The sequence below is a fragment of the Marinobacter sp. B-21 genome, assembly GCF_056857895.1.
Genome location: NZ_JBSXNZ010000050.1, coordinates 1 through 56,541, shown reverse-complemented (window position 1 = coordinate 56,541; position 56,541 = coordinate 1). Strand labels below are relative to the sequence as shown.

At 56.9% G+C, this 56,541-nt stretch carries 56 protein-coding genes, 1 pseudogene and 1 riboswitch (1 of these 58 only partly in view); of the genes and pseudogenes, 37 read left to right on the top strand and 20 right to left on the bottom strand.

Annotated features, from left to right (window positions below; genetic code table 11):
* The 7 genes and pseudogenes from AC13C0_RS03885 to AC13C0_RS03855 all read left to right on the top strand — a co-directional run.
* Window positions 1-1,429 carry the 3' portion of a 4Fe-4S binding protein gene (locus AC13C0_RS03885; protein WP_117618220.1) on the top strand. The gene continues 5 nt to the left of window position 1, outside the view, so only the last 1,429 of its 1,434 coding nucleotides appear in the window; its start codon lies beyond the left edge, outside the window; its stop codon occupies window positions 1,427-1,429.
* Between the two features lie 72 nt (window positions 1,430-1,501).
* On the top strand, window positions 1,502-2,035 hold the full coding sequence (locus AC13C0_RS03880) for an iron transporter (RefSeq protein ID WP_117618219.1): 534 nt from the start codon (window positions 1,502-1,504) through the stop codon (window positions 2,033-2,035).
* Between the two features lie 160 nt (window positions 2,036-2,195).
* Window positions 2,196-2,398, top strand: a riboswitch (cobalamin riboswitch).
* A 148-nt stretch (window positions 2,399-2,546) separates the two neighbouring features.
* Window positions 2,547-4,259 (top strand): annotated as a pseudogene (locus tag AC13C0_RS03875) (ribonucleoside triphosphate reductase); the annotation flags it as partial.
* Window positions 4,260-4,348: 89 nt separating this feature from the next.
* The gene (gene nrdD, locus AC13C0_RS03870) at window positions 4,349-4,495 is read left to right on the top strand and encodes an anaerobic ribonucleoside-triphosphate reductase (protein ID WP_117618217.1); all 147 of its coding nucleotides are present in this window, start codon (window positions 4,349-4,351) and stop codon (window positions 4,493-4,495) included.
* Window position 4,496: 1 nt separating this feature from the next.
* Window positions 4,497-5,201, top strand: coding sequence for an anaerobic ribonucleoside-triphosphate reductase activating protein (locus AC13C0_RS03865; RefSeq protein ID WP_205422294.1), 705 nt, complete (start codon window positions 4,497-4,499; stop codon window positions 5,199-5,201).
* Between the two features lie 35 nt (window positions 5,202-5,236).
* Entirely contained in the window at window positions 5,237-5,599 is a 363-nt protein-coding gene (locus AC13C0_RS03860; RefSeq protein ID WP_117618216.1) for a DUF488 domain-containing protein, read from the top strand.
* Window positions 5,600-5,715: 116 nt separating this feature from the next.
* The gene (locus tag AC13C0_RS03855; protein ID WP_341582585.1) at window positions 5,716-6,825 is read left to right on the top strand and encodes a methyl-accepting chemotaxis protein; all 1,110 of its coding nucleotides are present in this window, start codon (window positions 5,716-5,718) and stop codon (window positions 6,823-6,825) included.
* On the opposite strand, the gene AC13C0_RS03850 is transcribed toward AC13C0_RS03855, so the two are convergent.
* Both AC13C0_RS03850 and AC13C0_RS03845 read right to left on the bottom strand, forming a co-directional pair.
* Window positions 6,809-7,972 carry a cytochrome P450 gene (locus AC13C0_RS03850; protein WP_117618214.1) on the bottom strand — a complete coding sequence of 388 codons (1,164 nt, stop codon included), beginning with the start codon at window positions 7,970-7,972 and terminating at the stop codon, window positions 6,809-6,811. The two genes, AC13C0_RS03855 and AC13C0_RS03850, sit on opposite strands and share 17 nt — an antisense overlap.
* Window positions 7,973-8,091: 119 nt before the next feature.
* A complete protein-coding gene (locus AC13C0_RS03845) occupies window positions 8,092-8,805 on the bottom strand; it encodes a succinate dehydrogenase iron-sulfur subunit (RefSeq protein ID WP_117618213.1) in 714 nt (237 codons plus the stop codon).
* A 143-nt stretch (window positions 8,806-8,948) separates the two neighbouring features.
* Here AC13C0_RS03845 and AC13C0_RS03840 point away from each other — a divergent pair, with 143 nt between their 5' ends.
* Both AC13C0_RS03840 and AC13C0_RS03835 read left to right on the top strand, forming a co-directional pair.
* Window positions 8,949-9,128, top strand: coding sequence for a hypothetical protein (locus AC13C0_RS03840; RefSeq protein WP_117618212.1), 180 nt, complete (start codon window positions 8,949-8,951; stop codon window positions 9,126-9,128).
* 16 nt (window positions 9,129-9,144) lie between these two features.
* On the top strand, window positions 9,145-9,366 hold the full coding sequence (locus AC13C0_RS03835) for a hypothetical protein (RefSeq protein ID WP_117618211.1): 222 nt from the start codon (window positions 9,145-9,147) through the stop codon (window positions 9,364-9,366).
* Window positions 9,367-9,410: 44 nt separating this feature from the next.
* Here AC13C0_RS03835 and AC13C0_RS03830 read toward each other — a convergent pair whose 3' ends face one another.
* Complete coding sequence (locus AC13C0_RS03830) at window positions 9,411-9,581, bottom strand: hypothetical protein (RefSeq protein ID WP_341582583.1); 171 nt, start codon at window positions 9,579-9,581, stop codon at window positions 9,411-9,413.
* A gap of 66 nt (window positions 9,582-9,647) precedes the next feature.
* Window positions 9,648-10,319, bottom strand: coding sequence for a hemerythrin domain-containing protein (locus tag AC13C0_RS03825; RefSeq protein ID WP_117618210.1), 672 nt, complete (start codon window positions 10,317-10,319; stop codon window positions 9,648-9,650).
* A gap of 113 nt (window positions 10,320-10,432) precedes the next feature.
* Here AC13C0_RS03825 and norR point away from each other — a divergent pair, with 113 nt between their 5' ends.
* Window positions 10,433-12,010, top strand: a complete 1,578-nt coding sequence (gene norR, locus AC13C0_RS03820; RefSeq protein WP_341582582.1) for a nitric oxide reductase transcriptional regulator NorR — start codon at window positions 10,433-10,435, stop codon at window positions 12,008-12,010.
* A 16-nt stretch (window positions 12,011-12,026) separates the two neighbouring features.
* On the opposite strand, the gene hemN is transcribed toward norR, so the two are convergent.
* The gene (hemN, locus tag AC13C0_RS03815) at window positions 12,027-13,406 is read right to left on the bottom strand and encodes an oxygen-independent coproporphyrinogen III oxidase (RefSeq protein ID WP_341582580.1); all 1,380 of its coding nucleotides are present in this window, start codon (window positions 13,404-13,406) and stop codon (window positions 12,027-12,029) included.
* A gap of 373 nt (window positions 13,407-13,779) precedes the next feature.
* Between hemN and AC13C0_RS03810 the strand changes: the two genes are divergently transcribed.
* The 6 genes from AC13C0_RS03810 to AC13C0_RS03785 all read left to right on the top strand — a co-directional run bounded on the left by AC13C0_RS03810 (window position 13,780) and on the right by AC13C0_RS03785 (window position 19,300).
* Window positions 13,780-14,226, top strand: a complete 447-nt coding sequence (locus AC13C0_RS03810; protein WP_341582578.1) for a c-type cytochrome — start codon at window positions 13,780-13,782, stop codon at window positions 14,224-14,226.
* A gap of 15 nt (window positions 14,227-14,241) precedes the next feature.
* Window positions 14,242-15,654 (top strand): cbb3-type cytochrome c oxidase subunit I, encoded by a 1,413-nt coding sequence (locus tag AC13C0_RS03805; protein WP_341582789.1) that lies wholly within the window; start codon window positions 14,242-14,244, stop codon window positions 15,652-15,654.
* 96 nt (window positions 15,655-15,750) lie between these two features.
* Window positions 15,751-17,580, top strand: coding sequence for a nitric oxide reductase activation protein NorD (locus AC13C0_RS03800; RefSeq protein ID WP_482953976.1), 1,830 nt, complete (start codon window positions 15,751-15,753; stop codon window positions 17,578-17,580).
* A 13-nt stretch (window positions 17,581-17,593) separates the two neighbouring features.
* The gene (locus AC13C0_RS03795) at window positions 17,594-18,370 is read left to right on the top strand and encodes a CbbQ/NirQ/NorQ/GpvN family protein (RefSeq protein ID WP_117618204.1); all 777 of its coding nucleotides are present in this window, start codon (window positions 17,594-17,596) and stop codon (window positions 18,368-18,370) included.
* On the top strand, window positions 18,367-18,987 hold the full coding sequence (locus AC13C0_RS03790) for a cytochrome c oxidase subunit 3 family protein (RefSeq protein ID WP_482953975.1): 621 nt from the start codon (window positions 18,367-18,369) through the stop codon (window positions 18,985-18,987). The genes AC13C0_RS03795 and AC13C0_RS03790 overlap by 4 nt, the downstream gene beginning before the upstream one ends.
* 4 nt (window positions 18,988-18,991) lie before the next feature.
* Window positions 18,992-19,300, top strand: coding sequence for a cytochrome C oxidase subunit IV family protein (locus tag AC13C0_RS03785; RefSeq protein ID WP_117618202.1), 309 nt, complete (start codon window positions 18,992-18,994; stop codon window positions 19,298-19,300).
* Here the strand turns inward: AC13C0_RS03785 and AC13C0_RS03780 are convergent.
* Complete coding sequence (locus AC13C0_RS03780) at window positions 19,284-19,544, bottom strand: cytochrome C oxidase subunit IV family protein (RefSeq protein WP_117618201.1); 261 nt, start codon at window positions 19,542-19,544, stop codon at window positions 19,284-19,286. The genes AC13C0_RS03785 and AC13C0_RS03780 overlap by 17 nt on opposite strands.
* A 24-nt stretch (window positions 19,545-19,568) precedes the next feature.
* Window positions 19,569-20,333 carry a cytochrome c oxidase subunit 3 family protein gene (locus AC13C0_RS03775; RefSeq protein WP_227539488.1) on the bottom strand — a complete coding sequence of 255 codons (765 nt, stop codon included), beginning with the start codon at window positions 20,331-20,333 and terminating at the stop codon, window positions 19,569-19,571.
* Between the two features lie 363 nt (window positions 20,334-20,696).
* Between AC13C0_RS03775 and AC13C0_RS03770 the strand changes: the two genes are divergently transcribed.
* The 3 genes from AC13C0_RS03770 to selD all read left to right on the top strand — a co-directional run bounded on the left by AC13C0_RS03770 (window position 20,697) and on the right by selD (window position 24,028).
* Window positions 20,697-20,831 (top strand): hypothetical protein, encoded by a 135-nt coding sequence (locus tag AC13C0_RS03770; RefSeq protein WP_341582572.1) that lies wholly within the window; start codon window positions 20,697-20,699, stop codon window positions 20,829-20,831.
* 133 nt (window positions 20,832-20,964) lie between these two features.
* Window positions 20,965-22,965, top strand: coding sequence for a putative bifunctional diguanylate cyclase/phosphodiesterase (locus AC13C0_RS03765; RefSeq protein WP_341582788.1), 2,001 nt, complete (start codon window positions 20,965-20,967; stop codon window positions 22,963-22,965).
* Window positions 22,966-22,990: 25 nt separating this feature from the next.
* Window positions 22,991-24,028 carry a selenide, water dikinase SelD gene (gene selD / locus AC13C0_RS03760; protein WP_341582570.1) on the top strand — a complete coding sequence of 346 codons (1,038 nt, stop codon included), beginning with the start codon at window positions 22,991-22,993 and terminating at the stop codon, window positions 24,026-24,028.
* On the opposite strand, the gene AC13C0_RS03755 is transcribed toward selD, so the two are convergent.
* The 9 genes from AC13C0_RS03755 to AC13C0_RS03715 all read right to left on the bottom strand — a co-directional run bounded on the left by AC13C0_RS03755 (window position 24,018) and on the right by AC13C0_RS03715 (window position 31,050).
* Window positions 24,018-24,380: a hypothetical protein gene (locus tag AC13C0_RS03755; protein WP_482953974.1), complete on the bottom strand. Its 363-nt coding sequence runs from the start codon at window positions 24,378-24,380 to the stop codon at window positions 24,018-24,020. The genes selD and AC13C0_RS03755 overlap by 11 nt on opposite strands.
* Complete coding sequence (gene serC / locus AC13C0_RS03750) at window positions 24,373-25,464, bottom strand: 3-phosphoserine/phosphohydroxythreonine transaminase (RefSeq protein ID WP_341582567.1); 1,092 nt, start codon at window positions 25,462-25,464, stop codon at window positions 24,373-24,375. The genes AC13C0_RS03755 and serC overlap by 8 nt, the downstream gene beginning before the upstream one ends.
* Complete coding sequence (locus tag AC13C0_RS03745; protein WP_341582566.1) at window positions 25,464-25,970, bottom strand: urate hydroxylase PuuD; 507 nt, start codon at window positions 25,968-25,970, stop codon at window positions 25,464-25,466. Before AC13C0_RS03745 ends, serC begins: the two co-directional genes overlap by 1 nt.
* A 105-nt stretch (window positions 25,971-26,075) precedes the next feature.
* A complete protein-coding gene (gene pqqE, locus AC13C0_RS03740) occupies window positions 26,076-27,209 on the bottom strand; it encodes a pyrroloquinoline quinone biosynthesis protein PqqE (RefSeq protein WP_341582564.1) in 1,134 nt (377 codons plus the stop codon).
* The gene (gene pqqD, locus AC13C0_RS03735; protein WP_117620329.1) at window positions 27,178-27,414 is read right to left on the bottom strand and encodes a pyrroloquinoline quinone biosynthesis peptide chaperone PqqD; all 237 of its coding nucleotides are present in this window, start codon (window positions 27,412-27,414) and stop codon (window positions 27,178-27,180) included. The genes pqqE and pqqD overlap by 32 nt, the downstream gene beginning before the upstream one ends.
* Window positions 27,415-27,551: 137 nt before the next feature.
* Window positions 27,552-27,626 (bottom strand): pyrroloquinoline quinone precursor peptide PqqA, encoded by a 75-nt coding sequence (pqqA, locus tag AC13C0_RS03730; protein ID WP_099617646.1) that lies wholly within the window; start codon window positions 27,624-27,626, stop codon window positions 27,552-27,554.
* Between the two features lie 241 nt (window positions 27,627-27,867).
* Window positions 27,868-28,365, bottom strand: a complete 498-nt coding sequence (gene ubiT, locus AC13C0_RS03725; RefSeq protein WP_117620328.1) for a ubiquinone anaerobic biosynthesis accessory factor UbiT — start codon at window positions 28,363-28,365, stop codon at window positions 27,868-27,870.
* A gap of 151 nt (window positions 28,366-28,516) precedes the next feature.
* A complete protein-coding gene (narL, locus tag AC13C0_RS03720; protein ID WP_117618194.1) occupies window positions 28,517-29,173 on the bottom strand; it encodes a two-component system response regulator NarL in 657 nt (218 codons plus the stop codon).
* Between the two features lie 17 nt (window positions 29,174-29,190).
* A complete protein-coding gene (locus AC13C0_RS03715) occupies window positions 29,191-31,050 on the bottom strand; it encodes a histidine kinase (RefSeq protein ID WP_341582563.1) in 1,860 nt (619 codons plus the stop codon).
* A 181-nt stretch (window positions 31,051-31,231) separates the two neighbouring features.
* On the opposite strand from AC13C0_RS03715, the gene AC13C0_RS03710 reads away from it, so the two are divergent.
* From AC13C0_RS03710 to AC13C0_RS03645, 14 genes are all read left to right on the top strand, one after another.
* A complete protein-coding gene (locus AC13C0_RS03710) occupies window positions 31,232-32,500 on the top strand; it encodes an MFS transporter (RefSeq protein ID WP_117618192.1) in 1,269 nt (422 codons plus the stop codon).
* Window positions 32,501-32,641: 141 nt separating this feature from the next.
* Complete coding sequence (locus AC13C0_RS03705; protein WP_117618191.1) at window positions 32,642-36,385, top strand: nitrate reductase subunit alpha; 3,744 nt, start codon at window positions 32,642-32,644, stop codon at window positions 36,383-36,385.
* Window positions 36,382-37,956: a nitrate reductase subunit beta gene (gene narH, locus AC13C0_RS03700; RefSeq protein WP_117618190.1), complete on the top strand. Its 1,575-nt coding sequence runs from the start codon at window positions 36,382-36,384 to the stop codon at window positions 37,954-37,956. Before AC13C0_RS03705 ends, narH begins: the two co-directional genes overlap by 4 nt.
* Before the next feature lie 10 nt (window positions 37,957-37,966).
* Window positions 37,967-38,707, top strand: a complete 741-nt coding sequence (gene narJ / locus AC13C0_RS03695; protein WP_117618189.1) for a nitrate reductase molybdenum cofactor assembly chaperone — start codon at window positions 37,967-37,969, stop codon at window positions 38,705-38,707.
* A gap of 23 nt (window positions 38,708-38,730) precedes the next feature.
* On the top strand, window positions 38,731-39,408 hold the full coding sequence (narI, locus tag AC13C0_RS03690) for a respiratory nitrate reductase subunit gamma (protein ID WP_117620327.1): 678 nt from the start codon (window positions 38,731-38,733) through the stop codon (window positions 39,406-39,408).
* A gap of 123 nt (window positions 39,409-39,531) precedes the next feature.
* Window positions 39,532-40,338 carry a peptidylprolyl isomerase gene (locus AC13C0_RS03685; RefSeq protein ID WP_482953973.1) on the top strand — a complete coding sequence of 269 codons (807 nt, stop codon included), beginning with the start codon at window positions 39,532-39,534 and terminating at the stop codon, window positions 40,336-40,338.
* A 170-nt stretch (window positions 40,339-40,508) separates the two neighbouring features.
* Window positions 40,509-41,258 (top strand): Crp/Fnr family transcriptional regulator, encoded by a 750-nt coding sequence (locus AC13C0_RS03680; RefSeq protein WP_482953972.1) that lies wholly within the window; start codon window positions 40,509-40,511, stop codon window positions 41,256-41,258.
* 43 nt (window positions 41,259-41,301) lie between these two features.
* On the top strand, window positions 41,302-41,688 hold the full coding sequence (locus tag AC13C0_RS03675) for a putative zinc-binding protein (protein WP_303287854.1): 387 nt from the start codon (window positions 41,302-41,304) through the stop codon (window positions 41,686-41,688).
* 34 nt (window positions 41,689-41,722) lie between these two features.
* Window positions 41,723-42,124, top strand: coding sequence for a ribonucleotide reductase subunit alpha (locus AC13C0_RS03670; RefSeq protein WP_339750526.1), 402 nt, complete (start codon window positions 41,723-41,725; stop codon window positions 42,122-42,124).
* Between the two features lie 140 nt (window positions 42,125-42,264).
* The gene (gene nosR / locus AC13C0_RS03665) at window positions 42,265-44,379 is read left to right on the top strand and encodes a transcriptional regulator NosR (protein WP_482953989.1); all 2,115 of its coding nucleotides are present in this window, start codon (window positions 42,265-42,267) and stop codon (window positions 44,377-44,379) included.
* Window positions 44,380-44,476: 97 nt separating this feature from the next.
* Complete coding sequence (gene nosZ, locus AC13C0_RS03660) at window positions 44,477-46,345, top strand: TAT-dependent nitrous-oxide reductase (RefSeq protein ID WP_482953988.1); 1,869 nt, start codon at window positions 44,477-44,479, stop codon at window positions 46,343-46,345.
* A gap of 224 nt (window positions 46,346-46,569) precedes the next feature.
* A complete protein-coding gene (locus AC13C0_RS03655) occupies window positions 46,570-47,838 on the top strand; it encodes a nitrous oxide reductase family maturation protein NosD (RefSeq protein ID WP_482953971.1) in 1,269 nt (422 codons plus the stop codon).
* Window positions 47,835-48,767, top strand: a complete 933-nt coding sequence (locus AC13C0_RS03650; RefSeq protein ID WP_482953970.1) for an ABC transporter ATP-binding protein — start codon at window positions 47,835-47,837, stop codon at window positions 48,765-48,767. Before AC13C0_RS03655 ends, AC13C0_RS03650 begins: the two co-directional genes overlap by 4 nt.
* Entirely contained in the window at window positions 48,764-49,594 is an 831-nt protein-coding gene (locus AC13C0_RS03645; RefSeq protein WP_482953969.1) for an ABC transporter permease, read from the top strand. Before AC13C0_RS03650 ends, AC13C0_RS03645 begins: the two co-directional genes overlap by 4 nt.
* 114 nt (window positions 49,595-49,708) lie before the next feature.
* On the opposite strand, the gene moaA is transcribed toward AC13C0_RS03645, so the two are convergent.
* Complete coding sequence (gene moaA, locus AC13C0_RS03640) at window positions 49,709-50,701, bottom strand: GTP 3',8-cyclase MoaA (RefSeq protein ID WP_482953968.1); 993 nt, start codon at window positions 50,699-50,701, stop codon at window positions 49,709-49,711.
* A 113-nt stretch (window positions 50,702-50,814) separates the two neighbouring features.
* On the bottom strand, window positions 50,815-51,300 hold the full coding sequence (locus tag AC13C0_RS03635; RefSeq protein ID WP_117618177.1) for a hemerythrin domain-containing protein: 486 nt from the start codon (window positions 51,298-51,300) through the stop codon (window positions 50,815-50,817).
* Between the two features lie 165 nt (window positions 51,301-51,465).
* On the opposite strand from AC13C0_RS03635, the gene AC13C0_RS03630 reads away from it, so the two are divergent.
* The 4 genes from AC13C0_RS03630 (at window position 51,466) to AC13C0_RS03615 (ending at window position 54,508) form a co-directional block, all read left to right on the top strand.
* Window positions 51,466-51,681 (top strand): hypothetical protein, encoded by a 216-nt coding sequence (locus AC13C0_RS03630; RefSeq protein ID WP_117618176.1) that lies wholly within the window; start codon window positions 51,466-51,468, stop codon window positions 51,679-51,681.
* 23 nt (window positions 51,682-51,704) lie between these two features.
* Window positions 51,705-52,097, top strand: a complete 393-nt coding sequence (locus AC13C0_RS03625) for a YbaN family protein (protein WP_117618175.1) — start codon at window positions 51,705-51,707, stop codon at window positions 52,095-52,097.
* Window positions 52,098-52,121: 24 nt separating this feature from the next.
* The gene (locus AC13C0_RS03620; protein WP_117618174.1) at window positions 52,122-52,559 is read left to right on the top strand and encodes an RrF2 family transcriptional regulator; all 438 of its coding nucleotides are present in this window, start codon (window positions 52,122-52,124) and stop codon (window positions 52,557-52,559) included.
* Window positions 52,560-52,672: 113 nt separating this feature from the next.
* Complete coding sequence (locus tag AC13C0_RS03615) at window positions 52,673-54,508, top strand: sensor domain-containing diguanylate cyclase (protein WP_117618173.1); 1,836 nt, start codon at window positions 52,673-52,675, stop codon at window positions 54,506-54,508.
* On the opposite strand, the gene AC13C0_RS03610 is transcribed toward AC13C0_RS03615, so the two are convergent.
* Entirely contained in the window at window positions 54,498-55,574 is a 1,077-nt protein-coding gene (locus AC13C0_RS03610) for a fatty acid desaturase family protein (protein WP_117618172.1), read from the bottom strand. The two genes, AC13C0_RS03615 and AC13C0_RS03610, sit on opposite strands and share 11 nt — an antisense overlap.
* A gap of 54 nt (window positions 55,575-55,628) precedes the next feature.
* Complete coding sequence (locus AC13C0_RS03605; protein WP_482953967.1) at window positions 55,629-56,375, bottom strand: flavin reductase family protein; 747 nt, start codon at window positions 56,373-56,375, stop codon at window positions 55,629-55,631.
* Window positions 56,376-56,541 lie beyond the last annotated feature (166 nt).

The following is a 56,541-nucleotide window of genomic DNA, read 5'->3' as shown; positions in this document are numbered from 1 at the left end:
TGCCATTCCCATAAAAGACATCAGTGAAACCTCAGCGCCAACGCGTTTTGTTGGGGGTTCTGATCGTGCTTCAAAGCATCCCGGTGTAGAACGCATTCTCTCCCGTCTGGGTCCTTGGTTGCCCTGGGTGCATGTGGTCATGTTCCTGGTATTCCTGGCTGTGCTGGTCGTCCCTGTGTATCTGCCGGAGTCAGCAGAACAGGCAACCTTTCTGGATGATGGCCGGGTGCTGGCAAACTATCTGCTGTGGGGTGTGTGGTTCCCTCTGGTGTTTTTCTCGGTGGTGATTACCGGAAGAAGCTGGTGCGGTTTTCTGTGCCCGATGGGGGCCGCGTCGGAACTGGCCAACCGCCATGGACTGAAAATGCAGACACCGGCATGGGTTCGCTGGCCGGGCACGCCCATCCTCAGCTTTATCATTATCACCCTGTTGGGCCAGACCACCGGTGTACGTGACCACCCGGAGGCGACTCTGGAAATCTTCGGCGGCACCTTCGTAATGGCCGTCATCGTCGGTTGGCTCTGGGGGCGCAACAAGCGGGTATGGTGCCGGCACCTGTGCCCCATAGGGTTATTACTGGGGGTATTTGCCCGCCTGGGTGCGGTGCAGCTTTGCCCGCGAAAGTGGAAGTCCGGACCGGACGAACTCACTGACAAAACCATTTGCCCTACCTATATCGACTTGCCCCGTAAACGGGCTACTCGCCATTGCATCGAATGCCTGCGCTGTATTCTGCCCGGCCATACAGCGGGCCTGGCGGTGTCTTTCCGCAGGCCGGGTCAGGAACTGGAATCCATTCGTCATCATGCCCCGGATGGTTGGGAAATCCTGTTTATCTTTCTGGGTGCCGGTGTGGCTCTGGGTGGCTTCTTATGGCTGGTGCTGCCATTTTACAGCGACTGGCGGCAAGTGGCAGGTACCTGGTTTATCGAACAGGGCCAGTACTGGATTGGTAAGCCTGGGCCGGCCTGGCTGATGAGTGTGCATCCGGAGCGCCGGGAAGTCTTTCGCTGGCTCGATTTCTTCATGATCGCCGGCACCATGGTCGCGGTCATGGCATTGTCTGCTCTGGTGCTGAGTGTGGCATGTCTGGCGAGTGCCGGGCTGGCCAGGTTGCAGGGCGGTACCGCAAGCCTGTTTCAGGCCTTCGTCCAGATTGGTTACAGCCAGGCCCCCGTGGCGCTGATGGCTCTGATGATCGGCCTCGCCACCGAGCTGTTCACCCCCTTTCTGCGCCTGGGTATGACCGCCGTGCAGGTCAGTAATGCGAAAGCCGCAATGATTTTTCTCGGCTGGGTCTGGAGTGTTTGGCTGGCCTGGCGAATTCTGCAGGGCCTGGGTGTTGGCCGTGGCCGCTGGCTGGCGCTGTTACCGAGTGCGGCGGGCAGCAGTGCCATGGCTGCCGCCTGGTGGATGGCGGTGCTCTGAGATCTACCGCATTCCGGCAAGTTCCCGATCAAAAAAGAAGATGTGAAACCACCCTAAAAGAGGAGTAAGGCTATGAAAACAAGCACTCGCGCATTCACTGCTGCTGCCATGTTGACCGGCAGCCTGGTGCTTGCCGGCCACGCTATTGCTGGCGAAGTGGTGGTCGGTGAGCCCGTAGAGAAGCATGGCATGGAAATCGGCGCGGTGTACCTGCAGCCGGTGATGATGACACCGGAACTGCCGGGCATGGGTGAAAAGGATATCCATCTGGAAGCGGATATCGCCGCACTGCCTGGTAACAATAACGGTGCCGGTGCCTGGGTTCCTTATCTGGGAATTACCTTCACGCTGACCAAAGATGGTTCGGATTGGTCCAGAACCGGCGCTTTCATGCCGATGGTGGCCTCTGATGGACCGCACTACGGTGCCAACATCAAGCTGGACGGCCCGGGCAAATACCATGTGGTTTATCACATTGATCCGCCCCCCTATCAGGGATTTTATCGCCATAAGGACAAAGAAACCGGTGTCGGCAAATGGTGGGTTCCGTTCGATGTGGAGTGGGATTTTGCCTACGTGGGTACCGGCAAGAAAGGTGGTTACTGATTAATTGAAGGCCTCCAGCCAGCTTGTCCGTTACCGGGCTGGCTGGTGTTGCCGCCGCCTTTCCTCTGTTTCCCAATCCCTCGCTCATTCTCTCCCTTTGTTCGATTTTTAAGAAGTAAACGAGATAAATTTTCTTGGTTGAATTTTTCTGCATTAATATATATAGTAATTGTGTCCTGGTAAGCCACAATATGTTGTGTTTGTGGCAAGGAATCCGGTGAGACTCCGGAACTGACGCGCAGCGGTATTGGGGAACAACCGTGGCATGATGACACTGGCGCAAGCCGGGAAGTCGCCACGCAAGGCCGAACCGGAAGGTTCACGCCCCTGAGTCCGAAGACCTGCCAGGGCAACATGCACTGCACCTTCGCGACTCAGGGTGAACAGTTGGTCAAGCCCCGGGTCTGGTTGCCCGTGTGTGATCTCCTGTATACGCGAAGGTTCTACAGACCTGATGCGATTCCAGGAGGAGCACATGCCCGCCACGACCACCTCAGAAGCTGCCGATCCATCCTTGCTGGATATCTCGGCCACCGTTAGTGAATACCTTCATCGCAGCGACTGGCGGGTAAACGCCAACGCCAATCAGGGCTACTCCCTCGGCGGTCTGATTCTGAATACCGCCGGCAAGGTGATTGCCAACTACTGGCTGAACGAGGTTTACACCCCGGAAATCGGCCAGGCCCACCGTGATGCCGATCTGCACATTCATGACCTCGATATGCTCAGTGGTTACTGTGCCGGCTGGTCCTTGCGAACTCTGCTGCATGAGGGGCTCAACGGTGTGCCGGGCAAAGTGGAAGCCGGGCCTCCCAGGCACTTGTCCAGCGCCATCGGCCAGATGGTGAACTTTCTCGGCACCCTGCAAAACGAATGGGCAGGGGCCCAAGCCTTCAGCTCCTTCGACACCTACCTTGCGCCGTATATCCGTAAGGACAACCTGAGCTATGAAGCGGTTCGCCAGTGTGTCCAGGAGTTTGTCTACAACCTGAACGTACCCTCCCGCTGGGGCACCCAGACTCCCTTCACCAACATCACCCTGGACTGGGTGTGCCCGGAAGACCTGCGTGGACAGATCCCGGTGATTGCCGGTGTGGAAATGCCCTTCAGTTATGGCGACCTGCAGGCCGAAATGGACATTATCAACCAGGCCTATATTGAAGTGATGACCGCTGGTGACAGCATGGGCCGGGTATTCACCTTTCCCATTCCCACTTACAACATCACCCGGGATTTTGACTGGGAGTCGGACAATGCCCTGCGACTGTTTGAAATGACCGCCCGCTACGGCCTGCCGTATTTTCAGAACTTCCTGAATTCAGACCTGGAGCCCAACATGGTCCGTTCCATGTGCTGTCGCCTGCAGCTGGACCTGCGCGAGCTGCTCAAACGCGGTAATGGCCTGTTCGGTTCCGCCGAGCAAACCGGCTCTCTGGGTGTCGTTACCGTAAACTGCGCTCGCCTTGGATATCTCTACAAGGGGCAAAAGAGCGCGCTGCTTGCCCGGTTGGATAAGCTGATGGGCCTGGCCCGGGATAGCCTGGAAACCAAGCGCAGGGTGATTGACCAGTTGATGGCAGAGGGTCTGTTCCCTTACACCAAACGCTACCTGGGGACCCTGAGAAACCACTTCTCCACCATTGGGGTGAATGGATTGAACGAGATGGTCCGCAATTACACGGATGACCGGGAAGACATCACCAGCGAGTCAGGCCGGGCGCTTGCTCTGGACGTTCTTGACCACGTTCGCGAACGCATGAAGGCCTACCAGAAAGAAACCGGCAACCTCTACAACCTGGAGGCCACGCCAGCCGAAGGCACCACCTACCGGTTTGCCAGGGAGGACCAGAAACGTTTTACCGGTATCCTGCAGGCAGGCATACCCGATGCTTCCTACTACACCAATTCCAGTCAGCTCCCAGTGGGTTATACGGATGACCCCTTCGAGGCTCTGGACCTTCAGGATGAGCTGCAAACCCGCTACACCGGTGGCACCGTACTACATCTGTATATGCGCGAGCGCGTCATCGATGCTGCCACCTGCGGTCGGTTTGTACAACGGGTGCTGGAGAATTACCGATTGCCGTATATCACAGTAACGCCCACCTTCTCGGTTTGCCCAGTGCACGGTTACCTCAATGGCGAGCACAAATTCTGTCCGAAATGCGATGAACTGCTGATGGCAGAGCAAGCGTTACCCCAGAAGCCAGAGGCTGTGGCCTGATTTCCGGGGCAGGGCTCCGGTAAAACCGGGGGTGGCTGCTGCAACAGCCACCCCCGGAACTTTCCCAAGACGAGTAAAAGGAGATTAGCATGGAAAACCAGAAGCTTGCCGATGACAGCCAACGCCAGCGTTGTGAAGTATGGACACGGGTAATGGGTTATCACCGCCCGGTGTCTGCCTTCAACAAGGGCAAGCAGTCCGAACACCGTGAACGCACTCACTTCCGGGAGCGTTGAAATGACCGCGGATAACCTGGTGATCGGGGGCATGGCTGCCTTCTCCACCGTCGATTATCCACAACACCTGGCGGCAACCCTGTTTCTTCAGGGTTGCCCCTGGCGTTGCCATTATTGCCATAACCCTCACCTCATACCACTGAAGACCGATGATGAGAAAGTTACCTGGCAGCAGGTAAAGCATCATCTTGAGGGCCGGCAAGGCTTGCTGGATGCGGTGGTGTTCAGCGGTGGCGAACCGACCATCCAGAAAGCCCTGCTGCCCGCCCTTAAGCAGACCCGCGAGATGAGTTTTCGCAACGGCCTGCATACCGGAGCCCCCCACCTTGACCTGCTAAAACCACTCCTGCCCTGGCTGGACTGGGTAGGGCTGGATATCAAAGCCATGCCTTCTGACTACGAAGCAGTAACCACGAGTCGCTACTCCGGCCCGGAAAGCTGGGCCGCTATTGAGGCGTTGCAAAAAGCCAATGTGGATTTTGAGTGCCGGATGACCTGGCATGGCGGGTTGCATGGTCCGGAGCAGATTATGGGGGTGGGTCAGTGCCTGGCTGACCGCGGTGTTGATAGATTTGCCGTACAGGTCGCTCGCAGCGATCAGATGCTGAATGAGCAGATCGGCACTGGGTGCATATCCCGAAATGATAGAGACACGGTCAGGCTGGCCCTCACCCCGATTTTTGCAAGCATGGAACTCCGGGAGTAGGCTCGGGGATATTACGTTCACATAACGAGGGAACAATGGACATCCGGCTGAAACGTGCCTACGAGGCCCCCGCACGCTCAGACGGTCCGCGAGTGCTTGTGGATCGTATTTGGCCTCGAGGGGTTGCCAAAGAAGATGCCGACATTGCCCACTGGTTGAAAGGGCTGGCACCGTCCACCGGGCTACGGAAGTGGTTCGGCCACGATTCGGATAAATGGCCAGAATTCCGGGAACGATACCTCAGGGAGTTGGCCACGGATGAGGCCGGGGAGGAGCTTGAGAAACTCAAAAACCTGCTTGAAGAGCACAACCGCATTACTCTGGTGTTTGCGGCGAAAGATACCGGGCATAACAATGCGGTAGCGCTGCGGGACTTCATTCTGAATAATCAACTTTGAAGCAGGCGCCGCGCCACTGGTCTTGCTGGTGGTTGTTACAAATCCGTACAGTTGCCTCCAAAAAGATGGATATAATATGCATTAAATATGTATTAAATTAAGAAGCTGGAGTTTTTATGACTTTTTGGCCGTCCACAAAGCGCGCAGAGTTGCTTGAAGGGGAGTTGTCGGCATTGAAGGAGGCCTACGGACAGATCAGTGAGCAGAAGAGGGTGCTTGAGAGCCGTCTGGAGGCAGAAACCGATGCTCTGGAGCAAACCCAGGCTGAGCTCAAGCTCAGTCACCGACTGATGTCTGGCCTCGGTCAGTTTGGCTCATCCCTTTCCGAGCTCAAGGGGTCTTTCAGTGAGTTATCGGATCTGCTGGGCTCTCGTAGAAGTGAAGCTTTGAAAACCCGGGATGAATCCAGTCGGGTGCGAGATGGTATGGCGCTATTGATACAGCAACTGGGCGGCGCCCGGGAGCGAGTGCTCAATTCCGCTGGCCAGATTGAGGCGCTGGAATCGGAAACCGGCAGTATTAATACACTAGTGGATGTGATTGATGGAGTCTCTGATCAGACCTCTCTGCTGGCTTTAAACGCCAGTATCGAAGCCGCCCGTGCCGGCGAGCATGGCCGGGGGTTCAGTGTAGTGGCTACCGAAGTGCGTAATCTTGCGTTCCGGGCCGGAGAAGCCACCCGGGAAATTGACGATGCCATCAGCCGGATTCGTGCCAAGACCACCTCGGTTTCAGCCGCCAGTAAGGCCAGCAGTGAAGAAATGGAAAAACTGGCGGCAGAGGCGGAATCGGCACGGGATCGCCTGCTGTCTCTGATCGACCTGGCTGACACGTCGTCAACTGCTTTAGGTAATGCTGCTCTGTTGTCAGAAATTGAACTGGCGAATCTTGAAGAGCTGGAAATCAAACTGACAGTCTACCAGGTTCTGGCCGGGCTTTCGGACAGGCGGGCCGACAGCCTGCCATCCGAAAGCGAATGCCGCCTGGGGCAGTGGTACTATCAGGGGGATGGCAATGAGCAATACGCCGGCCGGATGGATTTCCGGGCTATTGAAGAGCCTCACCGGCTGGTGCATGTTTATGCTATTGAAGCCGTGAAAGCACACCATGAAAACCGGCCCGAAGATGCACTGCAGGCGCTGGAGGCCATGGAGACCAACAATCTTGATGTTATGATGCGGCTGCGCCGGTTGGTGTCGGGTGCAGCCCTTATCGCTTTTCAATGAGCATCGGTAGGTAACTGAAGCCTCCGGTCGGGAAAACGGCCCGCTCAGGCTGCTTGCCGGGGGCAGGTTTCAGGGTGTCGACACTGGAAAGAAATTCCTCCACCAGAACCCTGAGCTCCATCCTTGCCAGAGGTGCCCCCGGGCAAACGTGAACGCCGGCGCCGTAAAGCAGATTCTGGTCGCGGTTCTTCTGTGGGCAAAATGCATCCGGGTCGCCGAAGACCTTTTCGTCACGGTTGGCGGACGCCCACAGGATGGTGATTTTCTCGCCTGCGGGAATCCTTCTTCCGCCAATCTCCACGTCCCGGGTTGTGACCCGGCGGTTAGACATCAGTGGCGCATCCGTACGAAGTATTTCATCAATAGCGTCCGACAACGCGCCGGTATCGTTGGCGAGGCTCTGTCTCAGATCCGGATGTTCAGCCAGGTAACTCAGGAGAATCGATACGCTGGAGCTGATTGTGCCCAGTTCACCGACAGTCCAGTTCCGCAGCAGGCTGGTGAGCTCTCCATCGGTCATGGGGCGACCATTGACGGCTTCTTCCATAAGCGAGGTTGTGACGTCTCTTGGGGCATTGGCTCCGGCCTGGCGCCGGGTTTCCAGCAAGTCGTGAATATAGCCGTCAAACTCATGGGCAACTTCAGCCATTGCCTGCCGGTCACGGGCCAGGGTGGCCCGGTGGTTTTTTAGTACCCATTCGCGGAGTGGTTCATGGAGAGAATCAGGCCAGCCCATAAAAGCGCACTGTATCTGCAGGGCAAAGGCTCTGCTGAACTTTTCCACGACATCGAACGGCTGGCCGTCGGGCAAACTATTGATGAGGTTGCGGGCAATGTTGCGACAGGTTGGCTCGAATTCGCTCATTGCCTGTTGCGAGAAGTAGGGCTCGATTACCTGTCGATAGGGCGTGTGTTCAGGCGGGTCCATGCCATTGGGGACCGAAAGATGGTTAGATGCGGCACTGCTGAAGGTTTGGTGATCTTCCAGCACTCGCATTACATCGCCATGCCTGAATAGCGTCCAGTGCTGGTAATCACTCCAGGCGACCGGGCACTGGGCGCGCATGGCATCGTAGGCCCGTATCTGGTCCCTTAGAACCTCATCCGTTCGGGGGTTCCAGTCAGGCTTGCGGGGATCGTCTGCCATTGCTCATCCTCGGGAAGAAACATGTCCCGTCAGACTATCAGAGGGCCGGGTTTTCTTCTTGAAGATAGATCAATTGGTGTCTGGTTAAATTTCCCGAATCAACCCGTTGTCATGGGTGATCAGACCTGTTCGCGAAGCAGCATGGTCTTGATATGACCGATGGCCTTCATGGGATTGAGCCCCTTGGGACAGTAAGCCGTGCAGTTGCCAATGCCTCGGCAGCGAAACACGCTGAACGGATCTTCGAGCTTTTTCAGTCGCTCACTCGTAGCTGTATCCCGTGAATCCACCAAAAACCGGTACGCCTGCAGTAATCCGGATGGCCCGATGTACTTTTCCGGGTTCCACCACCAGGAGGGGCAGGCGGAGGTGCAGCAGGCACAGAGAATGCACTCGTATAGCCCATCCAGCTTTGCGCGGTCCTCCGGGCTCTGCAGCCTTTCGATTGCAGGATCAGGAGTATCGTTGATCAGCCAGGGCTGAACACGTTCGTACTGTTTGAAGAACAGTGACTGGTCTACCACCAGATCCCGGATAACCGGCATACCCGGTAACGGCCGGACCTCCAGAATATCCTTCTTCCCGAGGGCATCCTCTACCCGGGTTATGCAGCCCAGGCCATTGCGACCATTGATGTTGAGCCCGTCCGAACCGCAAACACCTTCCCGGCAGGAACGACGAAAAGACAGTGTTGGATCACGGGTTTTGAGGTGTTCCAGGACATCGAGAACCATGCGGTTGCGAAATTCACCGTCAACGTCGATGTCCTGATTGTAGGGGGCGTTGTCCTGTTCCGGGTTGTAACGATACAGGCGAACGGTAAAGACCGACATTCTGCTACCCTCCTGGAATTTCATACATTCTCTGTATGGGTTTAAGATTAGGTTAGCAATGGCCAACCCGCCAACACCTTACTTCAGGGGGTTATGGGCAATATCCCGTTCTTTGCCTGGGGGCAGATTTCTCCGGACAGCGGATGAACCGGCTGTACCGTGAGAACATTGATGTCGACACGGTTCTGGCCGAGCTGCGGCCCCTGTTCCGGGCGTACCGGGAGCAGCGTGAAGCCGGGGAACACTTCGGTGATTTTCTGGTGCGCAGCGGGATGGTTGAAGCGGAGCGTACACCGACTATGCTACATGAAGCCCTGAAATAACAATGGGAGGCGGGCCATGGATACGCCGGAAAGCCGGGAGTGGGAGCGACTGGCGTTTGTCGAGGGCCGGGACGGTGTGGCAACCGCCGCGGCTTTTGCAAAGCAGGGTATCGGTCAGTACGAGTCTGCCGTCCGGGAGGCGGACTCCGGTGGCAACCAGTACGGTGCGGCCTACCGGGAAAGTCTGCTGGCATCGATCCGGGTGTATCGGGAGTACCTGCTGCAACATGGGCCCTGATCTGACCGGGGTTCATGTTGCGGGTAGATGTTGATGATGCACGACTAATACATCTCCAGCCGGCCAATATCCCTGGACTGCAGCCGGGCTTCGGCCTGCTGGTTGGCCGCCAACTCCCGGAACAGCTCTGCCTCCCGGGCGTTCTGCGCCAGCTTGGACCGTAACTCGTAGATGTCTGTCAGGGTCTTGTGAGCCTGCAGGGTATTCTTCAGCACCTCGTGAATAGCTGGCCGGGAGATTGTTTACTCATGCGCATTTGCTCCTAACGTATAAATCTACCCTCAGAACTGAAACCTCGGGAATAACACTTCTCTTTCCAGATACATCTGCTCGGACAACCGGAAATCCAGCGCTTTCAACTCCCGGTAAAACCGCTGCCAGGACCGGCAGGCGGACTCCGGAGCCCGGTAGTTCCGGGTCATCTGACGCAGCTTGTCCAGTTGCCGTTTGATGAGGGAGTGCTCTTCGTTCATTTGAGCGATTGGCGTGTCCGGGTTCGGTGGCTGGTCATGCTCCATCCGCTTCAGAACGTAGGCATTCTCCCGCTCAATGTGGTCGGTGAGCGTGTGCTCCAGCTTTTTGATGGCCAGTGTGATGCCCTTTGGGACGTCAGGGTTCGCCCTGTGCACTGCCTCGATCTTGCGGGCGAGCCGGTGAATTTCTGGCAGTTTCGCCATATGCCCGGCATCGTAGCCCCGTAATATGAGCTCCAGCAGCACATCTGTGTCCAGCTCCTCAATCGGTGACTTTTCCATCACCGTATCAAACAGTTCCTGACACAACCGCTTCGGCTCGACATCGGCAATGGATGCGACGATGTCGACGGTTGTCAGGCGGTGGGCCTCAATTTCCGGCACGTACTTTCGGAATACGTCCAGGGTCTGGGGGCACCGGCTGACCAACTGGCCGACGGTGGTTTCACTGCAGCTGCCTAGAATATCCTGATAGTTCATTGCTGATCCTCCTCTCTTACTTTAAGATATATATAGAATACATTTTAATTAGTGTCAAGAATTGTTCTCATTTTCTCGGCGCATCAACAGGGGCATAAGTTTGGAGGGTGAAAATGATTGATGCATTACTGGATATCGCTGTCGATCTGACAAAAGACCTGTCAGCGCAGGATCGTTACCAGCGGCTGCTGGGTACGGTGCGCCGAGTTCTGCCATGTGATGCATCCGTGCTACTCAAGTATGAAAATGACCTCTTGGTGCCGGTAGCGATAGACGGTCTGTCGACCGACACTCTGGGGCGGCGGTTTGATCCTCGCCAGCACCCGCGCTTCCAGCAAATAATCGCATCGGAGCAACCGGTGCGCTTTCCCGCCGATTCCGATTTACCTGACCCCTATGACGGGCTGGTGTTGGGGCACGAAGGCAACCTGGAAGTTCACGCTTGCATGGGTTGTGCCCTTTATGTTGATCAACAGCTGCTTGGCATTCTGACACTGGATGGCCTGACGCCGGGCATGTTCGATGGCGTCGATGACCAGACCATGTCTGCATTTTCTGCCCTGGCGGCGGCTGCCATGCGCTCGGCTCTGCTCATCGAATGGCTGGAGCAGCAGGCCAGACATAAAAACCTGTTGGCGCAGGAACTGGTTAGTGAGGCGCTGAAACGGGATGGCGGGGAGCTCATTGGTAAAAGCGCCGAAATGCAGTACCTCAACAAAGAGCTCGAACTGGTAGCGGCCTCGGATTTGTCTGTCCTGATTGGTGGTGAGACTGGCGTTGGCAAAGAGCTGGTAGCCCGGACGATTCACTTGTTGTCGTCACGGGCGGATCAGCCGCTGGTTCATATCAACTGCGCGGCACTGCCGGAGTCTCTTGCCGAAAGCGAGCTTTTTGGCCACACCAAGGGCTCCTTCACTGGCGCCACCTCGGATCGGGACGGTAAGTTTGAGCTGGCAGACGGCGGCACCCTGTTCCTTGATGAGATCGGTGAGCTGTCTCCGCTCCTGCAGGCCAAAATGTTAAGGGTCCTGCAAAACGGTGAGGTTCAGAGGGTGGGGGCGGATAAAACCCGGCGTGTGGATGTCCGCATTCTGGCGGCTACCAACCGGGACCTGAAAGAGGATGTCGAAAACGGTCATTTCCGCCGCGACCTCTACCATCGACTCAGTGTTTTTCCGGTGGAAGTGCCGCCGCTGCGAGACCGTCATGGAGATATTCCGCTACTGGCCGGTTACTTTGCCGAAAAAATGAGGCTCAAGCTCGGTTTGAAGAGCCTCCGTATCGCTCCGGAGGCACTGAGTCAGATGGCCGCCTATTCCTGGCCGGGTAACGTCCGCGAACTGGAGCATGTCATCAGCCGGGCATCACTCAGGGCGAGGTCAGAGCAGCAGCGGGGCATAGCTACTGTGGAAGCCCGGCATTGTGACCTTATCGATGGTGGCCAGGTTCAACCGATAACTTTCCGGCCTACCCCGGATATCGAGCCAGATGCCTCGCGGGAACCGGAAAAAACTGAGGATACCGCCATGAACGATGCACTGGCGGACTTCCAGAGAAATCTCATTTCCGAGCGGTTGGCGGCAAACAACCAGAACTGGTCGCAGGCTGCAAAATCCCTGGGCATGGATCGGGGCAACCTGCACCGAATGGCCAAGCGGCTTGGTCTCAAAAGCTTGACCAGCAGCCCCTGAAGCAACCCTTTTTGGATCAGATAACCTTGGAAAACTGATGCCTGCTTTCGGTTGGGTGGAGGTATGCATCGAATACCATGGCAATGTTCCGTAGCAGTAATTGCCCGGTCGGTGTGACGGCGACCCGGTGAGCGTTGATAATAACGAGGTTATCCATGGCCATCCCGGCAAGCTGTCGCATCTCCCGGAAAAAATAATCGAAGAAATCGATGCCATAACGTGCGCTGACTGTCTCGTAAACCACCTCGTTCTGACACATCAACGACTGAATCACATCACGCCGGATCCGGTCGTCAAAAGACAGCTGATAACCTCGGGCGATAGCCAGAGAGCCACTGTCGATGGCCGCAAAATAATCGTCCTCCTGTCGCATGTTCTGGCTGAAACTGTGATTCGTTTTACCGATGGAGGTCATGCCAATTCCGATCAGATCCGTGTCTGCGTAGGTGGAATAGCCCTGGAAATTCCTTTGCAGCTGGCCGTTGTGTTTGGCCAGGGTCAGCTCGTCGTCAGGCAGTGCAAAGTGGTCCATGCCAAGATAGACGTAACCGGCCCCCTGGAGCCGCTCCACGGTCATCTCCAGAATGGCCAGCTTGGTTTCGGGCGATGGAAGGTCATCATCATTGATCAGTTTCTGGGCTTTGACCTTGTCAGGCATGTGCGCGTAATTGTAGATAGCCAGGCGCTCTGGCCGTTTCGACAGGATGGTATCCAGGGTCGTACTGAAGCTCTCAACCGTCTGGTATGGCAAGCCGTAGATCAAATCCACATTGGTTGACCGGTAGCCCGCTGCGCGCGCTGCATCGATTACAGCGAACGTCTGTTCGACCGACTGAATTCGGTTCACCGCACTCTGAACCTTGGGGTCAAAATCCTGCACACCCAGACTGATGCGATTGAAGCCCAGCTCATACAGCAATGGGATCGTGGTCTTGCGCACCGCCCGTGGGTCGATCTCTATGGAGAACTCCCGTGATTCGGGGGGCGCCAGGGTGAAGTTCCGGCTGATCTCCCATAGCAGCGCTGAGAGTTGGTCATCGTGCAGAAACGTGGGTGTGCCGCCTCCGAAATGAAGCTGACTGACTTCCCGATTCGGATCGACAAGCTCCGCCTGCCGGGCAATCTCGGTATGAATGCGCTCAAGATAGGGAATACTGCGTTCTTGCTTGTGGGTAATTATCTTTGCGCAGGCGCAGTAGAAACAGAGGGATTTGCAGAAGGGAATGTGAAAGTAGAGGGACAGGGGTGTCTGCAACTGGTTACTTTGCTCAAGCTCACGCCGGTACTCCGCATCTCCAAAACTGTCAGAAAACTCCACGGCAGTCGGGTAGGAGGTATAGCGCGGGCCATAGGTGTCATATTTCACCAGAAGATCCGCATTGAATTCGACCGTCATTGGGCACTCCTCATTTCCCGGGTGTCTGGACTGCTGCCTGTGTTGCCTGATGCAATACAACAGCAATTCCGGGGCCAGCTCTTCAACCAACTGTTTTCTAATGAAAAGATTTCTGCTTGCGGGAATTGCCCGAATACCCGGTGTCACTCTGACACAACCCAATCTGCAGTTTGACAACACCCCTGTGTCATGACGATGCATTGTCAAAGTGACACTCGCTATCGAAACGACCTGAATTCAGCGTTGTCGTTCGTACCACACACTCCCCGTATGCATCGGAAAAAACCAGTTAAAGCAACAAGATAAAACTTTGGCGTGCCAATTGCCTAATCGGTTTGCAGTTTGAACCACCAATGCATAACAGGAGTCAGCTATGGCTGAGAAATTTACCAAAAGTATGGCCAGGAACATTTACTACGGCGGTAGCTTTTTCTTTCTGTTGCTCCTCCTGGGTTTGACCGTTGATACCGTACGGCAACTCCCGGAGCGAAGCCGCAGTGAGAACATTACCCCGGAAGTAGCCCATGGCAAGGAGTTGTGGGAAACCAACAATTGTATCGGGTGCCACAGCCTGATGGGAGAGGGCGCTTACTATGCGCCGGAGTTGGCTAACGTCTTTGATCGCAGAGGTATGGCGAATGAAGAGGCCTTCAAGGGGTACATGCAGTCGTGGCTTGCGGCTCAACCAATGGATAACCCCCGGCGGCGCAAAATGCCCCAGTTCAATCTCACTCAGGAAGAAGTCGATGCACTGGCGGAGTTCCTGATCTGGACGTCCAGAGTCGATGACAACGACTGGCCACCCAATGTTGAAGGTTGAGGCAGGAAGACAATGATGAAGTACACATCTCAACAGGTTGCAAAACCCTATTTTATTTTTGCGCTGGTACTGTTTGCCGCGCAAATTGCCTTTGGCCTTTTGATGGGCATCCAGTATATCAATGGCGATATCGGATTCCCTGCCATCCCCTTTAATGTCGCGCGGATGGTCCACGTAAACCTCTTGATCATCTGGATACTCTTCGGGTTCATGGGGGCCAGTTACTACCTGGTTCCAGAGGAGTCTGAAACCGAGTTGTTCAGCCCTAGGCTGGCCAGAATTACCTTCTGGATTTTTGCTGTGGCCAGTGTTGTAACAGTGCTCGGATACCTCCTCGTCCCCTATGCGGAACTGGCAAGAATCACCAAGAATCATCTGTGGCCAACCATGGGCCGGGAATTCCTGGAACAGCCCACTATCACCAAGATTGGTATTGTGATTGTCTGCCTGTCTTTTGTCTTCAATATCGGAATGACCATTCTTAAAGGACGGAAGACCGTTATAAACATGGTTCTGATCACCGGTCTGGTCGGGCTGGCGGTTTTCTACCTGTTCTCGTTTTACAACCCGGCCAACCTGACGCTCGACAAGTATTTCTGGTGGTTCGTGGTGCACCTTTGGGTGGAAGGTGTGTGGGAATTGATCCTTGGTGCGATTCTGGCCTTTGTACTGATCAAGGTCACCGGCGTCGATCGTGAATACATTGAAAAGTGGCTGTACCTGATCATCGCCATGGCCCTGATCTCCGGATTAATCGGGATGGGCCATCACTACTTCTGGATTGGCGCGCCCGAGTACTGGCTGTGGATGGGTTCGGTATTCTCCGCACTGGAGCCGGTACCTTTCTTCATGATGGTGCTGTTTGCTTTCAAGGTGGTCAAAGAGCGTCGCCGCACGCACCAAAACCAGGTTGCCGTAACCTGGGCTCTGGGCTGCTCGGTGATGGCCTTCCTTGGCGCTGGAGTCTGGGGCTTCCTTCATACTCTGGCTCCGGTCAACTACTACACCCACGGTACGCAGTTAACCGCAGCCCATGGCCACCTGGCGTTCTTTGGTGCCTATGCGATGATCGTGATGTGTATTATTTCCTATGCCATGCCAATCCTCCGGGGCCGCCCTCAGGGAAATCCGCTGGCTGCCCAGAAAGTGGAGAAGTTCGGCTTCTGGGCCATGTCTATCAGCATGGTTGGTATTACCCTGGCGCTGACAGTCGCCGGCGCCTGGCAGGTCGCTCTGCAACGGATACCAGAGTCAGGCGATGCACTCAGCTTCATGGCCACACAAGGCGAACTGATGGGATTTTATTGGGTTCGTCTTGGCTTCGGTGTCATGTTCGCCTTGGGATTGGCCGCCTACTTCGCCAGCTTTTTCGTTGGCCGCGAAGTCGCTCGCGCTGAGGCCGGGGCGGCCCTGCCGCAAACTTCATAGTGACATAATCAGGTAAACGGTTGGCTGCCTCTGCCTGCGACCCGGTTTTTTGGGCGGGTTCGGGCGAGGGGTGGCCCACATACCCGGGGAGCAACTATGGAAGAATTTATCGGCAAGGTCTGGGATCGCTGGGTTACCCGGCAGGTGACCTCTGATTTTACCAGCGCATCGGTCAATCTCGCGGATCTGCAGGCAGAGCTTACGCTCTACTATCGGGCGCTGGGCGGCGCACCGGGCAAAACCCTGGAGCCTGCCGATACCCGAAAGGTCCGGCTCAGGCGAACAGGCATGCAGCGTGTCGCCGGCAGCCATCAGCGTTTTGCACTGCCTTGGCAGGATGACCGCAGTGTGCGTTTGCCGTCGTCACTGGCGGTATTTTCGTCCGCCCGGCTCAATACATCGCTCTATTACTGGCTGGTGGCGGTGGCCGCCCACTTGCCACAGGTACGCGACTGGTTTCGGGACAATCAGCAGGCCGTCCTGGCATTGACATCGTCTTATCCCGGCCTCAACAGGCAGTATAAGGAGCTTGTGGCCGAACTGATGGCATTGAGACCGTCAATTGAGAATCTTCCCGAGGATCTCCGGCGCCAGGAACTGGCGGTTGCCCAAGCATTGCGAAATCCGGGGCTTCGGGCTGATCTGCCATCATCGGCATTTGACTGCTTTCCAGTCTGGCTATGGTTGTACCCCACACCGCCGACCCTGTTCAGCGTACCGGTCAGCACGGCCGGATCCGGGCCGGAATCTGAAGCGGGAGAACGCTCGTCCGAACAACAAACCCTGCAGCAACGCAAACAGGCGCAGCGAATCGATGATGAGCATGAAACGGATGGCTTGCTGGTGTTTCTGCCCGACAGCCTCATGAGCTGGACCGAACAGATCAATCTTGATCGCTGTCAGGATGATGACAGCGATGATGATTTCGAGCAGATCGCCAATGACATCGACCTGATTACGGTTTCACGCCAGCGCAAAGCCAATGCGGCAAAGGTGAAGTTTGATCTGGATCTGCCAGCAGCGGAAAACGACGAACTGTGCCTGGGACCGGGAATCCGCTTACCGGAGTGGCACTACAAACAAGGGCGTTTACGGCCCGATGCCTGCCTCTTGCAACCGCTTCTGGCGGATGAAGCAGAGCCGGTCATGTTACCGGCACATCTCCGGCAGACCAGTGAGGAGGTCAAGCAGAAGTTTTCCCTGCTGGGACTACGGCGCACCCGGCTTCGGGGCCAGCCGGACGGCCAGGACCTCGACCTTGATGCCTGGCTTGATGACTTCAGCAGACCGCTCAGGGATACCGCCAGACAGAATTTTTTTCTCGATCAGCGCCAGACCCATCGTGATTTCTGCTGCCTGATCCTGGCGGACCTGTCCCTGTCGACCGAAGGTTACGTCAATGACGACTGCCAGGTGATTGATGTAATCCGCGACAGTCTGATGGTGCTGGCCGAAGGCCTGAACCAGACACGGGATGAGTTCGCTATCTATGGCTTCTCCTCCGTGCGCAACAGTCATGTCCGCTATCAGCTAATGAAGAACTTTGGTGAGCCGTACAGTGATCGGGTCCGTGGCCGTATTGCCCGAATCAAACCAGGTTTCTATACCCGTATGGGGGCCGCAATCCGGCAGTCCACCCGGATCCTGGAGATGCAGCCCCAGGCTCACCGTGTCCTGTTGTTGGTCAGTGACGGCAAGCCCAACGACCTGGATCAATACGAAGGGCGTTACGGGATTGAAGACACCCGACAGGCGATTATTGAAGCCCAACAACTGGGGATAACACCCTACTGCGTTACGGTGGATGAGCAGGGCAATGATTACCTGCCCTACCTATTTGGCCGCGATGGTTTTGCCGTAGTCAATGATCCCACCCAGCTCCCGAAAGTATTGCCCCGGATTTACCTGAACGTATCAACGCACTGATTTTGAGGTGGTCATGAATAGCCATAGTTATTACCAGGTTCAGAATGATGAATGTGAAATATTTCAATATGCGGTTCAGCATCGTTTGCCAGTGCTGATCAAAGGCCCGACAGGTTGCGGCAAGACACGCTTTGTTGAACATATGGCAGAACAGCTGGAACGCCCTCTTTATACCGTCTCCTGTCACGATGATCTGACCGCTGCGGATCTGTTGGGGCGACACCTCATTGGCCCCGAGGGAACCTATTGGCAGGACGGCCCGCTAACCCGGGCTGCTCGTGAGGGCGGGATCTGTTATCTCGATGAAATTATCGAGGCTCGCAAGGATACAACGGTTGCTTTGCATTCGCTGTCGGACCACCGGCGAACCGTTCACCTTGAACGCACCGGCGAAACCCTGACCGCTCATGACGACTTTATGCTAGTGGTCTCCTACAACCCTTCTTACCAGAATATGGTCAAGGGCCTGAAACCCAGCACCCGGCAACGGTTTGTTGCCATGAGTTTTGATTATCCGGAGCCCTCGGTTGAAGCTTCGATCATTGCCCATGAAGCAGGTATTGATGAGGCCACTGCCGGGCAACTCGTAAAACTGGCGACGGATATTCGCCGGCTGACTGATATCGATCTCACGGCAGCTGTCTCAACCCGCTTACTGATCTACGCCGGAAAGATGCTCAAAAGTGGCTGTCCCGCCCGAAAGGCCTGCCTGTATTGCTTGATCGAGCCACTGACGGATGAACCGACAACTCAGCAACCGCTGCTGAGGTTGGTCGACGCACACTTTTGACGGTTGGCAGAATGACGACATTTGAGCTTTTCAGATCAACCGGCCCTGATGTTGCCCGGACAAAGAGCCACACGCCGGGAAGTATCGCCGTATGGATTTTCATTTATGCGGAGCTGACGGAATTCGCTTTTTTCTTTCTCGCATTTCTGGTTGCCAAGTTTTACTTTCCAGAGGAATTCCGTGAAGGCCCCATACAGCTGAACACCCTGGCTGGCTTTCTTAATACCCTTGTGTTGCTCACGAGCAGCTTTTGTGTTGCCCGGGCGGTTCAGGCAATCAAACGGGGCGCACAACGCCAGACCGTGATTTGGTTACTTTGCACGGTCGGTGCCGGCGTGACCTATTGTCTGGTCAAGGCATGGGAATACCAGTGGAATGAAGCAAGAGGCATCACAGCCCGTACCAACTATTTTTTCGCTACTTATTACTATCTGATGTTCAATCACTTCCTTCATGTTGTCATCGGCACCTGTACCATCCTCGGCACCGCTGTATTGGCCGCCCTGGGTCATTATACCGTCGACTCTCACGACGGCCTGGAAGGGGCCGCCAGCTACTGGCACATGATTGATCTGGTCTGGATTCTCATTTTTCCCTTAATCTACGTCCTGAGATAAGTTCATGCTGCAAACACCACAGAACTACGACGCAGGAAGGAAGAAGTTGGACAGGACAAATCTGGTATGGCTGGGACTGGTCGGACTGACGCTACTTAGTGTTTTGGTTGGCGAGTCCGGCCCCCCTTCTGTCATGGCAACCTTTTTCATCTGCCTGATTGTTCTTCTTAAGGGACGTTGGATCATACGGGACTTTATGGGCCTGCGGCACGCTGCGCCGCTCACTCGCTGGATTATAACGGGTTATTTCTTTGTCATGACATCACTGGTCGGAATTTTCGTGGGCTACCTGCAATTCACAGCCACACAATAACTGCACCGATGATTGCGGGAACCACTATGACATAGCTGAGCAGGAGCCGGCGCCAGACAACTGGTGCGGTATTCAGACCCATAAAAATGTCGACAATACTCCGACCCTTGATGATCACGGCCAAAACGACGAACAGGATCATCATGGCCGGGTTCTCTACCCATTCGGAGACGGCCAGCGATAGAAGTGTCAGGGAGATGAGGATCAGCCAGGAATTGGTTGCCTTGATAGTCAGTGCACTCATTCAGCCACTCCGATGAATTCAACTCTAGTGGATTACGTAAATGATGGGGAAAAGTATGATCCAGACCAGGTCAACCATGTGCCAATATGAGGCTCCGGATTCGAAACCTGAATGTTCCCCCGTTGCATAAGCGCCCTGACGGGTGCGGTGGAGCATGTAACCCAGAATTACCATACCCAGGACAACGTGCATCAGGTGGAAAAACGTTATGAAAAAATAGAGTGTGTAGAACGTATTGGTCGACAGATCGTATCCGGCCTGGATCAGTTGCGAGTACTCCGAGAATTTTGTGATCAGATAGAACGTTGCTGCCATTAGCGCCGCCGCCAGAAACAGGCTACAGCGGGATTCATTTCCCTGCCGCAACCGGATTCCCGCCAGAGCGACAAAATAGCTGCTGGTAATCAGTGCCAGTGTACATATCAGGCCAGCCACTGGATGAAGCGAGGATTTCCCAGTCCCGAACATGGCGGGATAAAGGTTTTGCATGGTCGCGAAACTGATGAAGAAGATAGCAAATACGGTTAATTCCATGAGGATAAATAACCACATCGCAAAATCGCCCGGCAGTTCTTCGCTGACCGGCTCTCTGGTGACATTCGTCAGTAAGTGCTCGTGTACCATTTTGACAACCCGGCTAAGGACCTCAAATATTTCAGTGTTACAAACCAAAAGGGCTTTTCTCGCAGATGTATAAGCATTTTGTGTGCCACTGATTAAGTTGTTGTTAATTAGCCAAAAAAACAAGAGTTTTCGTTTCTCATGCCGGTGCCGTTGTTCTTTGGACACGGTTTTCCTGGTAACTGATGTCATCGCGACACTGTTCGCCAGGACGGAGCGGTTTTTGTGTCCTTATTGCCTCGGTTTTAAAAGCCGAAGGTTGTAATCCCAGTAGTTTTCCGATCTGGCTTAATATTTGCCTTAATGTTTGCTGGAGATCTCACAACGAACATTTCCAGGCAAAGCAACGGTCCATTCGGGTGAGGAAATAACGATGGTTTGCAAAAAACCGGAGCATATTAAAGACGGGGTCTGGGATCAGCACTTGAGGTGGCTGGATCTTATAAGTAATGAGTGTAAATCCAACCAACTAAAGCGGGGACGTGAAAAACGCAGAGAAGGGTCGAGAAGTCGGAACCCAGGTGACAAGAGTTGTTCTCATTTTCCCAGTGCATGAAAGAGTTGGTTCTTTACGTCGAAGACAGCAAGATAGACATTGTTTTTGATCCACCCTGGAGCTACGACAGCCTCGATGAGGAAGCTCGTCTGGAATTGGGGCTGATCTGAGCCGTTAATGGTGGCCAGCGTCGGCCCGGTAATAGTTGCCCTTCTGATATACAGCAAAGCCCGGGGCATTGTTTTGAACTAAACTGTCAGCTGTTGCCCTACTTTTGCAATCGGGAGCGCGTTAAAGGTGACAATGCCCTGGCAGAGCGAGACGGATGTCTTCGAGATCTTTCCCTGGAACCGTAACTTCGAGACGGGCCTGGAGGACATTGATGAGCAGCACCGGGTGCTGGTGAGTATTCTGAATCGTCTGGCGTGGCATTTTGCCTCAGGCAGTTCGGTTCTGGATGGTTTACACCTGCTTGATGAGCTTCTTGCCTATGCCTCCTACCATTTCAGATATGAGGAGGGCGTCTGGGAGAAAACTCTTGGCGGGACGGAGATGGCCCGGAATCACCACGACTCACACCAGATGTTTTTTGCCCGGATCCAGATGCTCCGGCAAAGCAAAGCGCCACAAGAAGATGTCCTGGCCGAGCTGTTTGATTATCTGACTCGCTGGCTTGCCTTTCACATCCTTGAATCAGACCGGCGCATGGCCCTGACTATAAAAGCCATGAAGGCAGGCAAGCCTTTGGAGGAGGCCCGAGAGCGGGTTGATTCTGAACTTAATGGTTCCGTATCCGTTCTTGTAACCGCATTGCTGGAGATTTACGGGAAACTCTCTGCCAGCACCATTCAACTGATGCGGGAAAAAATGGCCAGACACAAAGCTGAGGATGAGTTGCAGCGACTGCAGAGTGAGCGGTTGAACCGGGCTCTGGAGGACCAGGCAAGTGATCATCAGAAACAGGTGGAATTCCTGGCTTACGCAGACCCCCTTACCGGTTTGTGGAACCGTAATGGTATTACCCGGTTTATTCGGGAGCTGCTTGACCGTGGCGATCTGAAAAATGATTCCGCGGCGCTGGTTTCCATGGACCTGGACAACTTTCAAGAGATTAACGCGCGTTTCGGGGAAGAAACGGCCGACCGTATGCTGGGATTACTTGCCCGGCGCTGGCTGGATGCACTACCTCCCGATGCCGCTCTCGCCCGGATCGGTGGGGATGAGTTTGCCCTGCTTCTTCCGGATGCCAGTCAGGTGGAAATCAGGCTCCGTGCTCTGCAACTGACTGCTCGCCAGCCCTTCGATCTGGGAGGCGGCTCGGCGTTGGTGTCGTTTACTGCAGGAATTGTAGTGTTTCCTGATAATGAGCTTGGACATGTCGATGAAGATGCCGACATACTTCTGCGCCAGGCAGACCAGACGCTTTTCCGCGCCAAGCAGGAGCTCAAAGGAAACTGGCTGTTCCTGGATGTCGGGGAAAAGAAAGCGGACCGGTCCCGCCAGCGGCTTCTGTCGGACATCAGGAAGGGGCTTGAATACGGGCAGTTCAGGCTTTTATATCAGCCAAAAGTAAGCCTGAGGACCGGCGAGGTGAAAGGGGTTGAGGCGCTTATTCGCTGGCAGCATCCAGATATCGGTTTTCTATCCCCTGACGGTTTTTTGCCCGCGATTGAACACCATCCTTTGATGGTCGAGATAGGCGAGTGGGTTTTATTTGAAGCATTGACGCAGATGAGTATGTGGGACAGTCGGGGAATTCACATGAACATCAGTGTGAATGTGGCAGCAATCCAGTTGCAGGCACCGGGGTTCGCTGAGAGGCTCCGGGATATTCTGGGAAGGTTTCCCGATCTGGATCCCGCTCGCCTTGACCTGGAAATACTGGAATCGGCGACTCTGGGTGAGCTTGATAAAGTTGTGAGTATTATTGACGATTGCAGGCGACTGGGTGTCACTTTTTCACTGGATGACTTTGGTACCGGATATTCATCGCTTTCTTATCTCAAGCAGTTGCCCGTCCATGCCCTCAAGATAGACCGCGAATTCGTCAGTGGTGTGAACGATACTGAGGAGAATTATTCGATTTTGAGAGGGATCATCGGATTATCCCGGGTTTTTGGTAGAGAATTGATTGCAGAGGGCGTGGAAACCATAGAACAGGGTGAAATACTGCTAAGCCTGGGCTGTGAATTTGCCCAGGGCTACGCAATATCACCACCACTGGCCCGGGAAAAACTGGCGGACTGGCTTGCCGGCTGGAAGCCTTTTCCGCAATGGGCCGAAAGCCTGACGCTATCTCAATAGAAAACAGCCACAAAAGGACCCTGTTTTGTCAACGCGACTTACCGAATTCAGTCACGGAGCCGGCTGCGGCTGTAAAATTGCTCCGGATGTCCTGGACCGCATTCTTCACGCTACGACCCCCGATTATCACGACCCGCGACTTCTGGTCGGCAATGCCAGCCGGGATGATGCTGCCGTCTTGGATGTCGGTAATGGCCTGGGGATTATCAGTACCACGGATTTCTTTATGCCCGTGGTAGACGATGCCTATGATTTTGGCCGGATTGCGGCTGCAAACGCCATCAGTGATGTCTATGCCATGGGCGGAAAGCCATTGATGGCAATCGCGATACTGGGCTGGCCGGTAAACCAGTTGGCGCCGGAGATCGCCGCCCGGGTAATCGAAGGTGGGCAGGCGGTATGTGCGGACGCTGGAATCGCACTGGCCGGGGGGCACAGCATTGATTCGCCGGAACCGATCTTCGGGCTGGCCGTTACCGGTCAGGTGCCGGTGCATCGTGTTGTGCGTAACGATAGCGCCCGGCCCGGCGACCTGCTGTACCTTACCAAGCCACTTGGCGTGGGAATTTTGACCAGCGCGCTGAAAAAGCATCGGATTGACGAAGCCGATCTGGCGGTCGCCGTCGAAACCATGTGTACCCTTAATAAAGTGGGTGAGGTCTTCGCTTCCGTGGACGAGGTACATGCCATGACGGATGTTACCGGTTTTGGTCTTGCTGGCCACTTGCTGGAGGTCTGCCGTGGCAGTGGTGTTGGCGCTACCATTAACCGAAATTCAGTGCCGCAGATACCGAACCTCGCACGCTATATTGATTCGGACTGTATTCCCGGTGGCACCCATCGGAATGCTGCATCGTTGGGCGATGCCTTTGGGGGCCTGACAGAACTGGACAAGACGTTGTTGTTCGATCCCCAGACCAGTGGCGGCCTGCTGGTCTGTGTCGCCGAACGGGGCCGGGTCGGTTTTGAGAAAACGGCGAGGGAACACGGGCTGGCGCTCCATCCGTTCGGCCAGGTGCATGAGCGTGGCTCGGGGGAGTCGCTGGTTCGGGTTATTGACTGAATTTCCAGCCAATGTCAGGCCCTTCGAACACAAGCGCGTTGTGCAGTTGCACCAGATCGGCACCGGCACTGAGCCGGTCCAGATAGTTTTGGCGCGAACACACGCCGCCATTGGTCAGCAGAGCGGAACTTCCGTTGAGATGATGCTGGCAGGCTTCAATGGTCCGGCAGGTGCTCGCCTGAAGTTCAGGGTCCCGCCATTGGCGGTAATGGGCATCGGTGACTGGTTTTCCGAAGTCGAAGCTGATCAGGATGCCATCGACTTCCTGGCAAGCGAGGTAGGGAATGAGGTTGCAGGCCCTCAGGAAGGCCTGCTCCCGGGTAATGGTCGGTCTGGCAAGCAGGTTAGCCATGGCGCTGGCGGAAATGGGTCATGAAAGAGGCCAGAGCTGCGACTGCGGCATCCGGCTGGGCATTGTAGAGGCTGGCTCGAAGTCCTCCGGCGTGACTGTGCCCCGCCAGGTTCGCCAGCCCCATTGCGTCAGCCTCGCCAAGAAACCGCTGCTGCTGGTTTTCATCACGTGTGCCAAAACACACGTTCATGATGGAACGGTGCTCTGGTATTACCGGGCAGTAAAAGAAGTCGTCTTCGTCAATGATGCGATAAATTGTCTGGCTCTGGGCAATATTGTGGGAATGAAGAGTCTCGACCCCGCCTTGCTCCTCAATCCAGTCGAGCATCAGGTGAACCAGGTAAATGGCGAACATCAGGGGCGTATTGATGCGATTCTGGCGATCAATCAGTAACTGATAATTGAACACAGTCGGGGTTTCCGGTCGTGCCTGTCCCAGCAGATCCTCCCGTATAATGGCAATAACCAGGCCGGTGGGGCCCAGGTTTTTCTGGGTTCCCGCGTAAATCATGCCGTAACGTTCGATATCGACAGGGCGCGACAGGAACTCGGAGGTCATATCCGCGATCAGAGGGATATCGCCACAATCCGGGTCTCCGGGGAACTGGACACCATTTGCGGTCTCGTTGGGGGTTATGTGGCAATAGTGGATACTTTCATTCAGCGCCCATTCAGAAACGGCAGGCACACGGTCAAAACCACTGCCTCGGGTGCTGGCAACTACGTGGCTTCGGCCATACCGGCGTCCCTCCTCAAGTGCCCTTGCCGACCAATGGCCAGTTTCCACATAGCCGGCCATGGCCGTTGGCGGCAACAGGTTCAACGGAACCAGTGAGAATTGCGCCGATGCGCCGCCTTGCAGAAAAACCACCTGATAGCGGTCTGGCACTGCCAGGGCCGCCCTTACCTGGAGCCGGGTGGTGTCCAACAGGGCTTTGAATTCATCGCTGGTGAATGGCGCTTCCAGTAATGAGTAGCCCAGCCCCTGCCAATCGGCCAGGCTTGCCTGGGCCCGCGCCAGCACCTCTGGCGGCAAGGCGGCCGGCCCTGCGGCAAAGTTATAGACGCCTTCCTTGCGGCTCATCAGAACAGCGCCAGCCCGTGACTTCCGGCAGCCATAAAGAAAATCAGCGGGAAAGAGAGGATGGTGTTGGTTCGGGATGATAGAAATGTGATTCGTGAACAGTGGATCCGCTCTGTGGCCGGTGCCGGTACAAAACCCAGTACTTTCTTCTGATGGGGCCAGAGTACGAACCAGAGGTTCAGCACCATGATGATACCGATCCAGGCGCCGACTCCAATAACCGCATGGTGGCCCTGAAGCATCAGTACCTCAGCAAGAATGTCGCGATTCCAGAGCATGAGGGCGCCTGAGGCCAGAACTACCAGGGACGCGTACCGGAAAGTGCCGTGTTCCTGGTGCATGCGTCGGGTCAGATCGGATGATCGTGCGCCCCCCTCATCAGGATCAATGCGTAAGGGAATGAACCTTGGGGTCTTGACCACATTGGCGTAGTTATGGCCAACCCAGATCAACGCAAACACGATGTGGAGCCAGCGCAGGGCGATATCCATCAATGTCCAGGTCATGATAATCCCGCCTGAATATAGGCACCCGTTACCAGATAAAGCACAACGGTCAGGGCAATTCCCGTGGCGACTGTTCCCGCGAATGAATCGTGAGGTAACTTCATATCACACCTTCGTTGGTACCCAGCCCACATCGCGGGCAATAAGCTTTTTGTGGTCCTGCTTTGTTGCAAGTGCTCTGGTTACGGCTTCCTGGACGATGTGATGATGGGGTGATTTGCTGCAGGCTGGGTCTGCGTTGGCGGCATCGCCGGTCAGCAGCATGGCCTGGCAGCGACAACCACCGAAATCCAGCTCTCTTTCCGAGCAACTGTGACAGGGCTCTTTCATCCAATTGTCCCCCCGGTACAGGTTGAAACTCTCGGACTCGTGCCAGATCCAGTTGAGGTCATGATCGCGAACACCGGGAAAGTCGAGGCCGGGCAAGGAGCGCGCTTGTGAACAGGGCAGTACCACACCGTCCGGTGCGATGGTCAGGTGAATACTGCCCCAGCCATTCATGCATGCTTTGGGGCGGCCTTCGTAGTAGTCCGGTATAACAAAGAAAATGGTCATTTTGTCGCCGAGCTGCTTGCGGGCTTCGGCAACCTGGGCCTCTGCTGTCTCCAGCGCTTCTCGGGTGGGCATCAGTTGGTCCCGGTTCACCAGGGCCCAGTTGTAATACTGCACGTTAGCCAGTTCCAGATATTCAACGCCGATGTCGGCGGCCAGATCGATGATGTCCGGTACCTGGTGGATGTTAAGGCTGGATATCGGCATGTTAAGAACCATCGGAAAACCAAGGGCTTTGATCTCCCGGGCCATGTTGACTTTCTTTTCGTAGCAGTCGACACCCGCAAGCCAATGGGCCGTTTGTGGATCGCTCGACTGGAAACCGAGCTGGATATGGCGCAGACCGGCTTTTTTCAGGTTTTCCAGCCGCTTGCGGGTAAGGCCGATGCCGGATGTAATCAGATTGGTGTAATACCCCAGTTCGTTGGCTTCCGCCACCAGCTCTTCCAGATCCTTGCGGAGAGTGGGTTCGCCACCGGAGAAACCAATCTGCATGGCTCCCATCTTGCGGGCATCCTGAATCACGGTTTTCCATTCGGCGGTGGTCAGCTCATCCTGATGGTCATCGAGATCGGTCGGGTTGCTGCAAAATGCGCATTTGAGAGGGCACTTGTAGGTCAGTTCCAGAAGCAGCCACACGGGGTTGCCCTGGCCATCAAGATTGAGGTTGGATCCAGCCTTTGCCATGGCACACCTCCAGAAACTGGTGAACGCGGGGTTCGATGAATTCAGGTTGTTCGGAGAACAGTTTGGACAGTTGATGAACAATGTCGTCGACTGTGTTCGTTCCGTTACAGCGGGTCAGGATTTCGCCGGCCGTGGTGTTCAGCTTGACGATGCCTTCGGGGTACATCAGAACGTAGGCTTGCTGGGACTCTTCCCACCGGAACATGAATACCGGGGCGATGCGGAATCTGGACCGGCTGTTGTGATTGTTTGAATCAGCCACGGGTGCCTCACTGATGAAATGGTGCACATTCGGAAGCTGTTCCCGCAGCAGAGATTACTTACGGGAACAGAGTGGGACAGTTAGCGAACGTAAACGTAGGCTGTTACTTCAAAGCCCAATCTCAGGTCTTTGAAATCCGGGTCGGTCCACTTCATGGCAATCTCCAGTATATGTAATGAATGTTTATGGCCAGTGGTTTTTCTGGCTGCATTCACTTTAGGCTCCACGAAACAGATGGATAAATGGTACCTTTGGCCTAATTACCTGGCGCTTTGGTATTAATTATCCGGCTTCCTGGCGAAACAGCCAGGCGAGCCCGGAAAGCGTTAGTTCGGCCAGTTGTTATAGGTGTATTATTATTGATTGTTATCAAGAGAGGGCGGTGGCATTGCAGGGCTATTGTTGACTGAACAGAAACCGACGGATGGTGAAATTCCACTCCAGACTATCCAGCAGGTTTTTTAGCGCCAGCCCAAGCTCGGTGTCTCCTTCGATTATCAGGCGTCGCTGGAAAAACAGCTGGTCAGGATCTTGCCGACGCTCCGCCAGGGTTTTGAAGGCGGCTAATGAGCCCCGGATCGTCGCCTCGCCCGGACCATCGATCACTCGCAGACGGCCGGCCCAGAAGCCAATGGTGATGCCCGGTTGCCCGCCGCTCACTTCCAGCCGGATACGATGGCCTTCGAAGTCTTCAAATTCTCCGTCATTGATCGCTTGAGCAAACAGCCGATTGAGGGGCGCCTCGGCCGCCAACTGTTTGAGGGGCACCGGGATTCCGCGATCAATAGCGCCAAGCACCGGCGCGGGGGAGGGCAGGTATTCCCGGAGTACTGTCAGGGTCTGGTCAAGCAGTGGCAAGTGTGAGGGGAATGATGGCAACCTGGGCAGCAGCATGATCAGCTCCATGTTTGGTGACTGGAGCAGGGTAGATGAAAACCGGAGCCGGGACTTTGATATAACTCAGAAGTGCCTGGGATCAGATGAAAATGGGGTCAGATGAACTTTCATCTGACCCCATTTTCATCTGACCCCGGTGGAATGCCCCTCAGCGGTGCAGGCCTTCCTCTACCGCCCACACGGCAACTTCCACCCGTGAGCGCAGGTTCAGTTTTTTCAGCAGGTGCTTCACATGGACCTTGACGGTACCATCACTGATGTCCAGCTTGCGACCGATCATCTTGTTGGACAGGCCTTCGGCGATCAGGCGGAGAATGTCCTTTTCCCGGGGGGTCAGGCTGTCGAAATCCGGGCGCGATGCCTGTTGGGGTTTGTTGGAGCGCAGGGCCTCGGCTAACAGCGTAGTCAGGCGGTCACTGATAACCATCTTGCCGACGGCCGCCTGGTGAAGCTGGGCGATCATGTCTTCAGGCTCCATGTCCTTGAGAAGGTAGCCGTCCGCGCCGGCCCGCAGTGCCGCCACCACGTCGTCTTCCTGGTCCGAGACGGTAAACATCACAATACGGGAACTGATGTTCTGCTCACGCAGTTTTTTCAGGGCTTCAATGCCGTCCATTTCCGGCATGTTCAGGTCCATCAGAATCAGGTCCGGCTCCAGTTCAGTGGCCAGTCGAATGCCGTCGGCGGCATTGCTGGCCTCTCCGGCAACGACCATGTCGTCTTCCATTTCGATGAGCTGTTTGATGCCCTGGCGAAGAAGGGGGTGGTCGTCGATCAGCAGAATACTAGCGGGTGATTCAGACATCGGGTTCTCTCTTGTAATCAGGCGTTTGAAGCTTCTGTGGGAATCAGGTTCCGGCTTTTGGGCACAAATAATAGCGTGACTTCCACGCCGCCTTCATCCCGGTTTTGTACCTTGACCTGGCCACCCAGGGTTCTGGCGCGGTCCTGCATGATGATCAGTCCATAGTGATTGACCGGCTGGTCGCCGCCGGGCAAGCCCTTGCCATTGTCCCGGATTTGTACCCGGACCTGGGGGGATTCGAACAGCACATCGACGCTGATGTCGGTGGCATCTGCGTGTTTGACCGCATTGGCCAGGCTTTCCCGGACAATCTGCAGGGTGTGGATTTCCTCGTTCGGTGACAGGGTCTGGGGTGGCAGGTTGTATTGCAACTCCACCGGCTTGCCCAGCCGCACCGAAAATTCCTCGACGGTCTTTCGCAGTGCCGTGGCCAGGTCCGGCGTGTCCAGCTTCAGTCGGAAGGTGGCCAGCAACTCCCGCAGCTGGCGGTAGGCGCTGTTCAGGCCGGTGCTGAGTTCATCCAGAATGGCTTCGTGAACCGATTGCTGCTCGCCGTCGATGTTGAGGCGCCTCAGCCGGGCAACCTGCATTTTCAGGTAGGAGAGTGACTGGGCCAGGGAATCGTGCAGTTCCCGGGCGATCACGGTGCGCTCCTCAGCCAGGGTCTGTTGCTGTTCCTCGGTAATCTGCCGCTCCAGGAAAATGGCGGTGGCCAGTTGGTCGCTGAGGGTTTCCAGAAGCCGGCGGGCGGTTTTCGAGAGGCCTTCGTCGGCGGGGTACCAGACTTCCAGGGTGCCAAGCAGCTGGCCGGGGGTGCGTATCGGCAGCAGCAGCCGGCGCCCGTCGTTGTTTTCCAGGGGAAGTTCGTCATACACCTCAGGCGTGACCAGGCAGGCGTTGCAATGGTGGTCGTTGCAATAGAAGGGCCGCTCCTGGCTGGCCGTGGTGACAGCCTCCACCGGCTCCGAGGATTCCCTGTCATGGAGGTACAGGCGGATGGGCCCGATGCCGAGAAGCTGTTCCAGCTCCTGTAGCATGGGGATGGAGCCATGGCATAAATCGTGGTTGGCAAACAGGTCCCGGCTTGCTGAGTGGAGCAACTGCAGTGCCGCGTGGCTTTTTTCCAGTTCCTCGGTTTTCAGGCGGGCTCTTTCTTCCAGTTCGTAGTAGGTCAGCGCCAGCTCGCTGGTCATCTGGTCAAATGCCTGCCCGAGCTGGGCGAGTTCATCGGAGCCCCTCATATTGGTCTTCCTGGAGAAATCCTGGTCGCCCACGGCGATGGCTACACTGACCAGTTTGCGAAGTGGCCGGAGAATGCGGTTCTTGAGATCGATAAACAGCGCGACAATAATCAGGACGGAAAAGGCCAGGCTGATGATCTGGATCAGATGCAACAGATCGATCCGGGCTTCGGTGCGCTGTTCCAGCATGCTCACCAGCCGATCCACATCGTCAACGTACTTTTCGGTTGCAGTCAGCATGACACCCGTTACCGGGGTGCCCTGGGGGTGATCGTTCAGCGCGGGCCGCAGCACCTCTTCCCACGAATCCAGAATAGCCTGGTACTGGCTGGCCAGAGGGTGGTCCCGGGCCCCCGGAATGGTCCTGGTGATACCTGTGTCGGCCAGTTTTTCCCGGTAACGGTCAAGCATCTGCCCCATTGAGCCCGGTCCGGATTCCGCCGTTACCGGGCCGGCGCTTCGGGCGAGCAACTGGAAAGCCCCCATGCGAAGGGCGCCGGCCAGGTTAATGGCAGTGGCATTGCCCTCAATGCTCTTGGACACGGCAAGTGTGGTGGCCATGCTCACCAGCGCGGTCAGCACCACGGCGCCGACGACAAGGGCAATTCGGTTAACAAGTGGGCTTCTGGATTTCATGAGATCTCGCGCATCGGTGCGTCTGGCACGCCGGGGCGGATTATGCCCGGGCTTTGTGGTCCCTCATACCTCCTTGAGGATAGTCAATTACCCCAATAGTTGGTAACCCATCATAATCTTTGACCCTCCAGGGATCAAAGGATGAAACTGAAAGTCAGGTTTGTTTCACAGAGTGACATTAATGGAGTCAGAGGCGGATCGAGCAGATGACCGGCTGGCGTCACTGGCCGTCGTGCTGCCCTTGGCGGTGGCAGGCTTTGTCATTGCTGCCGGAAGCTGGACCCTGTTTGCGGTAGCTGGCGTGCACCTGCGCTCAGAGCTGAACCTCGGCAATCTCCAGTTCGGCTTCTTGCTGGCAATGCCTATGGCGGTCAGTGCCGCGTTGGCCATTCCTGCCGGGCTGGCAGCGCAGAAATTCGGCGCCCGCCGGATCATGTTGATCTGCCTGTCCGGGCTGGCCGCCTGCATGGCGATACTTCTGATCACCGATACCTTCCCGGGTTACCTCATCGCCGCTGGTGGGCTTGGGCTGGCCGGGGGCTATTACAGTGCCGGGTTGCAGTTCGTGACGCGCCATTGCGAGTCCTCGCGCCTCGGCCTGGTGCTGGGTGTGTTCGGCGCAGGCGTTATCGGTGCCGGCTTCAATTACTATCTGGTGCCGCTGGTCCATGAGGCTTTTTCCTGGCACGCGGTTCCACTGGCTTATCTTGTCGTGCTTGTCCTGGTTCTTGCGCTGCTGATCATGCTGACCGATCCGGAAGATGCGGCGGCGGACTCCGCCGCTGAAACATCTGTCAGGGTATTGTTGCAAAGAATGAGGCGAAAGCGGGCCGGACAACTGTGTGGCTACTTTGGCATTGTGGCTGGCAGCTTCTTTGCGCTGGCTCTCTGGTTGCCGGACTACCTGTCTGGCCAGTTTGAGCTGCCGGTGGACTCTGGCGCACGGCTGGCACAGTGGTTCGTTATTCCGGGTGCCCTGGCCCAGATTGCCGGGGGCGGGTTATCAGACCGGTTCGGCAGCGCCAGGGTTGTCAGCCGGGCGCTGGTGGTCTGTCTCATCGCATTGTTTGTGCTGTCGTACCCACCCATGACGCTGTTTATCCAGGGCGTCGACGCCACAATCCTGGTGAAATTCGCTCTGCCCATGCGGGTCGAGGGCGTGTTTGTGGTAACCCTGGGGCTGGCCATGGGTTGCACCATGGGCAGCCTGCAGAGGCTGGTTATTGTTGAAAATCGCACGGTGGCGGCATTTGTTGCCGGTTTGTTGCTGGTGAGCGCCTACTCCGTGGCCTTTGGCCTGCTGGTGATATTCAGTGGTGTTAACCACTGGCTGGGCATTCGCAGCGCCGTTTTCATGATTCTCTTCCTCCTGCTTGCCGGCTGCCTGTTCCTGTTTGCCCGTGAGAGCCGCCGGCACGAGCGTGAGAGCTTTCTCCACCGGGGGATATAAACCACCTACCACCAGGGTGGTAGAGGCGGGTTATGTGGTAGTAACCACGCAGATTTTGCGGTTTTTCTCACACACAATGGTCTCAAATCGGAGCTGAATCAGAGCAGCGATCCGGCAGACGGGCAGATGGAGAGAGAGACCATGAGTCATTTGATCGACAAACTGAACTACTTCAGGAAGAAGCGCGAGCCGTTCGCGAACGGCCACGGCGAAACCCACGACGTCAGCCGCGAGTGGGAAGACAGCTACCGCCAGCGCTGGCAGCATGACAAGATCGTGCGTTCCACCCACGGCGTTAACTGTACCGGCTCCTGCAGCTGGAAAATCTACGTCAAGAATGGCCTGGTCACCTGGGAGACCCAGCAGACCGACTACCCCCGCACCCGCCCGGATCTGCCCAATCACGAGCCCCGCGGCTGCCCCCGGGGCGCCAGCTACTCCTGGTACATGTACAGCGCCAACCGCCTGAAGTACCCGTTAATGCGCAAGCACCTGATGAAGCTCTGGCGTGCGGCGAAAATGCAACATAACGACCCTGTCGAAGCCTGGGCTTCCATTGTCGAAGACTCGAAAAAAACCGCTGAGTACAAGCCCCGCCGAGGCATGGGCGGCTTTGTGCGTTCGAGCTGGGATGAGGTCAACGAGCTGATTGGCGCCTCCAACGTCTACACCGCCAAAAAGCATGGCCCGGACCGCATCATCGGTTTCTCTCCGATTCCGGCCATGTCCATGGTGTCCTACGCCGCTGGCAGCCGCTACCTGTCCATGATTGGCGGCGTCTGCATGAGCTTCTATGACTGGTACTGCGACCTGCCGCCGGCCTCGCCGCAAACCTGGGGTGAGCAGACCGACGTGCCGGAATCCGCCGACTGGTACAACTCCGGCTACATCATCGCCTGGGGCTCCAACGTGCCCCAGACCCGGACGCCGGATGCCCACTTCTTCACCGAGGTGCGTTACAAGGGCACCAAGACCGTGGCCATCACCCCGGACTACGCCGAGGTCTCCAAGCTGTCCGACGAGTGGATGAACCCCAAGCAGGGCACCGACGCCGCGCTCGGTATGGCCATGGGCCACGTGATCCTGAAGGAATTTCACGTCGACAAGCCAAGCGAATACTTCACCGACTACGTGCGCCGCTACACCGACATGCCTTACCTGGTCATGCTGGACGAGAAGGACGATGGCAGCTTCGTGCCGGGCCGGTTTCTGCGCGCCAGCGATCTGGTGGATGGCCTGGGTGAAGCGAACAACCCCGAGTGGAAAACCATCGCCATTGATGAGGCGTCCGGTGAGCTGACCGCGCCGAATGGCTCGATCGGCTACCGCTGGGGTGAGAAGGGCAAATGGAACCTCAAGCAGACCGCCAACAGCGCCGACGTAAACCTGCAGCTGTCCATGGTGGAGAAACACGACGACGTCGTCGATGTGGCCTTCCCCTACTTCGGCGGCATCGAGCATGACCATTTCCAGCATGTTGAAATCAAGGACATCCTCAAGCACAAGCTGGGTACCCGCAAGGTGCAGCTGGCTGATGGAACCGAGGGTCGCGTGGTCACCGTCTACGACCTGATGGTGGCCAACTACGGCATCAGCCGTGGCCTGGGCGAGGATGACGGCGCCACCTCCTATGACGAAGTGAAGCCCTACACCCCGGCCTGGCAGGAAAAGATCACCGGCGTGCCTGCCGAAAAAGTGATTCGCATTGCCCGTGAGTTCGCCGACAACGCCGACAAGACCAAGGGCCGTTCCATGGTCATCGTCGGTGCCGGTATGAACCACTGGTACCACATGGACATGAACTACCGTGGCCTGATCAACATGCTGATCATGTGTGGCTGTATCGGCCAGAGCGGTGGCGGCTGGGCGCACTATGTTGGCCAGGAGAAACTGCGGCCGCAGACCGGCTGGCAGCCGCTGGCCTTTGGTCTGGACTGGCAGCGCCCGCCCCGGCACATGAACTCCACTTCCTTCTTCTACGCCCACTCCGGTCAGTGGCGTTACGAGAAGCTGGGTGTTGACGAAATCCTGTCGCCGCTGGCCGACAAGTCCAGATTCGGTGGCAGCCTGATCGACTACAACGTGCGCGCCGAGCGCATGGGCTGGCTGCCGTCTGCACCGCAGCTGAACCGCAACCCGCTGGGCATTGCCGCCGAAGCGGAAAAAGCCGGCATGGAAGTGTCGGATTACGTGGCCCAGTCCATGAAGGATGGCTCCCTGGCCTTTGCCAGTGAGGATCCGGAAGCACCCCAGAACCACCCGCGCAACATGTTCATCTGGCGCTCCAACCTGCTGGGCTCCTCCGGCAAGGGCCACGAGTACATGCTGAAGTACCTGCTGGGCACCAAGAGTGGCCTGCAGGGCAAGGATCTCGGCCACGAAGGCGGCGCCAAGCCGAAAGAGGTCAAATGGCATGACGAGGCGCCCGAGGGCAAGCTCGACCTGCTGGTGACCCTGGATTTCAGGATGTCCACCACCTGTCTGTATTCCGACATCGTGCTGCCGACGGCCACCTGGTACGAGAAGAACGACCTGAATACCTCAGACATGCACCCGTTCATTCACCCGCTCACCGCAGCCACTGATCCGGCCTGGGAAGCTCGCAGTGACTGGGAAATCTACAAGGGCATTGCCAAGGCCTTCTCCAAAGCGACCGAAGGTCATCTGGGCGTCGAGAAAGACGTGGTTACCCTGCCGCTGCTGCACGACGCGCCTGCGGAACTGGGCCAGCCCTTTGACGTGAAGGACTGGAAGCGGGGTGAGTGCGATCTGATCCCGGGCAAGACTGCACCCAACTTCATCACCGTTGAGCGGGATTACCCGAACACCTACGCACGCTTTACCTCCCTTGGGCCGTTGATGGACAAGCTGGGTAACGGTGGCAAGGGCATCAACTGGAACACCGAGAAAGAAGTGAAGTTCCTGGGTGACCTGAACTACAAGCATGTGGAAGGTGCCAACGCTGGCCGTCCGAAGATCGAAAGCGCCATTGATGCCGCGGAAGTGATCCTGACCCTGGCGCCGGAAACCAACGGCCAGGTGGCGGTGAAAGCCTGGGCTGCGCTGTCTGAGATGACCGGCCTGGACCACACCCATCTGGCGAAGAACAAGGAAGAGGAAAAAATCCGCTTCCGGGACATCGTGGCGCAGCCGCGCAAGATCATCTCCAGCCCCACCTGGTCTGGCCTGGAAGATGAACACGTGTCCTACAACGCCGGCTACACCAACGTCCACGAGCTGATCCCCTGGCGCACCCTGACCGGTCGCCAGCAGTTCTACCAGGACCACGAGTGGATGCGGGCCTTCGGCGAGAGCCTGTTGGTCTACCGTCCGCCCATTAACACCAAGACGGTCAGCAGTATGTTGAACCAGCGCAGTAACGGCAACGCCGAGAAAGCGCTGAACTGGATCACGCCGCACCAGAAGTGGGGTATCCACAGCACCTACAGCGACAACCTGCTGATGCTGACCCTCTCCCGCGGTGGCCCGATCGTGTGGCTGAGCGAGGACGATGCGAAGGAACTGAACATCGAGGATAACGACTGGATCGAGCTGTTCAACGCCAACGGCGCCATTGCGGCCCGGGCTGTGGTCAGCCAGCGGGTGATGCCGGGCATGGTGATGATGTATCACGCCCAGGAGCGGATTGTGAACATTCCGGGCTCGGAGATCACCGGTACCCGGGGCGGCATCCACAACTCGGTCACCCGGGTGTGTCCGAAGCCGACCCATATGATCGGCGGTTACGCCCAGTACTCCTACGGCTTCAACTACTACGGCACCGTAGGCTCGAACCGCGACGAATTCGTGGTGGTGCGCAAGATGCACAACGTCGACTGGCTCGACGGTGAAGGCAATGACACTGTTCAGGAGGCTGTAAAATGAAAATCCGTTCCCAAGTCGGCATGGTGCTGAACCTGGACAAGTGCATTGGTTGCCACACCTGTTCAGTCACCTGCAAAAACGTATGGACCAGCCGGGAAGGCATGGAGTACGCCTGGTTTAACAACGTCGAAACCAAGCCCGGTATCGGCTACCCGAAAGAGTGGGAGAACCAGGACAAGTGGAAAGGCGGCTGGATGCGCGACAGCTCCGGCAAGATCCGCCCGAAGATCGGTGGCCGCTTCCGGGTGCTGGCAAACATCTTCGCCAATCCGGACCTGCCGGAAATTGACGACTACTACGAGCCGTTCGATTTCGATTACCAGCACCTGCACACCGCGGGCGACAGCAAACACCAGCCGATAGCCCGGCCCCGATCGCTGATCTCCGGTCAGCGCATGCAGAAAATCGAGTGGGGCCCGAACTGGGAAGAAATCCTGGGTACCGAGTTCGCCAAGCGCCGCAAGGACAAGAACTTTGACCAGGTCCAGGCAGACATCTACGGCCAGTTCGAAAACACCTTCATGATGTACCTGCCGCGCCTGTGCGAGCACTGCCTGAACCCGGCCTGTGTTGCCAGCTGCCCAAGTGGTGCCATCTACAAGCGGGAAGAGGACGGCATCGTCCTGATCGACCAGGACAAGTGCCGCGGCTGGCGGATGTGTGTCTCCGGTTGCCCGTACAAGAAGATCTACTTCAACTGGAAAACCGGCAAGTCCGAGAAGTGCATCTTCTGCTACCCGCGTATCGAAGCCGGTATGCCGACCGTGTGTTCCGAGACCTGCGTAGGCCGTATCCGTTACCTGGGCGTGCTGCTGTACGATGCCGACCGCATCGAGGAAGTGGCCAGCGCCCCGGGCGAGCACGAGTTGTACGAAAAGCAGCTGGAAATCTTCCTGGACCCGTTCGATCCGGAAGTGATCAAGCAGGCGAAGAAAGACGGCATCCCCATGAACGTGATCGAAGCGGCCCAGCAGAGCCCGGTCTACAAGATGGCGGTGGACTGGAAGCTGGCCCTGCCGCTGCACCCGGAATACCGCACCCTGCCCATGGTCTGGTACGTGCCGCCCCTGAGCCCGATCCAGTCAGCCGCGGAAGCCGGCAAGGTCGAGTTTGACGGCGTATTACCGAAGATCGAAAGCCTGCGGATTCCGGTTAAGTACCTGGCTAACCTGCTCACCGCCGGTGACGAGAAGCCGATCGTCCGGGCCCTCAAGCGGATCATGGCCATGCGCCTGTACAAGCGGGCAGAAACCGTGGACGGCAAGGAAGACCTGCGCGCCCTGGAGGAAGCGGGACTGACCAAGGCCCAGGCCGATGAAATGTACCGCTACCTGGCGATTGCCAACTACGAGGACCGCTTCGTGATCCCCACCAGCCACCGCGAGCTGGCCAAAGAGGCCTTCCCGGATGCCACCGCCTACGGCGAGCGCAATGGCTGCGGCTTCAGCTTCGGCGACGGCTGCAACGGTGACAGCGAATTCAACATGTTCGGTGGCCGCAAGCAGACCACCAGCATGGTCCAGAAGCTGACAACCGTGAAACAGATCGATCCGAAGCAGCTGCAGGAATAAGGAGGCCGAGATGCAACTTTTAAAAGTAATGGCACGGGTTCTTGAGTACCCCACCGAAGAGCTCCAGGCCTCCAGAGACGCCCTGGTGGCCGCTGTCCTTGAGGACAGCCGGCTGCCCCGGCAGAACAAGGAGCAACTGCTCCGTTGCGTGGAAATGCTGTGCGACGGCGACCTGCTGGATCTGCAGGAGGCCTACGTGGGCACCTTCGACAAGGGGCGGGCAACGTCCCTGCTGCTGTTCGAACACGTGCACGGCGAATCCCGCGACCGTGGCCAGGCCATGGTGGACCTGATGGAGCAATACCGCACCAATGGTCTGGAGATCGACGCCAGGGAACTGCCGGACTACCTGCCGTTGTTCCTGGAGTACCTCTCCACCCGCCCTTGGGATGAAATCCGCAACTGGCTGGAGGACATCCACCACATCCTGGGCTTGCTGGGTGAGCGCCTGTATCAACGTGAGAGCTTCTATCACGTGGTGATGGATTCCCTGCTGATGCTGTCTGGCCGCAAGGCCAACCGCCAGGAGCTGGCCCGGATCGTGGCCTCGGAAGAGCGTGACGACACCCCGGAAGCCCTGGATAAAGTCTGGGAAGAGGAAATGGTGAAGTTCGTCGATGACCAGGGCGGTTCCTGCAGCACTGGCGGCGTTGTAGGCCAGCGCCGCCGCGAACTGGAACAGACCCAGACCATTCACCTGAGTGATCAGCTGATGACGGATGCCATACCCCGTCAGGCAGGGCGCGCCTGAGGGCGCAGGAGGAAACGAAAATGATGTCCTATCTGAATACACTGATTTTCGGGATTTACCCGTACATCGCCCTGGCTGTGCTTGTTATCGGTACCTGGGCGCGTTATGACCAGGGCCAGTTTACCTGGAGAGCCCAGTCCAGCCAGATGCTGCGCAAGAAAAATATGGTAATCGCCAGCGTGCTGTTCCATGTTGGCGTACTGGTGATCTTCTTCGGCCACCTTGTGGGCCTGCTCACCCCGCACTGGGCCTACGAGTGGATCATCACCCCGGGCCAGAAGCAGGTTATGGCCATTGTGGTCGGCGGCATCGCTGGCGTCATGGCCATCATCGGTGGTGGCATGCTGGCCTGGCGCCGGCTGACCGACCCCCGTGTGAAGGCCAGCAGCTCATTCGCGGACAACATGATCATCGTAATCCTGATCATCCAGCTGGCGCTCGGCCTGCTGACCATCCTGCCCACCCTGGGCCACCTGGATGGCAGCACCATGCTCAAGTTCTCCGCCTGGGCCCAGGGCATCTTCACGCTGCAGGGCGGCGTGGCGGACTACATTGCCGACGTGCACTGGATCTACAAGACCCACATCTTCCTGGGCCTGACCATCTTCGTGCTGTTCCCGTTCACCCGCCTGGTGCACATGCTGAGCGTGCCGGTGGAGTATTTCGGACGCAAGTACCAGGTGGTGCGCAAGCGGGCCTGAAGTACTGAAAACGGGGTCAGATGAAGGCGTTCCAAACCTGGGGTCAGATGAACGCCTTCATCTGACCCCAACTTCACTAGCGGAACGCCTTCATCTGACCCCAACTTCACTGAGGTTAACACCATGCAACTGATCCCCGTCGGCGAAGCCGAAAAACCCAGAAACCAGTTCCCGCCGGTGACCGTGGGTGAAACCCTCATCGGCGAAGACGACATTGCCCGGGAAATGCAGCACCATCCGGCCGAAGAAGTCGCCGAAGCCTGGCATGAAGCCGCCAGGAGCCTCGTCATCCGCGAACTCCTGCTGCAACAGGCCGGCCGGCTCAAGCTCGGCGACATCGCCGACGAGGAAGACCGCATCGCCCGCGTGCTGGAACTGGAACTCAACGTCCCGGACCCCACTGAACAGGACTGCGAACGCTTTTACGCCGCCAACCCGGCCCGCTTCTGCAGCCCGACCCTGATGGCCGTCAGCCACATCCTCCTCGCCGCCGCCCCGGACGATGTTCAGGAACGCATCCGCCAGGAAGAAGCCGGCCACCAACTGCTGTCATCACTCATCGACGGCCGTTCCCAGTTCGCCGATCTGGCCAAACAATACTCCGCCTGCGAATCCCGCCACCAGGGCGGCAGCCTCGGCCAGATCAGCAAAGGCCAGACGGTGGAAGAATTCGAACGCCCCGTCCTGTCCCTCCAGGAAGGCCTCAACCCCGAACTGATCGAAACCCGCTACGGCTGGCACATCGTCCGCGTCGACCAACGCATTGACGGCGAGCAGCTGCCCTACGAGCACGTGAAGCCCCAGATCCGGCAGTACCTGAGCGAAAGCGTGACCAGAAGAGCGTTCCGCCAGTACCTGCAGGTTCTGGCTGCTGAAACTGGTGTAGAAGGTGTCGATCTGGAACTTCCAGACTCTCCCCTGATGCAGTAAAAGGCGCAAGCCCAAACGCCAAGCTGGCTAAAAATGAAAATCTTTGAGTTAGATCAATTACTCCCGAATAATCCCCCTATTACCCCCATGGGGGGAGCGATTTTTAACCAGTATCCCTCTACTATTAAAACATGATTTTGGATGCATAAATATGCAGAGGGGATACACCAATGGCACTCACACAAACAGCCGAAACCCGCTACACCAAACCCGTTCTCGTTGCTGTGAACAAACCCTTTGACGACGAAGGTGGCCTGAAGGCCCTGCGCAGTCATCCAATGTTTTCGGAGCTCAGTGGCAAGGATCTGCAGCACCTGATCCAGCAGTCCCGCAGACTGCGCCTGGGGCATCATCAGTTACTGTATCGCCAGGACATGCCGGCCCATCACTTTTTCTTCGTTATCTCCGGCCGCCTGCGCCTGTACCGCCTGGACTCCTCGGGAATTGACCGTACCCTCGACAGTATAGCCCCTGGTGACTGCATTGCCGAAGTCATGATCTACGCCGACCCGCCTCGGTACGCCTGTTACGCCGAAGCCCTTAAATCCAGCGAAGTGCTGATGATTCCCATACATGCCTACCAGGACCTGCTTGAGAGCAACCTTCGGTATGCCCGGGCAGCCCTCCGCCATTATGCCAAACGGGCTGTCTCCCGGTTCCACGACCTGGAGATCATGACTGTCCAGAACGCCCGTGACCGGTTGATCCGTTACCTGATTGATCTGTTGCCAAACGGCCCGGAAGAGGGCGGTGAGGTAGAGTTGCCATTACCCAAATGTCTGGTTGCTTCCAGGCTGGCCATGCAGCCGGAGACCTTCTCCCGGATTCTGGCCGACCTGAAATCCAACGGACTGGTGCGGGTTAATCGCAGCCGACTGTTCATTTCAGACCCCCGACGACTGATCGAGATCAGCCAGTAAACGACTTCATTCAAGCCTCCGGGCGCTTGGGAAAGGAGGGCAGGTGACAGCGAGAAAGCAACGCCCACTGGTCTATTCATGTTCCGGTTGCTCCGATGTGGCACAGTTGGCCAACAATGTGGCGGTGCGGCTCGACCACGCCGGTGAATTTGAAATGTCCTGTATTTCCGGGGTGGGTGGCAAGGTGCCGTCACTGGTGAAAACCGCCCGCTCCGGTCGCCCGATTACGGTGATTGATGGCTGCCCGCTGCATTGTGCCCGGGCCTGTCTTGAAAACATCGGTGTTGAACCTGATGAGCACGTGAGGCTCTACGAGTTCGGATTCAAAAAACACTACGGCCAGAGTTACGGCGCTGACGCCGTGGAAGAGGTGTGTGAGGAAGTTCGCAGGCGCACGCCGTCCGGCCAGCTCATTGCCCGCCAGACGTAAATCGCCGCGGCCAGATACCAGCAGGATTTTCCAAATGATCAGCAGTTACAGTGACCTGATTCAGGCTTCCCGCAACCAGCAAGAAGCCCAGCGCCTGTTATTCGTATTTTGCCGGGCCGAACTGCCCGACGACGCCTCCGCTGAACAAAAGGCCGCGTTTGAACGCGGTGAGGGCGGTGCCCTGACACCGGTCATCTGTGTGGACAAGACGCCGGATGAGGCGCCCGATTTCGGGGCCCTTGCCGAAGAGTCCCGCGCCACCGGCCAGGCCTGGGATCTGGTGTTTGTCGCTGCCATGTCCGGCCGCGGCGGCATGGCGCCGTCTACCGACGAAGCGCAGCAGCCGTTGACCATGATGGTGGAATCCATCCGCCTTGGCCAGGTTAGTCATTACCTCCCCCTCGATCCGCAGGGAAACGCTGTCAGCCTGGGCTGACGGCGCTTAACCCGGGACTCCGCAGTAAGCATATCCAATAAGAGGTATGTGATTTTCCTCAAATTTGCCTATGCTTAAGCAGTACGACGTTTTTTGTCTTGGAGCCTTTAGTGACCGCCTTGTTCCGTTTTGTTTTCCCCATGTGCATCTGGATCATGGCTATGCCCTTGAATGCGGCGCCTGTGAATGAGTATGACCCTGTAGCTGCCCGACAGGTCATCCGGAAGGCGTTTCCTTCGGTCACTACCCTGGTCCCTCGGGAAGGCAACCGAGCCATCCAGGAACTCTATGCCGGAGACGAGCTGAAAGGCTACGCCTATCAGAGTCTCGATTTCATCCAGACCCCGGCCTATTCCGGCAAGCCGCTGAATATTGTGGTGGTCCTGGATACGGACGGAAACATCGTGAGCTCACGCGTTATCGAGCATCACGAACCGATACTCCTTGTCGGTATCCCCGAACGAAAGCTCCACGAATTCACTGACCAGTACGTTGGACTCAAGGCAGACCAGCGGGTGACGGTAGGCGGTACATCGTCGGAGCACAAGGTTGCCGTGGACGGTTTGTCCGGCGCTACGGTAACCGTGATGGTGGTGAACGAGGTCATCATGAAATCGGCCCACCGTGTTGCCGCCGAGCTGGGGCTTGTTCAGAGCCAGAAAAATGCCCGCCCACCGCTTGCGAACATTCAGACCGATAACTTCCAGGACAAAAGCTGGCAGACACTCACCGGAGAAGGTTCCGTTCGCAGGCTGAAGCTGACCCGTGGCCAGGCGGATGACGCCTTCAAGGGCACGCCCGCGGAAGGGATCGACACAACACCGCGGAAACAGCGCGGCGAGCCCCTGATTGATCTGTACACCGCCTATCTGAATGTGCCGGCCATTGGCCGCAATTTGCTGGGTGAACGCCAGTTCCAGTGGCTGACCTCCGAGCTCAGGGAGGGCGAACACGCCATCGCCGTAATGGCCAATGGTGACTACTCGTTCAAGGGTTCCGGTTACGTCCGTGGCGGCATCTTTGACCGCATCCAGATCCGCCAGTTTGGTGACACCTTCAACTTCCGTGATCTGGATTTCTACCGGTTGAGCGATGTTTATGCCGAGGACATGCCCGAGTTTTCTGAAATGGCGATTTTCATCATTCGCCAGCAGTACAACTTTGATCCCGGCACGGAATGGACCCTTGAGCTTACGGTCAAGCGCCAGACCGGCCCACTGGACAGCGAGTTCCAGGTATTTCCACTCACTTACCAGTTGCCGGATCAGTACTACACCCGCCCCGAGCCGGTAATGACAGAGGAGGACATGCTGGCGGATCAGCCCATGTGGGTGCAGATGTGGTATCAGCGGGAGTTCCAGATTGTGGTGCTCGGTATTGGCATCGGTGTGCTGCTGTTCATTCTGTTTTTTCAGGACTGGCTGGTGCAGAAGCCGAAGATGCTGCGCTGGATACGCCACGCGTTTCTCACCTACACCCTTTTCTTCATCGGCTGGTACGCCCTGGGCCAGCTCTCCATCGTGAATGTGCTGACCTTTGTCAACAGCCTGGTCAGCGGTTTCAGTTGGGAGACCTTTCTGATCGACCCGGTGCTGTTTGTACTCTGGGCGGTGGTGGCTGGCATCATTCTGCTGTGGGGGCGGGCGGTTTACTGTGGCTGGCTGTGTCCGTTCGGGGCCCTGCAGGAATTGCTGAACGAGATTGCCCGCAAGCTCAGGGTACCCCAGTACACCGTGCCCTTTGCCTGGCATGAACGGCTCTGGGCGATCAAATACATCATTCTGCTGGTGCTGTTCGGGGTGTCGCTGGACTCCATGGCCACCGCCGAGCGCCTGGCCGAGGTGGAACCCTTCAAAACTGCGATCACCCTCAAGTTCGACCGCAGTTGGCCCTTTGTCACCTACGCCGTCCTGTTGCTGGTGGTCAATCTGTTCACCCGCAAGGCCTTTTGCCGGTATCTGTGCCCCCTGGGCGCGGCGCTGGCATTGCCCACCAAGCTGCGGGTGTTTGACTGGCTAAAGCGGCGCAAGGAATGCGGCAACCCCTGCCGGCTGTGTGATCACGAGTGTGAAGTTCAGGCCATTCACCCGGACGGGCACATTAACTACATGGAATGCCATTACTGCCTGGATTGCCAGATGACCTATTTCGATGACCACAAGTGCCCGCCGCTGATCGTCAAGCGTCGCGGCAAGCGCCGTGGCCATAACGCTCCTGGCCACCCGGAGGAAATTCCAGTGGTGCAGGTGACCTGAGTAGTCCCAGCAAAAAAGAAAGCATGAGAAGCAAAAACCGCCACTACCAATAACGGAGTTGGATATTATGAAAAAGAAAGATGATCTGTCCAAGGATATGCAGGAGCTTCCGGAAAACGGCCAGAGCCGCCGCCGGTTTATGGGCGCAGCGGCACTGGCCGGTGTTGCCGGGGCAACCGGTCTTGGTACCGCAGTGATGTCCCGGGAATCGTTCGCGGCTGCCGCTGGCGATGCCAGGCAAAAGTACATGGTTGAGCCAGGTGAGCTTGATGAATACTATGGCTTTTGGAGTGGTGGCCACTCCGGCGAGGTGCGCGTTCTGGGAGTGCCCTCGATGCGTGAGCTCATGCGCATCCCGGTCTTTAACGTGGACTCCGCCTCGGGCTGGGGTATAACCAACGAAAGTAAAGACGTCCTCGGCCATGATAATACCTACCTGAATGGTGATGCCCACCACCCGCATGTTTCCATGACCGATGGCCGGTACGATGGCAAGTATCTGTTCATCAATGATAAGGCCAATTCCCGGGTTGCGCGTATCCGCCTGGATATCATGAAGTGTGACAGGATCACCACGGTTCCCAATGTCCAGGCCATCCACGGCTTGCGGCTGCAGAAGGTGCCGAAAACCAACTATGTGTTCTGTAACGCCGAGTTTGTGGTTCCCCATCCCAACGATGGCAGTGAGTTCAGCATGGAGAAGAGCTTTACCATGTTTAACGCCATTGATGCGGAAACCATGGAGGTGGCCTTCCAGGTCATCGTGGATGGTAACCTCGACAACACCGATGCCGATTACACCGGTAAATATGTGGTGTCCACCTGTTACAATTCCGAGAAGGCCCTGGATCTGGCCGGCACCATGCGTAATGATCGCGACTGGGCGGTGGTGTTCAACATTGAGCGCATTGAGCAGGCTGTCAAGAACGGCAACTTTAAGACTCTGGGAGACTCCAAGGTGCCTGTGGTTGACGGACGTCACGGCTCCGAACTGACCCGTTATATCCCGGTGCCGAAAAACCCGCACGGCCTGAATACGTCTCCCGATGGCAAGTACTTCATTGCCGCCGGCAAGCTGTCTCCAACCTGTACGGTGATTGCTATCGACAGGCTGGATGATTTGTTTGACGGCAAACTGAAGGACGAGCGAGATGTGGTTATTGCCGAGCCAGAGCTGGGTCTCGGGCCCCTGCACACCACCTACGATGGGCGTGGTAATGCCTACACTACACTGTTTATCGACAGCCAGGTGTGTAAATGGAATATTGCGGATGCCATCAGGCACTACAATGGTGAGGATGTAAACTACATCCGCCAGAAGCTGGATGTGCACTATCAGCCGGGCCACAACCACGCTTCGCTGACCGAGTCCCGGGACGCGGATGGCAAGTGGCTGGTGGTGCTGTCGAAGTTCTCCAAGGACCGCTTCCTGCCGGTTGGCCCGCTGCACCCGGAGAACGACCAGCTGATTGATATCTCCGGTGAGGAGATGAAGCTGGTGCACGATGGCCCCACCTATGCTGAGCCCCATGACTGCATCCTGGTGCGCCGTGACCAGATCAAGACCAGGAAGATCTATGAGCGCGACGATCCCATTTTTGCCAGTGCCCGTGAGCAGGCCAAAAAAGACGGCATCACCCTGGAGGCGGACAATAAGGTCATCCGTGACGGCAAGAAAGTGCGTGTTTACATGACCTCCATTGCGCCCCAGTACGGGCTGATAGAGTTCAAGGTGAAGCAGGGCGATGAGGTGACGGTGTACGTGACCAATCTGGACACCATTGAGGATGTAACGCACGGCTTCTGTATGGTGAACCATGGTGTGAGCATGGAAATCAGCCCAATGCAGACAGCTTCAGTAACCTTTGTGGCGGACAAGCCCGGGGTTCAGTGGTATTACTGCAACTGGTTCTGTCATGCGCTGCATATGGAGATGCGGGGTCGCATGCTTGTTGAGAAGGCCTGATCTTCTCTCCGCCGGGACTCCTTTATGGGGTTCCGGCTTTCCCTTCCACTTGGGAGAAACAATCCAAGAGGAGGCTGCTTTCCAAAACACGCTCCTTCGGCACGTCCCTGTGACGCTTGGGCTCCGCCATCCATGGCTCCGCACAGTTTTGGAAAGCAGCCTCCTCTCGGATTGCCAGAGTTCTGGCAAGGCCCAAAGAAATTTCATCTCTCAGAGAGACATTGATGTACCAAATTTTGCGTTATGGAGTGGCCCTGACAGTCGCTCTTTTATCGCTGACCGCGAGCGCGGGCCTGCAAGAACAGCTTGATGCCCTGGAACCGGGCGCAACCTTTGAGCTTCCTCCTGAGCATGTTTCCTCTCTGGCTATTCGGGTGCCCGGGGTGACGGTGTCTTGCCATTCCGACACGGTGATTGACGGGGGCGGGCAGGGCAATGCTGTGGATATTGTCGCCGGGGAGGTGACGTTGTCCGGTTGTTCGGTGCGCAACTGGGGCCGGGATCTGAACGAGCTGGATGCGGGGATTTTTGTGGCTCGGGAGGCCCGGGGGGCGGTGGTTGAGAATAACCGTCTGCAGGGGCCGGCGTTTGGGGTGTGGCTGGATGCCACGCCGGATGTGACGGTTCGCAACAATACAATTCGTGGCGATGCCAGCATGCGTCCGAATGACCGGGGCAACGGGGTTCACTTGTTCAATACCACCGGGGCGCTGATTGAGGGGAACGACATCCGTCAGACCCGGGATGCGATCTATATTGAGACGGCGAATAACAATACGATCCGGGGTAATGAGATGTCGGATCTGCGTTATGGCATCCACTATATGTATTCGATGAATAACCTGCTGGAGAACAATGTCACCCGGGGCACGCGGACGGGTTATGCTCTGATGCAGAGCAAGCGACTGAGGGTGATCAACAACCGGTCGGTGAATGATGAGAATTACGGAATTCTGATGAATTTCATCACCCAGTCGGAGTTTCGGGGCAATATGGTGACCGGGGTTTCCGAGGGCCGGACCGGTGGTGTGGTGATTGATGGCGCCGAGGGCAAGGCGGTGTTTATCTATAACTCCTTGTACAACACCTTTGCGGGCAATCTGTTTGCGGACAGCAACATCGGGATTCATCTGACCGCCGGTTCCGAGGATAACGAGGTGTTCGGGAATGCTTTTGTGAATAACCAGCGGCAGGTGAAGTATGTGGCCACTCGCACTCAGGAGTGGTCGAGGGACGGCAGGGGCAATTACTGGAGTGACTACCTGGGCTGGGATCGCAACCAGGATGGGATCGGGGATGTGGCCTATGAGCCCAATGACAATGTCGACCGGCTGCTGTGGAAGTATCCGGAGGCAAAGATCCTGATGTTCAGCCCGGCGGTGGATACCCTGCGCTGGGTGCAGGATGCCTTCCCGGTGGTGAAAGATGCCGGGGTTGCCGACTCTTATCCGCTGATGCGACTGCCCGCCGATCTGAAACCGGAGATCCGATGAGCTGTTTTCGTCTTGAGAATGTGAGTTACCGGTACGACAAAAGCCCGGTACTGAAGGGCATGGACCTGACGCTGGAGCCGGGTGAAATTCTGGGGCTGTTTGGCCATAACGGAGCCGGCAAGACTACGTCCATCAAGCTGATTCTTGGGCTTATGCAGCCAACGCAGGGCAGGTTGTCGGTGCTCGGCGGTCACGCCGGTGATCCTCAGGTCACCCAGCACATCGGTTACCTGCCAGAGAATGTGATGTTCTACCCGCAGTTGACCGGTCGGGAGATTCTGAGCCATTTCGCGCGGCTGAAGGGAGCCTCACAGCGGCAGGTGCCTGAGCTGCTCAAACAGGTGGGTCTCGGCGATGCCATGGATGCCCGGACCAAGACCTACTCCAAGGGCATGCGCCAGCGTTTAGGGTTGGCCCAGGCGTTGTTGGGCAAGCCGAAGCTGCTGATGCTGGACGAGCCTACCGTGGGTCTGGATCCGGTGGCCACGGCAGACCTGTACCGGCTGCTCCGGGTGCTGCGGGATGAGGGTACGGGTATTGTGCTGTGTTCCCATGTTCTGCCCGGGGTCGAGCCTTACATCGACCGCGCTGCCATTCTCACGGAAGGTTCCTTGCAAGCGGCCGGAAATCTGGCGGCGCTGAGGCGGCAGGCAAATATGCCTGTGACCCTGTCGCTGGATCCCGCCAACAGTATTTCTGCGCTGGAGCAGGTCATCGACAGCGCTTCCAGCAACAGTGGCCTGATGATCAAGACCGATAACGGACGCCTGCAGGTGGATGTTCAACCGAGGGAGAAGATGGCCTTGCTGAAAGCGGTCATGGCCTCGGGCGAGGTGGCGGATATCAGCATCCATCAACCCAGCCTGGAAGATATTTACGTGCATTTCATCGGCTCTGGTGGCCTGGCCCACCGTGGAGGCAACCAATGAACAGCGTCTGGACCATTGCCCGTAAGGAACTCAGCGACAGCCTGCGAAACCGCTGGCTGATGGCCATTTCCCTGGTCTTTGCCACCCTGGCCCTGGGCATCGCCTGGTTCGGCGCCGCCGCTTCCGGCCACGTGGGCTATGCCTCCACGCCAGCCACCATTGCCAGTCTTGCCAGCCTCGGGATCTTCCTGATTCCCCTGATCGCGCTGCTACTGGCCTACGACGCCATCGTTGGGGAAGAAGAGGGCGGCACCCTGCTGTTACTGATGACCTATCCGCTCAGCCGCAGCCAGCTGTTGCTCGGTAAGTTCCTGGGCCATGGCCTGACCTTGGCCCTGGCCACCCTGATCGGCTTTGGCGTTGCCGGTATGGCTATCGCCTTGCTGGTGGAGGACGTGGCCATTGCCAGTCTGGCTGTCGCCATGGCCCGTTTTATTGCCTCCACCGTCCTGTTGGGTTGGGGCTTCATTGCACTTGCCTACGTGATCAGCGTCCGGGTCAGTGAAAAGCCCATCGCCGCCGGCCTGGCCCTGGCCATCTGGTTCTTCTTCGTGCTGATTTTCGACCTGATGTTGCTCGGCACTCTGGTGGCAAGCCAGGGCAAGTTCAGCGCCGAGCTGCTACCCTGGCTGTTGATGCTTAACCCCACGGACATCTACCGTCTTCTCAACATTGTGGCCTTCGATGGCGCAGCACAGCTCAGTGGTGTCCTCAGCCTCGGCGCCGACCTGCCCATCGGTGCTTTCGGCCTCTGGGTCGGCCTGGTGCTCTGGTTTACTATCCCGTTGGCGGGCGCCCTGTTGCTGTTCCGGAATCGTCGTATCTGAACGGAGGTGTCCCTGATGAACCGAATCAAACTGAACTGGCTCCTTGCGCCCTGGCCGTCTTTGAATTTGGGGTCAGATGAAATTTTCATCTGACCCCCTCTTTCTGCTGGCTGCTTAACCGCCGGTCATATTCATGAACCGAAGAATCTGAACATCCCCATTGGTGGAGAAGTGATGCCGCTCCGGCTTCAGATCCATGGCGTTAATAATGGTCTGGCGGAGCTTGTCGTCGGTCACCGGGTTGCCACGCAGAACGCGGCGAAGGTCCACGGAGTGTTCATTGCCGAGGCAGAGCAGGAGCCGGCCCTCGACGGTGACCCGTACCCGGTTGCAGGTTGAGCAGAAATTATGAGAGTGAGGCGAGATAAAGCCCACCCTCGTGGGGCTGTCCGGCATTCGATAGTAACGGGCGGGGCCGCCGGAATCCCCGGTGGCGGGCACCAGTTCGTGGTGCTGGCGGATGATGTCCCGCACTTCCTTGCTGGTACACAGGGCCAGGCCCCGGTCGTGCTCGGAAATCTCTCCCAGGGGCATTTCCTCAATGAAGCTGATATCCACCTGCTTTTTTCGGGCGAATTCAATCAGCTCCGGGACTTCCTCATCATTGCGCCCCTTCATGACCACGGTATTGAGTTTGATGCCCCGGAAGCCGGCCTCGCGGGCGGCATCGATGCCGTCCAGCACCTGGCCGAGATTGCCGGTGCGGGTGATGTTGCGGAATTTTTCGGCGTCCAGGGAATCGAGGCTGATGTTCAGCCGGTGCATTCCGGCCTTACGCAGGGGCTCGGCCATGGCGGTCAGCTGGCTGCCGTTGGTGGTCATGGCAAAGTCACGCAGCCCATAGGTGCCGATTTCCCTGACCAGCTCCAGGATGTCCTTGCGTACCAGAGGCTCGCCACCGGTCAGGCGGATTTTCTCGGTGCCCAGATCGACGAAATTGCGGGCAACCCGGGCAATCTCCTCCAGAGTCAGAACCTGCTGGCGGGGAAGGAAAGTCATATCCTCGGCCATGCAGTAGACACAGCGGAAGTCACAGCGATCAGTAACGGAGAGCCGCACGTAGTTGACAGTGCGGCCGAAACGGTCTGTGAGCTTGCTCTGGGGCATCGGGTTGATCCTGTTACCGCCTGTTTTTTGATCTGAGTATAGACCAAGTATTGCAGATTGGATCAACGAATCCGATACCCCACGGGAGGTAATTGAACTGCCCAGGCGGGATGCTAAGCCGTCCGGCCGTCTATCCGGGCAAACAGCACGCTGTTTTCCAGGGCGATATGTGCATTCAGGTCTTCCCGGAAAGTGGCGATCTGTTCATAGAGCTTCCGCCAGGTATTGCAGGCATCCTCTGGCAGATCCAAATGGTTGGTGAGTGCGTCAAGCCGGGCAAGCGCGGTACTGTGGTCCTCATGCTCAGCGCGCATCACCGAGATAGGGCCCCGGGCCATGCCGGATATTCCGCGCGCAATCATCGGAAACAGAATCTGCTCCTCCTTGGCCATATGGGTTTCGAGTTCTGCCCGCATCGTCTCAAGGTGGGCACTGAGGCCAGAAGGGCATTCAGGATGACTACCGTGCACCCGCTCGACTCTCTGGGCCAACCGAATCATTTCGGGCAACTGATCCCGGTGGGTGTCGTGATAGCGGTTGAGGATGTGTTCGATCAGTTCTTCCTCTGAGGCTTTTTCAAGCCAGGTTTGTGGGGACATTGATTTTCTCCTTTAGATGCAAAATAAATAAATGTTTTTTGGTTCGGTCATGCTTTTCCGTCTGAATTTTTGGTTAGTGCCTATAAAATAAGGTTGACCCGGGTTGAAATTTCCATAAAAGGAGTTTATAAAATACATGTTAAAGGTGTGTTCAGGAGATTTCAAATGGAAAATCTGCTATTCAGGGCGAACAGTGCGATGGCCTGGTCATTGCTGGGACTGGTGCTGACAATAGTGGTGGCCTATCCGATGGCGCACTACTTTCCCATGGCCATCCAGATTCTTGCGCACGTTGGAACCCTGCTTTTTGCGGTGGGTATCAAGGTCGCTTACGTTGCCAGGCTGGTATTTCTCAGCCGTTTGGGCAGACCTGTTCACTGAATACCGGTAGAATAGATGCAGTTATGAGCCTTGGTGAGAACCCTGTGATGGGCGGTCGTTTTGGGAAAACCGGATTTCGTATTCTTGCGTATATATCGGTAACGCTGGCTGCGGCGGGTGTGATTTTGCCGTTGTTACCGACGACGCCGTTTGTCTTGTTGGCGGCCTTTTTTGCCAGCAAGGGGTCGCCGGCTTTTGCGCAATGGCTTGAAGACCATCCCAGGTTTGGTCCTGCTATTGATCAGTGGCGCACACGACGGGCTGTCCCCGGGCGGGCAAAGGTGCTGGCCTGCGGCATGATGGCGCTGAGCTGGGGGATGCTGGCTCTTTTCGGGGCATCGGCAATGACTTTGGCGATTTCAGGCGTGTTTCTTAGTGGCACCGCCTGTTACCTGGTGACCCGGCCGTCTTATTGACCCTATTAACGACTGGAGTATTGAATGCACATCACCCGTTACACGGATTACTCACTTCGCGTACTGATTTATCTCGCAGTGCAGGGTGATCAACTGGCAACCATCCAGGAGATTGCCGACAGCTATGATATCTCCAAGAACCATCTTATGAAGGTGGTTCATCAGCTCAACAAGAAAGGCTACATCGAAACCGTTCGCGGCAAGAAGGGTGGTATGCGTCTGCACATGGCGCCGTCCGACATCAATGTCGGTATCCTGGTACGCGAAACCGAGCAGGATCTGAGTATTGTGGAGTGTTTTTCGTCGAAAAATGCTTGCAGGATCACCCCGGTGTGTGGCTTGAAATCGATGTTCGGAGAAGCGTTGAACGCCTTCCTGGAGGTGCTCGATAAATACACCCTGGCCGATATTATCCAGGAGCAGCACAGGCCTCAGTTACTGAGACTGCTCCAGATCGCCTGACGGGGCGATACAGAAACTTACGAATCAAATCCATTTTAAACCGCTGGTGAGCCCGCGGGTCCGATAACATGGAACCGGATTCATAAATAACAACAATCGTTGTCGGGGCCGGTTTGATTCATATTGCCTTGCTGGTGTTGCTGGCGCTGTGTTCGGCAGGCGCGTCCGCAACCGGAACACCGGACAGTTTTCCCGTTGTGCTGGATGAGGACAGCGGAAGGCTCGATATATCCCGCCATTTAACCTACTATGAAGATCCTTCTTCCAGCCTGAATATCTCCCAGATCGTCCGGCGCTGGCCGCAAATTGCATCCGTTGGCATTCCGGATGAAGCTTATAACTTCGGCTTTACCGATTCGACCTACTGGTTCCACACCCGGGTTATCAACAGTTCCAGCCCAAATGATCGCTGGGTGATTGAAGGCCTGTATCCGATCATTGATGAAATGGAAGTTTTCTTTGTCAGGGCGGACGGGAGCGTTGGTCGTCAGATAGCGGGAGACGCGATCCCCTTTCGGCAGCGCCCCAAGGACCACCACAATATCAATTTTTTCCTGAAGCTGCCGACGGGGCAGAGTGTTGACCTGTTTTTCCGTGTCAGGACCTCCGGGGCTGTGCAGATGCGTACCCTGCTGTGGAACTCGGATGACTTCAGTTCGGCGGATCACCAGGAGCGGTTCCTGCTGGGACTCTATTACGGGCTTCTCGTTTCCATGGCGATCTTCAATTTTCTGATCTTCGTGTCGTTCAGGGATACCAACTACCTGTGGTACGTGTCCTATATCCTGTCCTATGGCTTGCTCCAGTTCACCCTGAATGGGCTCGCCTTTGAGCATCTCTGGCCGGAATCGCCCTGGTGGAACAATCGTGCGGTGGCGTTCCTGATTGCTACCGGCATGTTCTGTGTTCTCGGATTCTCCCGTTCGTTCCTGGCTCTCAGGGAGAACGCACCCCGGCTTGAAAAAGTGTTCCTTTCGCTGATGGTGTTCTTTGTTCTCGCCGGGGCGGGGGCACTGTTCTGGCCGGACTATGGCCCGGTAATCCGGGTAAACACCTTTATGGCAGCCGTGTCGGTTGGATTCGTTATCCTGGCAGGTGGGCTTTGCCTGTATCGCAGGTTCCGGCCGGCCCGCTATTTCATGGTGGCCTGGACCGCCTTGTTGTCCGGGATGCTTCTGTACACTCTGAAGACGTTTGCCCTGGTGCCAGCCAACTTTCTCACCGAGTTCGGCATCCAGATCGGCTCGGCTTTCGAAGTCATTCTGCTGTCCATTGCCCTGGCTGACCGCCTGAGGCATATGTCGCTCAAGACCCAGCAAATCCAGCAGGAAATGAACGAAAAGCTGGAATCCCGGGTTGCCGAGCGAACCTCGGAGTTGGAGTCCGCCAACAGGCAACTGGAAGCCCTGAGCTCAACGGATGGATTAACAGGCGTATTCAATCGTCGCTATTTCGATGCCCGCTTGGCGGAAGAAGCTGCCCGTTGCCGGCGTCAGGGTCCTATGGCCCTGATCATGGTCGATGTGGATCATTTCAAATCCTTTAACGATAGTCTGGGGCATCAGGCCGGGGATGCGTGCCTGCAGCGGCTCGCTGACACCTTGACGATGGTTGTCCGGCGTGGGACGGATATAGTCGCGCGCTATGGCGGAGAAGAGTTTGCCATTATCCTGCCTTACACTGATGCCACCGGAGCCAGGGCGCTCGCGGAGAAGGTTCGCGCAACGGTTGAGCGTAATCTTCAATTTGAATGGGAAGGGCGCCCGGTTGCGGTGACTGTCAGTCTTGGCGTGGCGATGGCGCCCGGTGGCACTTCCGTGGACCCGTGCGAGCTGATTGCGGCGGCGGACGAGGCTCTCTATGCCTCCAAGCAGGCTGGCCGGAACCGGGTGACGGTCCATTCGCCCGGCAACCTGCATTCCGGAACCTGCGAGCCCGTTATGCCGTAGTGGCGGCCCCTCCTCCAAGACGTTCGGGCAGGGAGTGCCGGAGGATCCGCTTCAATACGGTACCGTACTGCCGGGCGAAACTCCCGGTGTTGTAGTGAATGCCATGCTTCTGGCAGACCGCCTGTACTTTCCCGGAAATCTCCGGGTAACGGTGTGCCGGCAGGTTGGGAAACACATGGTGTTCCACCTGGTAACTCAGATGCCCGCTCAAAATATGCAGCCAGCGGCCCCCGGTAAAGTTTGAGGAGCCGGTTAGCTGGCGAAGGTACCAGTGACCCTTGCTCTCGCCTTCGCATTCCTCCTCGCTGAAGGTCTCGGCGTCCCGGGTAAAGTGGCCGCAGAAAATGACCGTTGATGACCAGAGATTGCGTATCAGGTTGGCGCCAACGTTTCCGGCCAGAACAATGGGGGCCACCGGGAAGGTGACCAACGGAAAGAACACATAGTCCTTGAACGCCTGCCGGCCACCTTTGCGGGCGAATTCTTTCAGGAACGGCAGCTTCTCGCGCCAGCTGATCTCCCTGCGCCGAAGCTTCTCGGTTTCGAGTTCGTGCAGGCCCACACCCCACTGGAAAAACACGCTGAGCAGAACGTAGTTGATGAACTGCAGGGCATGCCAGGGCTTCCAGGGCTCATCATTGCTCAGGCGCAGAACCGCGTACCCGTAGTCCCGGTCCTTGCCGATGATGTTGGTGTAGGTGTGGTGCTCATAGTTGTGGGTGCGGCGCCAGGAATCACCGGTACAGACGGTGTCCCATTCGTAGGTCTGGGAGTGCAGGCTCGGGTCGTTCATCCAGTCGTACTGGCCATGCATCACATTGTGGCCAATCTCCATATTTTCCAGAATCTTGGCAGCCCCAAGAGTTGCGGTTGCTGCAACGAAGACCGGTGGGATGAAGCCGAGGGGCATCATCACCCGGCCTCCGACTTCCAGCATCCGGTGGAGGCGCACCATACGACGGATGTGTTGGGCGTCCCGCTCGCCGAGATCGGCAATCACCTCCTCCCGGATGACGTTGAGATCCTGTTCGAGTTCCGAGAGCTGTGCTTCGGTCATGTGTTTCATGGTGTTACTCCTTGCGGAGCTTCAAGGCTCCGCGATGAAATCGGGTGTTGGTCATTAAATGTCGATGGAAACCGGACCCTTGGGCACCGAAATGCAAAGCTGGACGTTTTCTTCGCCGTGACCGGAGGCCTGACCGGTCAGACGATTGATTACGGTGCCGGCGGTTTTGCGGCAGCTGCATTGGTGGCAAATGCCCATCCGGCAGCCGTAGCGGGGTGACAGGCCGGCCGCCTCGGCTATTTCCAGCAGGGTGGCATCGCCCTCGGAGCCAACCCCCAGTTTGCTTTCGGAAAACCGGACCTGCCCTCCCAGTGGCTCGTTACCCGGATCGGCCTGTGGCACCGAAAAGAACGTGCTGTGGATGTCTGTGTCGGCAATGCCATGCTGGTGGAGCAGTTCCCGGGCCAGGTCCATCAGCCCTTTCGGGCCGCAAAGGTAAACTTGCCGTGCTTTGATTCCGGGTATTGCGTCAAGATCCGCATCGCACAGGTAGCGGGGTGCATCTGTCTCGTGGGTTGTGATGATGTGCAGGGTCAGAGCGCCGTAGCGGGCTGCCAGTGCCTGAAGCGTTTCCCGGGCGATTACGTCGTCCGCTGTGCGCACGAAATACAGCAGCGTCACCGGTGCCCGATAATTGGTGGCGGCCATGGTTGCAAGCTGGCTCAGCACCGGGGTGATCCCGCTGCCTCCCGCGATAAACAGCACCGGTTGCGCCGGTTCGGGAATCTGAAAGTCACCAAAGGCCTCACCGATTCCGATCACCGTGCCGGTCTGGAGGTCATCGTGTATCCAGTTGGTCACTCGTCCGCCCGGCAGGCGTTTGATGGTTAGTTTCCGTCCATAAACGGCCTGTTTTCAAGGCTACTCGCCCGGCCGGGTCGGTCAAATTGTTTCTCTTGACCCACTTTATCCCGGTCACATCACAACCTGTGGTCTTCCGTCGCCATTTTGACCGCGAATTGGCATT

Bases quoted from the DNA above. Each gene is read 5' to 3' on its own strand.
- nrdD (WP_117618217.1), top strand. From the start codon at position 4,349: ATGGAAAACCAGAAGCTTGCCGATGACAGCCAACGCCAGCGTTGTGAA.
- AC13C0_RS03860 (WP_117618216.1), top strand. From the start codon at position 5,237: ATGGACATCCGGCTGAAACGTGCCTACGAGGCCCCCGCACGCTCAGAC.
- AC13C0_RS03745 (WP_341582566.1), bottom strand. From the start codon at position 25,970: ATGACCTGGACATTGATGGATATCGCCCTGCGCTGGCTCCACATCGTG.
- pqqD (WP_117620329.1), bottom strand. From the start codon at position 27,414: ATGTTCCGGTGGGAAGAGTCCCAGCAAGCCTACGTTCTGATGTACCCC.
- hemN (WP_341582580.1), bottom strand. From the start codon at position 13,406: ATGACGGTCGAATTCAATGCGGATCTTCTGGTGAAATATGACACCTAT.
- AC13C0_RS03625 (WP_117618175.1), top strand. From the start codon at position 51,705: ATGAGCCTTGGTGAGAACCCTGTGATGGGCGGTCGTTTTGGGAAAACC.
- AC13C0_RS03610 (WP_117618172.1), bottom strand. From the start codon at position 55,574: ATGAAACACATGACCGAAGCACAGCTCTCGGAACTCGAACAGGATCTC.
- nosR (WP_482953989.1), top strand. From the start codon at position 42,265: ATGTGCATCTGGATCATGGCTATGCCCTTGAATGCGGCGCCTGTGAAT.
- AC13C0_RS03630 (WP_117618176.1), top strand. From the start codon at position 51,466: ATGGAAAATCTGCTATTCAGGGCGAACAGTGCGATGGCCTGGTCATTG.
- AC13C0_RS03855 (WP_341582585.1), top strand. From the start codon at position 5,716: ATGACTTTTTGGCCGTCCACAAAGCGCGCAGAGTTGCTTGAAGGGGAG.
- narI (WP_117620327.1), top strand. From the start codon at position 38,731: ATGTCCTATCTGAATACACTGATTTTCGGGATTTACCCGTACATCGCC.
- AC13C0_RS03645 (WP_482953969.1), top strand. From the start codon at position 48,764: ATGAACAGCGTCTGGACCATTGCCCGTAAGGAACTCAGCGACAGCCTG.
- AC13C0_RS03635 (WP_117618177.1), bottom strand. From the start codon at position 51,300: ATGTCCCCACAAACCTGGCTTGAAAAAGCCTCAGAGGAAGAACTGATC.
- AC13C0_RS03680 (WP_482953972.1), top strand. From the start codon at position 40,509: ATGGCACTCACACAAACAGCCGAAACCCGCTACACCAAACCCGTTCTC.
- moaA (WP_482953968.1), bottom strand. From the start codon at position 50,701: ATGCCCCAGAGCAAGCTCACAGACCGTTTCGGCCGCACTGTCAACTAC.
- AC13C0_RS03705 (WP_117618191.1), top strand. From the start codon at position 32,642: ATGAGTCATTTGATCGACAAACTGAACTACTTCAGGAAGAAGCGCGAG.
- serC (WP_341582567.1), bottom strand. From the start codon at position 25,464: ATGAGCCGCAAGGAAGGCGTCTATAACTTTGCCGCAGGGCCGGCCGCC.
- AC13C0_RS03810 (WP_341582578.1), top strand. From the start codon at position 13,780: ATGGCTGAGAAATTTACCAAAAGTATGGCCAGGAACATTTACTACGGC.
- AC13C0_RS03845 (WP_117618213.1), bottom strand. From the start codon at position 8,805: ATGTCGGTCTTTACCGTTCGCCTGTATCGTTACAACCCGGAACAGGAC.
- AC13C0_RS03715 (WP_341582563.1), bottom strand. From the start codon at position 31,050: ATGAAATCCAGAAGCCCACTTGTTAACCGAATTGCCCTTGTCGTCGGC.
- narH (WP_117618190.1), top strand. From the start codon at position 36,382: ATGAAAATCCGTTCCCAAGTCGGCATGGTGCTGAACCTGGACAAGTGC.
- AC13C0_RS03865 (WP_205422294.1), top strand. From the start codon at position 4,497: ATGACCGCGGATAACCTGGTGATCGGGGGCATGGCTGCCTTCTCCACC.
- AC13C0_RS03755 (WP_482953974.1), bottom strand. From the start codon at position 24,380: ATGGCTAACCTGCTTGCCAGACCGACCATTACCCGGGAGCAGGCCTTC.
- nosZ (WP_482953988.1), top strand. From the start codon at position 44,477: ATGCAGGAGCTTCCGGAAAACGGCCAGAGCCGCCGCCGGTTTATGGGC.
- norR (WP_341582582.1), top strand. From the start codon at position 10,433: ATGATTGATGCATTACTGGATATCGCTGTCGATCTGACAAAAGACCTG.
- AC13C0_RS03650 (WP_482953970.1), top strand. From the start codon at position 47,835: ATGAGCTGTTTTCGTCTTGAGAATGTGAGTTACCGGTACGACAAAAGC.
- AC13C0_RS03795 (WP_117618204.1), top strand. From the start codon at position 17,594: ATGAATAGCCATAGTTATTACCAGGTTCAGAATGATGAATGTGAAATA.
- AC13C0_RS03685 (WP_482953973.1), top strand. From the start codon at position 39,532: ATGCAACTGATCCCCGTCGGCGAAGCCGAAAAACCCAGAAACCAGTTC.
- AC13C0_RS03850 (WP_117618214.1), bottom strand. From the start codon at position 7,972: ATGGCAGACGATCCCCGCAAGCCTGACTGGAACCCCCGAACGGATGAG.
- AC13C0_RS03825 (WP_117618210.1), bottom strand. From the start codon at position 10,319: ATGAACTATCAGGATATTCTAGGCAGCTGCAGTGAAACCACCGTCGGC.
- AC13C0_RS03785 (WP_117618202.1), top strand. From the start codon at position 18,992: ATGCTGCAAACACCACAGAACTACGACGCAGGAAGGAAGAAGTTGGAC.
- AC13C0_RS03780 (WP_117618201.1), bottom strand. From the start codon at position 19,544: ATGAGTGCACTGACTATCAAGGCAACCAATTCCTGGCTGATCCTCATC.
- AC13C0_RS03655 (WP_482953971.1), top strand. From the start codon at position 46,570: ATGTACCAAATTTTGCGTTATGGAGTGGCCCTGACAGTCGCTCTTTTA.
- AC13C0_RS03840 (WP_117618212.1), top strand. From the start codon at position 8,949: ATGAACCGGCTGTACCGTGAGAACATTGATGTCGACACGGTTCTGGCC.
- AC13C0_RS03880 (WP_117618219.1), top strand. From the start codon at position 1,502: ATGAAAACAAGCACTCGCGCATTCACTGCTGCTGCCATGTTGACCGGC.
- AC13C0_RS03765 (WP_341582788.1), top strand. From the start codon at position 20,965: ATGCCCTGGCAGAGCGAGACGGATGTCTTCGAGATCTTTCCCTGGAAC.
- AC13C0_RS03835 (WP_117618211.1), top strand. From the start codon at position 9,145: ATGGATACGCCGGAAAGCCGGGAGTGGGAGCGACTGGCGTTTGTCGAG.
- AC13C0_RS03805 (WP_341582789.1), top strand. From the start codon at position 14,242: ATGAAGTACACATCTCAACAGGTTGCAAAACCCTATTTTATTTTTGCG.
- AC13C0_RS03670 (WP_339750526.1), top strand. From the start codon at position 41,723: ATGATCAGCAGTTACAGTGACCTGATTCAGGCTTCCCGCAACCAGCAA.
- AC13C0_RS03710 (WP_117618192.1), top strand. From the start codon at position 31,232: ATGGAGTCAGAGGCGGATCGAGCAGATGACCGGCTGGCGTCACTGGCC.
- AC13C0_RS03800 (WP_482953976.1), top strand. From the start codon at position 15,751: ATGGAAGAATTTATCGGCAAGGTCTGGGATCGCTGGGTTACCCGGCAG.
- narL (WP_117618194.1), bottom strand. From the start codon at position 29,173: ATGTCTGAATCACCCGCTAGTATTCTGCTGATCGACGACCACCCCCTT.
- narJ (WP_117618189.1), top strand. From the start codon at position 37,967: ATGCAACTTTTAAAAGTAATGGCACGGGTTCTTGAGTACCCCACCGAA.
- pqqE (WP_341582564.1), bottom strand. From the start codon at position 27,209: ATGGCAAAGGCTGGATCCAACCTCAATCTTGATGGCCAGGGCAACCCC.
- AC13C0_RS03620 (WP_117618174.1), top strand. From the start codon at position 52,122: ATGCACATCACCCGTTACACGGATTACTCACTTCGCGTACTGATTTAT.
- ubiT (WP_117620328.1), bottom strand. From the start codon at position 28,365: ATGCTGCTGCCCAGGTTGCCATCATTCCCCTCACACTTGCCACTGCTT.